The sequence below is a fragment of the Streptomyces sp. NRRL B-1347 genome (assembly GCF_000720325.1).
Taxonomy (GTDB): Bacteria; Actinomycetota; Actinomycetes; order Streptomycetales; family Streptomycetaceae; genus Streptomyces.
This window is the reverse complement of sequence record NZ_JOJM01000036.1, coordinates 1-56269: the sequence shown is the minus strand read 5'-3', so window position 1 is coordinate 56269 and position 56269 is coordinate 1. Positions and strand designations below refer to the sequence as shown.

General features: G+C 71.5%; 51 protein-coding genes, 1 tRNA gene and 4 pseudogenes (1 of these 56 cut by a window edge). 28 read left to right on the top strand and 28 right to left on the bottom strand.

Annotated elements, in window-relative coordinates; translation table 11 throughout:
* Positions 1–1023, bottom strand: the 5' portion of a protein-coding gene (locus IG74_RS0127275; protein WP_030682710.1) for a sensor histidine kinase. The gene continues 342 nt to the left of window position 1, outside the view; 1023 of the gene's 1365 nt are visible here — the first part of the coding sequence; its start codon is at positions 1021–1023; the stop codon falls past the left edge of the window.
* 154 nt (positions 1024–1177) lie between these two features.
* Between IG74_RS0127275 and IG74_RS0127270 the strand changes: the two genes are divergently transcribed.
* The 4 genes from IG74_RS0127270 (at position 1178) to IG74_RS0127255 (ending at position 4927) form a co-directional block, all read left to right on the top strand.
* Positions 1178–1591, top strand: coding sequence for a DUF3151 domain-containing protein (locus tag IG74_RS0127270; protein ID WP_030682706.1), 414 nt, complete (start codon positions 1178–1180; stop codon positions 1589–1591).
* Positions 1592–1786: 195 nt separating this feature from the next.
* On the top strand, positions 1787–2641 hold the full coding sequence (locus tag IG74_RS0127265) for a tryptophan 2,3-dioxygenase family protein (RefSeq protein WP_030682705.1): 855 nt from the start codon (positions 1787–1789) through the stop codon (positions 2639–2641).
* Positions 2634–3881 (top strand): kynureninase, encoded by a 1248-nt coding sequence (gene kynU, locus IG74_RS0127260; protein WP_030682703.1) that lies wholly within the window; start codon positions 2634–2636, stop codon positions 3879–3881. The genes IG74_RS0127265 and kynU overlap by 8 nt, the downstream gene beginning before the upstream one ends.
* A gap of 134 nt (positions 3882–4015) precedes the next feature.
* Positions 4016–4927, top strand: a complete 912-nt coding sequence (locus tag IG74_RS0127255; protein WP_030682700.1) for an alpha/beta hydrolase — start codon at positions 4016–4018, stop codon at positions 4925–4927.
* A gap of 63 nt (positions 4928–4990) precedes the next feature.
* Here IG74_RS0127255 and IG74_RS0127250 read toward each other — a convergent pair whose 3' ends face one another.
* From IG74_RS0127250 to IG74_RS0127220, 7 genes are all read right to left on the bottom strand, one after another.
* On the bottom strand, positions 4991–6166 hold the full coding sequence (locus IG74_RS0127250) for a MalY/PatB family protein (RefSeq protein ID WP_030682698.1): 1176 nt from the start codon (positions 6164–6166) through the stop codon (positions 4991–4993).
* A gap of 73 nt (positions 6167–6239) precedes the next feature.
* The gene (gene fbaA / locus IG74_RS0127245; RefSeq protein ID WP_030682696.1) at positions 6240–7262 is read right to left on the bottom strand and encodes a class II fructose-bisphosphate aldolase; all 1023 of its coding nucleotides are present in this window, start codon (positions 7260–7262) and stop codon (positions 6240–6242) included.
* 161 nt (positions 7263–7423) lie between these two features.
* A complete protein-coding gene (pyrE, locus tag IG74_RS0127240) occupies positions 7424–7975 on the bottom strand; it encodes an orotate phosphoribosyltransferase (RefSeq protein WP_030682693.1) in 552 nt (183 codons plus the stop codon).
* A gap of 30 nt (positions 7976–8005) precedes the next feature.
* The gene (locus IG74_RS0127235) at positions 8006–8800 is read right to left on the bottom strand and encodes an aldose epimerase (RefSeq protein WP_030682691.1); all 795 of its coding nucleotides are present in this window, start codon (positions 8798–8800) and stop codon (positions 8006–8008) included.
* Positions 8801–8982: 182 nt separating this feature from the next.
* Entirely contained in the window at positions 8983–9753 is a 771-nt protein-coding gene (locus IG74_RS0127230) for an SRPBCC domain-containing protein (protein ID WP_030682689.1), read from the bottom strand.
* Between the two features lie 70 nt (positions 9754–9823).
* Positions 9824–11407 carry a polyamine aminopropyltransferase gene (locus tag IG74_RS0127225; protein WP_030682686.1) on the bottom strand — a complete coding sequence of 528 codons (1584 nt, stop codon included), beginning with the start codon at positions 11405–11407 and terminating at the stop codon, positions 9824–9826.
* Positions 11408–11514: 107 nt separating this feature from the next.
* On the bottom strand, positions 11515–12033 hold the full coding sequence (locus IG74_RS0127220; RefSeq protein ID WP_030682684.1) for a DUF2617 family protein: 519 nt from the start codon (positions 12031–12033) through the stop codon (positions 11515–11517).
* A 779-nt stretch (positions 12034–12812) separates the two neighbouring features.
* Between IG74_RS0127220 and IG74_RS0127215 the strand changes: the two genes are divergently transcribed.
* Together IG74_RS0127215 and IG74_RS0127210 are read left to right on the top strand one after the other, a co-directional pair.
* Positions 12813–14015, top strand: coding sequence for a pyridoxal phosphate-dependent aminotransferase (locus IG74_RS0127215; protein ID WP_030682682.1), 1203 nt, complete (start codon positions 12813–12815; stop codon positions 14013–14015).
* Between the two features lie 217 nt (positions 14016–14232).
* Positions 14233–15429, top strand: a complete 1197-nt coding sequence (locus IG74_RS0127210) for a membrane protein (protein ID WP_030682681.1) — start codon at positions 14233–14235, stop codon at positions 15427–15429.
* A 27-nt stretch (positions 15430–15456) separates the two neighbouring features.
* On the opposite strand, the gene IG74_RS0127205 is transcribed toward IG74_RS0127210, so the two are convergent.
* The gene (locus tag IG74_RS0127205; protein WP_030682679.1) at positions 15457–15996 is read right to left on the bottom strand and encodes a YbjN domain-containing protein; all 540 of its coding nucleotides are present in this window, start codon (positions 15994–15996) and stop codon (positions 15457–15459) included.
* A 105-nt stretch (positions 15997–16101) separates the two neighbouring features.
* Positions 16102–18726, bottom strand: coding sequence for an ATP-dependent chaperone ClpB (gene clpB, locus IG74_RS0127200; RefSeq protein ID WP_030682677.1), 2625 nt, complete (start codon positions 18724–18726; stop codon positions 16102–16104).
* 111 nt (positions 18727–18837) lie between these two features.
* Here clpB and IG74_RS0127195 point away from each other — a divergent pair, with 111 nt between their 5' ends.
* Positions 18838–19275, top strand: coding sequence for a pyridoxamine 5'-phosphate oxidase family protein (locus IG74_RS0127195; protein ID WP_030682675.1), 438 nt, complete (start codon positions 18838–18840; stop codon positions 19273–19275).
* A gap of 110 nt (positions 19276–19385) precedes the next feature.
* On the opposite strand, the gene IG74_RS0127190 is transcribed toward IG74_RS0127195, so the two are convergent.
* The gene (locus IG74_RS0127190) at positions 19386–19742 is read right to left on the bottom strand and encodes a hypothetical protein (protein WP_078869065.1); all 357 of its coding nucleotides are present in this window, start codon (positions 19740–19742) and stop codon (positions 19386–19388) included.
* A 289-nt stretch (positions 19743–20031) separates the two neighbouring features.
* Here IG74_RS0127190 and IG74_RS46300 point away from each other — a divergent pair.
* From IG74_RS46300 to IG74_RS0127170, 3 genes and pseudogenes are all read left to right on the top strand, one after another.
* Positions 20032–21022: pseudogene (locus tag IG74_RS46300) on the top strand (helix-turn-helix transcriptional regulator).
* Positions 21019–22005 carry a helix-turn-helix transcriptional regulator gene (locus tag IG74_RS0127175; protein ID WP_030682670.1) on the top strand — a complete coding sequence of 329 codons (987 nt, stop codon included), beginning with the start codon at positions 21019–21021 and terminating at the stop codon, positions 22003–22005. Before IG74_RS46300 ends, IG74_RS0127175 begins: the two are co-directional and overlap by 4 nt.
* 58 nt (positions 22006–22063) lie before the next feature.
* Entirely contained in the window at positions 22064–23038 is a 975-nt protein-coding gene (locus tag IG74_RS0127170; RefSeq protein WP_037826115.1) for a helix-turn-helix transcriptional regulator, read from the top strand.
* Here IG74_RS0127170 and IG74_RS0127165 read toward each other — a convergent pair.
* A complete protein-coding gene (locus IG74_RS0127165; protein WP_030682663.1) occupies positions 23035–23457 on the bottom strand; it encodes a hypothetical protein in 423 nt (140 codons plus the stop codon). The genes IG74_RS0127170 and IG74_RS0127165 overlap by 4 nt on opposite strands.
* 320 nt (positions 23458–23777) lie before the next feature.
* Here IG74_RS0127165 and IG74_RS0127160 point away from each other — a divergent pair, with 320 nt between their 5' ends.
* Entirely contained in the window at positions 23778–24806 is a 1029-nt protein-coding gene (locus IG74_RS0127160) for a helix-turn-helix transcriptional regulator (protein ID WP_158857780.1), read from the top strand.
* A complete protein-coding gene (locus IG74_RS0127155; RefSeq protein WP_030682659.1) occupies positions 24803–25852 on the top strand; it encodes a helix-turn-helix transcriptional regulator in 1050 nt (349 codons plus the stop codon). Before IG74_RS0127160 ends, IG74_RS0127155 begins: the two co-directional genes overlap by 4 nt.
* Before the next feature lie 252 nt (positions 25853–26104).
* Here IG74_RS0127155 and IG74_RS0127150 read toward each other — a convergent pair whose 3' ends face one another.
* Positions 26105–26611, bottom strand: coding sequence for a hypothetical protein (locus tag IG74_RS0127150; RefSeq protein ID WP_030682657.1), 507 nt, complete (start codon positions 26609–26611; stop codon positions 26105–26107).
* A gap of 174 nt (positions 26612–26785) precedes the next feature.
* Between IG74_RS0127150 and IG74_RS0127145 the strand changes: the two genes are divergently transcribed.
* On the top strand, positions 26786–27565 hold the full coding sequence (locus IG74_RS0127145) for a fibronectin type III domain-containing protein (RefSeq protein ID WP_030682654.1): 780 nt from the start codon (positions 26786–26788) through the stop codon (positions 27563–27565).
* 96 nt (positions 27566–27661) lie between these two features.
* On the opposite strand, the gene IG74_RS0127140 is transcribed toward IG74_RS0127145, so the two are convergent.
* The 4 genes from IG74_RS0127140 to dnaK form a co-directional block, all read right to left on the bottom strand.
* The gene (locus IG74_RS0127140) at positions 27662–28117 is read right to left on the bottom strand and encodes a heat shock protein transcriptional repressor HspR (protein WP_030682652.1); all 456 of its coding nucleotides are present in this window, start codon (positions 28115–28117) and stop codon (positions 27662–27664) included.
* Positions 28118–28121: 4 nt separating this feature from the next.
* Positions 28122–29315, bottom strand: coding sequence for a molecular chaperone DnaJ (gene dnaJ, locus IG74_RS0127135; RefSeq protein ID WP_030682649.1), 1194 nt, complete (start codon positions 29313–29315; stop codon positions 28122–28124).
* A gap of 120 nt (positions 29316–29435) precedes the next feature.
* The gene (gene grpE, locus IG74_RS0127125; protein WP_030682647.1) at positions 29436–30197 is read right to left on the bottom strand and encodes a nucleotide exchange factor GrpE; all 762 of its coding nucleotides are present in this window, start codon (positions 30195–30197) and stop codon (positions 29436–29438) included.
* Entirely contained in the window at positions 30197–32068 is a 1872-nt protein-coding gene (gene dnaK / locus IG74_RS0127120; protein ID WP_030682645.1) for a molecular chaperone DnaK, read from the bottom strand. Before dnaK ends, grpE begins: the two co-directional genes overlap by 1 nt.
* 315 nt (positions 32069–32383) lie before the next feature.
* Between dnaK and IG74_RS0127115 the strand changes: the two genes are divergently transcribed.
* The 11 genes and pseudogenes from IG74_RS0127115 to IG74_RS0127065 all read left to right on the top strand — a co-directional run bounded on the left by IG74_RS0127115 (position 32384) and on the right by IG74_RS0127065 (position 47116).
* The gene (locus IG74_RS0127115) at positions 32384–34660 is read left to right on the top strand and encodes a (Fe-S)-binding protein (RefSeq protein WP_030682643.1); all 2277 of its coding nucleotides are present in this window, start codon (positions 32384–32386) and stop codon (positions 34658–34660) included.
* Between the two features lie 120 nt (positions 34661–34780).
* Positions 34781–35938 (top strand): annotated as a pseudogene (locus tag IG74_RS49730) (FG-GAP repeat domain-containing protein); the annotation flags it as partial.
* A gap of 301 nt (positions 35939–36239) precedes the next feature.
* The gene (locus tag IG74_RS0127105) at positions 36240–37670 is read left to right on the top strand and encodes an FG-GAP and VCBS repeat-containing protein (protein ID WP_030682639.1); all 1431 of its coding nucleotides are present in this window, start codon (positions 36240–36242) and stop codon (positions 37668–37670) included.
* Between the two features lie 39 nt (positions 37671–37709).
* Positions 37710–39152 carry an FG-GAP and VCBS repeat-containing protein gene (locus IG74_RS0127100; RefSeq protein WP_030682637.1) on the top strand — a complete coding sequence of 481 codons (1443 nt, stop codon included), beginning with the start codon at positions 37710–37712 and terminating at the stop codon, positions 39150–39152.
* Positions 39153–39527: 375 nt separating this feature from the next.
* The gene (locus IG74_RS0127095; protein WP_037826112.1) at positions 39528–40091 is read left to right on the top strand and encodes a hypothetical protein; all 564 of its coding nucleotides are present in this window, start codon (positions 39528–39530) and stop codon (positions 40089–40091) included.
* A 134-nt stretch (positions 40092–40225) separates the two neighbouring features.
* A complete protein-coding gene (locus tag IG74_RS0127090) occupies positions 40226–41734 on the top strand; it encodes an FG-GAP repeat protein (RefSeq protein WP_078869063.1) in 1509 nt (502 codons plus the stop codon).
* 67 nt (positions 41735–41801) lie between these two features.
* Positions 41802–43163: an FG-GAP-like repeat-containing protein gene (locus tag IG74_RS0127085; protein WP_030682630.1), complete on the top strand. Its 1362-nt coding sequence runs from the start codon at positions 41802–41804 to the stop codon at positions 43161–43163.
* Between the two features lie 166 nt (positions 43164–43329).
* The gene (locus IG74_RS0127080) at positions 43330–44808 is read left to right on the top strand and encodes an FG-GAP-like repeat-containing protein (protein ID WP_030682627.1); all 1479 of its coding nucleotides are present in this window, start codon (positions 43330–43332) and stop codon (positions 44806–44808) included.
* A gap of 169 nt (positions 44809–44977) precedes the next feature.
* Positions 44978–46015 carry a YIP1 family protein gene (locus tag IG74_RS0127075; protein WP_030682624.1) on the top strand — a complete coding sequence of 346 codons (1038 nt, stop codon included), beginning with the start codon at positions 44978–44980 and terminating at the stop codon, positions 46013–46015.
* A gap of 137 nt (positions 46016–46152) precedes the next feature.
* Positions 46153–46533: a PadR family transcriptional regulator gene (locus IG74_RS0127070; protein WP_030682622.1), complete on the top strand. Its 381-nt coding sequence runs from the start codon at positions 46153–46155 to the stop codon at positions 46531–46533.
* Complete coding sequence (locus IG74_RS0127065; RefSeq protein WP_051855480.1) at positions 46520–47116, top strand: HAAS signaling domain-containing protein; 597 nt, start codon at positions 46520–46522, stop codon at positions 47114–47116. Before IG74_RS0127070 ends, IG74_RS0127065 begins: the two co-directional genes overlap by 14 nt.
* A gap of 55 nt (positions 47117–47171) precedes the next feature.
* Here the strand turns inward: IG74_RS0127065 and IG74_RS0127060 are convergent, their stop codons facing one another.
* From IG74_RS0127060 to IG74_RS52825, 3 genes are all read right to left on the bottom strand, one after another.
* On the bottom strand, positions 47172–47669 hold the full coding sequence (locus IG74_RS0127060) for a phosphoribosyltransferase (protein WP_030682617.1): 498 nt from the start codon (positions 47667–47669) through the stop codon (positions 47172–47174).
* Positions 47670–47677: 8 nt separating this feature from the next.
* Positions 47678–48253 carry a dCTP deaminase gene (dcd, locus tag IG74_RS0127055; RefSeq protein ID WP_030682615.1) on the bottom strand — a complete coding sequence of 192 codons (576 nt, stop codon included), beginning with the start codon at positions 48251–48253 and terminating at the stop codon, positions 47678–47680.
* A gap of 136 nt (positions 48254–48389) precedes the next feature.
* Positions 48390–48548: a hypothetical protein gene (locus tag IG74_RS52825; RefSeq protein ID WP_170316473.1), complete on the bottom strand. Its 159-nt coding sequence runs from the start codon at positions 48546–48548 to the stop codon at positions 48390–48392.
* Between the two features lie 329 nt (positions 48549–48877).
* On the opposite strand from IG74_RS52825, the gene IG74_RS0127045 reads away from it, so the two are divergent.
* Positions 48878–48951: transfer RNA gene (locus IG74_RS0127045), tRNA-Gly, on the top strand.
* A gap of 111 nt (positions 48952–49062) precedes the next feature.
* Here IG74_RS0127045 and IG74_RS0127040 read toward each other — a convergent pair.
* The 5 genes and pseudogenes from IG74_RS0127040 to IG74_RS0127020 all read right to left on the bottom strand — a co-directional run bounded on the left by IG74_RS0127040 (position 49063) and on the right by IG74_RS0127020 (position 51694).
* Positions 49063–49854, bottom strand: coding sequence for a DUF5677 domain-containing protein (locus IG74_RS0127040; RefSeq protein WP_158857778.1), 792 nt, complete (start codon positions 49852–49854; stop codon positions 49063–49065).
* Positions 49855–49980: 126 nt separating this feature from the next.
* A pseudogene (locus IG74_RS51195) lies at positions 49981–50088 on the bottom strand (SpdA protein); the annotation flags it as partial.
* Between the two features lie 135 nt (positions 50089–50223).
* Positions 50224–50394: pseudogene (locus tag IG74_RS53555) on the bottom strand (conjugal transfer protein TraS); the annotation flags it as partial.
* A gap of 2 nt (positions 50395–50396) precedes the next feature.
* The gene (locus tag IG74_RS0127025) at positions 50397–50747 is read right to left on the bottom strand and encodes a hypothetical protein (protein WP_030682610.1); all 351 of its coding nucleotides are present in this window, start codon (positions 50745–50747) and stop codon (positions 50397–50399) included.
* A 158-nt stretch (positions 50748–50905) separates the two neighbouring features.
* Complete coding sequence (locus IG74_RS0127020; RefSeq protein ID WP_030682608.1) at positions 50906–51694, bottom strand: GntR family transcriptional regulator; 789 nt, start codon at positions 51692–51694, stop codon at positions 50906–50908.
* Positions 51695–51803: 109 nt separating this feature from the next.
* Here IG74_RS0127020 and IG74_RS0127015 point away from each other — a divergent pair, with 109 nt between their 5' ends.
* Genes IG74_RS0127015 through IG74_RS0127005 form a run of 3 tightly spaced genes read left to right on the top strand, consistent with a single transcriptional unit; the run spans position 51804 to position 53084 of the window.
* A complete protein-coding gene (locus IG74_RS0127015; protein WP_030682607.1) occupies positions 51804–52220 on the top strand; it encodes an NUDIX hydrolase in 417 nt (138 codons plus the stop codon).
* A gap of 46 nt (positions 52221–52266) precedes the next feature.
* Positions 52267–52704, top strand: coding sequence for an ATP-binding protein (locus tag IG74_RS0127010; protein WP_030682604.1), 438 nt, complete (start codon positions 52267–52269; stop codon positions 52702–52704).
* Positions 52698–53084, top strand: coding sequence for a hypothetical protein (locus tag IG74_RS0127005; RefSeq protein WP_030682602.1), 387 nt, complete (start codon positions 52698–52700; stop codon positions 53082–53084). Before IG74_RS0127010 ends, IG74_RS0127005 begins: the two co-directional genes overlap by 7 nt.
* Positions 53085–53420: 336 nt before the next feature.
* On the opposite strand, the gene IG74_RS52225 is transcribed toward IG74_RS0127005, so the two are convergent.
* The 3 genes from IG74_RS52225 to IG74_RS49725 form a co-directional block, all read right to left on the bottom strand.
* Positions 53421–54698, bottom strand: coding sequence for a hypothetical protein (locus IG74_RS52225; protein ID WP_158857776.1), 1278 nt, complete (start codon positions 54696–54698; stop codon positions 53421–53423).
* A gap of 632 nt (positions 54699–55330) precedes the next feature.
* The gene (locus IG74_RS0127000; protein WP_158857775.1) at positions 55331–55591 is read right to left on the bottom strand and encodes a hypothetical protein; all 261 of its coding nucleotides are present in this window, start codon (positions 55589–55591) and stop codon (positions 55331–55333) included.
* A gap of 142 nt (positions 55592–55733) precedes the next feature.
* Complete coding sequence (locus IG74_RS49725; protein WP_078869061.1) at positions 55734–56063, bottom strand: hypothetical protein; 330 nt, start codon at positions 56061–56063, stop codon at positions 55734–55736.
* Positions 56064–56269 lie beyond the last annotated feature (206 nt).

Below are 56269 nucleotides of genomic sequence, written 5' to 3'. Positions count from 1 at the left end.
CACGATCCGGTACGCGGACAGCTCGACGCCCTGCGGCAGTTCCCGCACGCCACCGGTCACGGCCTTCTCCACGGCGAGGCCCGTCTCCCGCACGTTGGCGATCAGCCGGTCCAGATCGGCGAGCGTCGGCTGCGGGGCGTCGGGGGCCTCGTAGTCCTCCGCCCGTACGACGCCGAGGACGCGGCGCAGCTCGGTCAGGGCGATCACCGCGTTCTCACGGATCGTCGCGAAGGCCTGCGCCAGCTCCGGCGGCGGGTTCTCCACCCGGTAGGGGGCCGCCTCCGCCTGGATGGCGACGACCGACATGTGGTGGGCGACGACGTCGTGCAGCTCGCGGGCGATGTTCGTGCGCTCCTCCAGGAGCGTGCGCCGGTCCCGCTCGACGGCGGTCACGGTGCGCTCGGCGACGACCTCGCGGCGGGCGTCCCGGTTCGCCGACACCAGCGCCACGATGGCGACGACGACGCCGCTGAACATCAGCATCTCCACCGTGTTCGACTGCCAGCCCATGGAGGCCTCGGCGAACATCGAGTACAGGGCCGTGAGCACCCACATCCACGCCGCGGTGCGCGGCCGGGTCCGCGCCGCGACCACCGCCATCACCGCCGTGTGCCCGACGATCGAACCGGGCGGCCACGGGGACCAGCCGGCGCCGCTCAGGACCACCATCATCGGAGTCATCCCGAGCGAGCACCACCAGGCGAGCACCGGCCGCACCAGGGTGAGAAGGACCGCGCCCGCCGGCAGGAAGCCGGTGAGCGCCCACGCGAACTCGCCCCGCGCGTCCCAGCCGCCGAAGCCGCCCGCGTACGCGGTGAACAGGGTCAGCGCCGCCAGGGCGAGCACCACCCCGTGCGGCAGCCACACCGAGGCCTGCCCCGCCCGCCCGGGCAGCCGCGCGGCCTCCCGCCGCAGCGGCGGCAGCGGCCGGTAGGCGAACACGTCCTGGAACAGGTCGACGCGCAGGCCCTGCAGGGCGTTCTGCGCGAGGTGGAACTCTGGGCTGCGCGTTTTCTCGGTCACGCCTGAAACGGTACGGCGGCCCCGGTGGCCCGGACGTCCCCTCTGCGACGGGTTCCCTGGGGTCCGTCGCAAGTACTACGCGGGGGCCGCGGGGCGTCCGCGCACCGGGACCGGGGCGCACCCCCGCGGGGCGGCATGGAGCAGACTGGAGCCCATGGCCATTCACGAGAACCTGCTCGGGGGACCGCCCCCGACCCATCTGCCCGACGACCCGGAGCCCCGGGAGCTGCTCGCGGGCGGCACGGCGGCCGCCGACGTCGCCGCCAAGTACCCGAAGTCCTCGCTCGCGTGGGCCCGCCTCGCCGACGAGGCCTTCGAGGCGGGCCGCGTCGTCGAGTCGTACGCGTACGCCCGCACCGGCTACCACCGGGGCCTGGACGCCCTGCGCAGGTCCGGCTGGAAGGGCCACGGCCCGGTGCCGTGGGAGCACGAGCCGAACCGCGGCTTCCTGCGGGCGCTGCACGGCCTGGCCCGCGCGGCCCAGGCGATCGGCGAGCAGGAGGAGTACGAGCGCTGCTCGACGTTCCTGCGCGACTCGTCGGCGACGGCTGCGGACACCCTGGGCTAGCCCCCGCTCCCGCGGACCTGCCTGGGCCACCCGGTGTGACCAGGCAGGTCTTGCCGTTTCCCGGGATGTTGCGGAGGATGCGGGTGGGGACCGGGGCCCCCGTGCCGCTACGGCAGGGGCGGACCGCTACCCGGATCACGCATCTAGGAGACAGCGATGTCCCACGAGGCGAGCACGGCAGGCGAGACTCTCGAGATGAACGAGATACAGCAGACGTCCGGCGAAACGCCCACCGAGAGCCCCGACAGCCCCAACCTCGACTTCGCCGGCAGCACCCCCTACGAGGACTACGTGAAGGCGGACGTCCTCACGCACCTCCAGCACCTGCGCTCCGACGACCCCGGCGAGATGGTCTTCCTGGTCACGACCCAGGTGATGGAGCTGTGGTTCACGGTCATCGTGCACGAGTGGGAGACCGCCGCGCGCGCCCTGCGCGACGACGACGTGCCGACCGCGGTGGCCGCCCTGAAGCGGTCCGTGCGCGAGCTGGAGGCCCTGAACGCCTCCTGGAAGCCGCTCGGCCAGCTCACCCCCGGCCAGTTCAACTCCTACCGGGGCTCGCTCGGCGAGGGCTCGGGCTTCCAGTCGGCGATGTACCGGCGCATGGAGTTCCTGCTCGGCGAGAAGTCCGCGTCCATGCTGGTCCCGCACCGCGGCACGCCGCGCGTGTACGCGGAGCTGGAGAAGGCCCTCCAGGAGCCGAGCCTGTACGACGAGGTCCTTCGGCTGCTCGCGCACCGCGGGTACGACGTCCCCGCCGAGGTCCTCGACCGCGACGTGGCCGCCAAGTACGAGCCGTCGCCCCGCGTCGAGGCCGTGTGGACCGAGCTCTACTCCGGTGACGACAACTCCGACCTGGCGCGCCTCGGCGAGGCCCTGACCGACGTCGCCGAGCTGGTGTGGCGATGGCGCAACGACCACCTGGTGGCCACCCGCAGGTCCATGGGCGCCAAGACCGGCACCGGCGGCTCCGCGGGCGTGGCCTGGCTGGAGAAGCGCGCCACGAAGAACGTGTTCCCCGAGCTGTGGACGGCGCGCAGCCATGTCTGAGCCGAGGGAAGCCGACCTGCGCGTGCGGGCCGCCGCCCTCGACGCCGCGGACCGGCTCGCCGCCAAGCGCAAGGAGTTCGTCCTCGACGACAGCGTGTACCTGGACGGGAACTCCCTGGGCGCCCTGCCCGCGAACGTGGCGGGCCGGGTCGCCGACGTCGTCACCCGCGAGTGGGGGCGGCTGCGCATCCGCTCCTGGGAGGAGAGCGGCTGGTGGACCGCGCCCGAGCGGGTCGGGGAGCGGATCGCCCCGCTCGTCGGCGCCGCCCCGGGCCAGGTGGTCGTCTCCGACTCGACGAGCGTGAACGTCTTCAAGGCGGTCGTCGCGGCCGTGCGCATGGCGCAGTCCGACAGCCCCGCGCGCGACGAGGTCGTCGTCGACGCCACCACCTTCCCGACGGACGGGTACGTCGCCGAGTCCGCCGCCCGCCTCACCGGCTGCCGCCTGGTCCCGGCCGCCCCGGCCGACGTGCCGGGCCTGCTCGGCCCGCGCACGGCGGCGGTCCTGCTCAACCACGCCGACTACCAGTCGGGCCGCCTGCACGACCTGCCGGGGCTCACCGCGGCCGTGCACGCGGCGGGCGCGTACGTGGTGTGGGACCTGTGCCACACGGCGGGCGCCCTGCCCGTCGCCCTGGACGAGCACGGCGTGGACCTCGCGGTCGGCTGCACGTACAAGTACCTGAACGGCGGCCCGGGTTCGCCCGCGTACCTGTACGTACGCCGTGACCTGCAGTCCCGCTTCGACTCGCCGCTGCCCGGCTGGAACTCGCACACCGACCCCTTCGGCATGCGGCCCGACTACGAACCGGCCGCGGACGTGGTGCGCGGCCGCGTCGGCACGCCGGACATCCTGTCCCTGCTCGCCCTGGAGGCGGCCCTCGACGTCTGGGACGGCGTCTCGCTCGACGACGTACGGGCCAAGTCCCTGGCGCTCACGGACTTCTTCCTGGAGTGCGTGGCGGCGTACGTGCCCGAGGGCCGGGTCGAGTCCGTCACCCCGGCCGCGCACGCGGAGCGCGGCAGCCAGATCGCGCTGCGCTGCCCGGACGCCCGCGAGGTGATGCTGCGGCTCGTCGCGGCGGGCGTGGTCGGCGACTTCCGCGCACCGGACGTGCTGCGCTTCGGCTTCACCCCGCTGTACGTGTCGTTCGCGGACGCGGAGCGGGCGGCGCGGGTGCTCGGGGAGATCCTCGGCGGTTCCGGGGAGCTGGCCTCCGAGGGTGCCCGGGACACCTGATAACGTCCGGCGAATCCGGATCATGGCCCGGACGCGCGGCCGTTCCGGATCCGTCCGCGAACGTCCGCCGGGCGCCGGTTGGTTGTCACCGGCGCCCGGCGGTCCCGCACTCCGCCGAGCTGGGAGGTCACCGCATGCCGGACGACGCCGCCGTGGCGCGTGACGCCGCCGAGGAGCAGTCCGCCTTCGCGCACCCCGCGGTGCGCCCGGACGCCACCGCCGCCTACGGGCCGCACCCGGACCAGCTCGTGGACTTCTACGCGCCGCGCGGCGGCGAGGAGTCCGCGCCGCTCGTCGTCGTGCTGCACGGCGGGGCGTGGCGGGCCCCCTACGACCGGCAGCACATCACGCCGTTCGCCGACTTCCTGGCCCGGCGCGGCTTCGCCGTCGCCAACGTCGAGTACCGCAGGGGCCGTTCGCCCGCCGGGCCGATCCCCGCGCAGGGCGCCGCCGCCGGGCCCGTGGCCGGGCGCTGGCCGGAGACCTTCGACGACGTGGCGGCCGCCCTCGACGCGCTGCCCGCGCTCGCCCGCGAGGCGCTGCCCGTCGCCGACCCGCGCCGCACGGTGGTGACGGGGCACTCGGCGGGCGGCCACCTCGCCCTGTGGGCGGCGGCCCGGCACGTCCTGCCGGAGGGCTCGCCGTGGCGCACGGGCCGGCCCACGCCGCTGCGGGGCGTCGTCGCGCTCGCCCCCATCGCGGACTTCCGCGTCGCGGACGAGCTCGGTGTGTGCTCCGGGGCCGTGCGCCAGTTCCTGGACGCCGAGGGCCCGGCGGCGCGGGCGGCGGCCCGCTTCGAGGAGCGCCTGCCCCACGCCGACCCGGCCGCGCTGCTCCCCACCGGCATCGCCACGGCCGTCGTGCAGGGCCGCACCGACATCGTCGTCCCGCAGGCGGTCGCCGAGGCCTACGCCGACGCGGCCGCGAAGGCGGGCGAGGTGGTCGGCCTGACGCTCCTGGAGGACGTCGGCCACTTCCCCCTGATCGACCCGGCGGCGGACGCCTGCGCGGTGGTCGCGGAGGAGATCGCCCAACTGGCGTTCTGAGCCACCGCTCCAGCCGTCCTGGTCGTCTCAGCCGCCCTGGTCGTCCCAGCCGCCCTGGTCGTCTCAGCCGTCCCGGTCGCCCGGAGCCACCGCGCGCACCGCCCGCACCAGGGCCCGCGCGCCCGCTTCCGCCTTCCCCCGGGGGCACCCCACGTTCAGCCGCACGAAGCCCGGGGCCCCATAGGTGGCGCCCGGCATCACCGCGACCCGCTCCCGGTGCACCAGGCGGTGCTTGAGGGCCTCGTCCCGGGTCTCGCCCAGGACGGGGCGCAGGTCGAGCCACGCCAGGTAGCCCGCTTGCGGGGGCTGCCAGTCCAGCGCGGGGAAGGCCGTGTTCAGGGTGGTCGCGACCAGGCGCAGGTTGTCGTGGGCGTAGGCGCGGACGGCGTCCAGCCAGGCGCCGCCCTCGCGGTACGCGGCGATGTGCGCGGTCAGCGAGAGGACCGCGGGGGACGCGAGGCCCTCGCCCGTGTCCATGCGGCGGACGAAGGCCGCGTGGTCCTCCGGGTCGCCGATGATGCCGTAACTCCCGCTCAGGGCCGGGAAGTTGAAGGCCTTCGTCGCCGAGGTGACGAGCGCCCAGCGGCCCCGGCCGTAGCGGGTCCACGGCCGGTGGACGTGCCCCTCGTGGGTGAGGTCGGCGTGGATCTCGTCGCTGATGACGGCCACGTCGTGCCGCTCGCACAGCTCGGACACCGCGCGCAGCTCCGCGTCGGTCCACACCCGGCCGGTGGGGTTGTGCGGGGAGCACAGGATGAGGACGCGGCTGTCGGCGCGCGCCAACGCGGCTTCCAGGGCGGCGAATCCGGGATCAGCCAGCGGTACGCCGCGCAGCTCGCGGCCGAGCCCGGTCACCGCCTTGCGGAAGCCGTCGTACGTCGGCGTGTGCACGACGACGCCCTCGCCCGGCCGGGTCCACATGCGCAGGAGCTGGGATATCTGGTTGAGCACGGACGGGGCGTAGACGAGCGCCGCGGGGTCGACGTCCTCGTCGTAGCGGCCCTTGAACCAGTCCCGCACCGCGCCGCGGAAGTCGTCGTTGCGCCAGTCGGTGTAGCCGAACACGCCGTGCGCGACGCGCCGTTGGAGGGCGTCGAGGACCTCCGGCGCGCACGCGAAGTCCATGTCGGAGATGGTGAACGGCAGCAGGTCGGGCACGGGGAACCGGTCGCGGATGCCGTCCCACTGGACGCACCAGGTGCCGTGCCGGTCCACAGGGGTGTCGAAGTCGTACGCCACGGTCGGTCGTTCCCTCCGGGTACGCCGACGGGCCCGGCACCCACGAGGAGTGCCGGGCCCGTCGAGCGGTGGACTACTTCAGCTTCGTGCCCGTGGAGCGCAGCGCGGCGCACGCCTCGGTCACGCGCTTGGCCATGGAGGCCTCGGCCAGCTTGCCCCAGGTGCGCGGGTCGTAGGTCTTCTTCGAGCCGACCTCGCCGTCGACCTTCAGGACGCCGTCGTAGTTCTTCAGCATGTGGTCCGCGACGGGACGCGTGAAGGCGTACTGAGTGTCGGTGTCGAGGTTCATCTTCACGACGCCGTTCTCCAGGGCGGTGGCGATCTCCTCCGTGGTGGAGCCGGAGCCGCCGTGGAACACGAAGTCGAAGGGGGACGCCTTGCCGTACTTGGAGCCGACGCCCTCCTGGAGGTCCTTGAGGAGCTCGGGGCGCAGCACGACGTTGCCCGGCTTGTAGACGCCGTGCACGTTGCCGAAGGAGGCGGCGAGCAGGTAGCGGCCCTTCTCGCCCAGGCCGAGGGCCTCGGCGGTGCGCAGCGCGTCGTCGACGGTGGTGTACAGCTCGTCGTTGATCTCGTGGCTGACGCCGTCCTCCTCGCCGCCGGTCGGGGTGATCTCGACCTCAAGGATGATCTTCGCGGCGGCGGCCTTGGCGAGCAGCTCCTGGCCGATGGCCAGGTTGTCGGCGAGGGTCTCCGCGGAGCCGTCCCACATGTGGGACTGGAAGAGGGGGTTCTCACCGCGGGCGACGCGCTCGGCGGAGACGTCGATCAGCGGGCGGACGTAGGTGTCCAGCTTGTCCTTGGGGCAGTGGTCGGTGTGCAGCGCGACCGTGACGTCGTACTTCTTGGCGACGATGTGCGCGAACTCGGCGAGGGCCACCGCGCCCGTCACCATGTCCTTGCTGTGCTGCCCGCCCAGGAACTCAGCGCCACCGGTGGAAATCTGGATGATGCCGTCGCTCTCCGCCTCCGCGAAGCCACGCAGGGCGGCGTGCAGGGTCTGCGACGAGGTCACGTTGATGGCCGGGTAGGCGAACTTGCCTGCCTTCGCCCGGTCGAGCATCTCGTTGTAGACCTCGGGGGTTGCGATGGGCATGTGTCCGCTCCTTGTGATGTGCGGGTGAGTGCTGCTGTGCTGCTTGACCCTGACCTGGGGTGTCTAGGGAACCCCTGCATGGCGGGGGAACCCGGGGGCGGCGACGGCGATGTCGTCGCCCCCATCTTTCCAGACTTGCTGGACCTGCTCGGTCCGCGGACTCAGTCGAGCCCGAGCTCGTCCTTCGAGTACGCGAAGAGGTACGGCACCCCGGCGCCCTCGGTGATCTTCACGTCGGCCCCGGTGGCCCGGTCCACGATCGTGGCCACGCCGACGACCTCGGCACCGGCCTCGCGCACGGCCTCCACGGCGGTCAGCGGGGAGCCGCCGGTGGTGGAGGTGTCCTCGACGACGAGGACGCGCCGCCCCTTGATGTCCGGGCCCTCGACCCGGCGCTGCAGGCCGTGCGCCTTGGCGGCCTTGCGCACCACGAAGGCGTCCAGGCGCCGGCCGCGCGCGGCGGCCGCGTGCAGCATCGACGCGGCGACCGGGTCGGCCCCCATCGTCAGACCGCCCACGGCGTCGAACTCCAGCTCGCTCGTGAGGTCGAGCAGCACCTGCCCGACGAGCGGGGCGGCCTCCCCGTCCAGGGTGATGCGGCGCAGGTCGACGTAGTAGTCGGCCTCCAGGCCCGAGGAGAGGGTCACCTTGCCGTGCACGACGGCCTTGTCCTTGATCTGCCGCAGCAGGTCGCCGCGTACGTCGTTCGTCATGGCTACGAGCTTAAGGGCGCGGCCGGTCCTTCAGAGCCGCCGCCAGGTCCAGGTGGTGGACGCCTCCAGCGGCTCCAGCGGCGTGACCAGGCGCGGCAGGGTGTTCAGGCCGTTGGGCGGGCCGGTCTGCGGCTCCACGCACACGGCGGCCTCCTGCTCGTCGTACACGACCACCCACTGCTCGCGGCTGGCCACGTTCACCTCCAGGTGGCCCGGCCAGGTCAGGGTGACGTCGACGCCGTCCGGCATCCCGAAGCAGTCGTCCCAGGGGCCGGGCAGCGGATCGACGCGCTCGCCGGTGGGCAGGTGGTCGTCGTCGCGGCGCTCCTGCCAGGCGGCGTCGAAGGCGATCCGGACGTCCTCGCCGTCGGCGGTGAGCCGCCGGTTGAACCAGGGGTGCCAGCCCGCCTGCGCCGGGAAGGAGTCGTCGTACGTCTCCACGGACATCCGCAGCGTCAGCGCGCTCTCCGTCAGCTCGACGATCTGCGTGACCCGGCCTGCGTACGGCCACGGGTCCGCGAGGTCGTAGGTGAACACGGCCTCGCGGCCGCCGACCCGGGCGGTCTTCCACGCGGTGTCCCGGCCGGTGCCGTGGATGGCGTGCGGCGGGGAGTTGAGCGGCAGCTGGTGGGGGTGGCCGCCGCTCAGGAAGCGGCCGTCCCTGACCCGGCCGCACCACGGCACCATCGGGAAGCAGCCGTACCGCTCCCCCTGCCGCAGCAGCTCGACGCCGTCCACCTTGAGACTGCCGAGCCGGGCCCCGTGCCCCGCCCGCACCGAAACTTCCGCGTCACCCGCGGCCAACGTGATCTCTTCGCTGCTCACGCTTCGACCCTAACCGCCCGAGGACCAGCGTGATCGGCCTTCGGCCTCGTCCTCAAGCGCCGGACGGGCTGGATGGTGCCGCTCACCGCGGTGTCTCAGCCTCTCCGGCGTTTGAGGAGCGGGGGTCTGGGGGCGGAGCCCCCAGGTCGGGAAGGGGCGGGTCAGGGGCGTGCCGCGAGGCGTCAGCGGCGCTTGCGCAGGGCGCGGGTGACCACGATCGCCGAGGCGACGAGCACCGCGGCTGCGGGTGCGGCCCAGCGCAGGGCGGCGCCGCCGCCGAGCGTCTCGGGCGCGGGGACGGGCGCGTACCGGCCCCGGGGCGGCGCGTGGTCGACCTCCTCCGCACTGCGCCCGATCATCGTCCGCCGCGCGTGCGCGGCCTCGGGCCCGGCCCCCACGACCTCGCCCGCGTCGGCGAGCGGATCGAGCGCGGGCGGCGGCACCTCCGCGTCGAAGACGCGGGACACCCCGGCGGGCGCCGACGGCTCGTCGTCCGCGGCGGGGGCCTGGGCGGATGCCGCGAGCCCCTCCGCGAACCGCGCGAGGAGCCTGCGCACCGCGCTCTCCACAGCCTGTGGAGAAGTCTTCACGGCCTCGGCGACCCGCCCGTCCGCGGACGCGGTCCCGCTGAAGGACACCTGCGTGCCCCCCTCCGCCGCGGCGGCCAGGCGCAGCACGAGGGAGAACGTTACGGCGCCGCTGCCGCGGGCCTCGTGGGCCGCACCGGTCACCGCGTACCCGCCGTCGCCGCGCGCGACGACCCGCAGGCCGCCGCGGTAGGTGATCGTGTGACCGCCGGCGCGCACCTTGAGCCGCCCGGTGACGGGTGGCGCGTCGGGCCCTGGGTCGGCGTCGCGCTGCAACCCGGGCACCGCGCGCGCGACCCGCTCGGGGTCGGCCAGTGCCTCGCGGAGCGGCTCTTCCGGAACCGGTACGAACACCTCATGCTCCATGACAGTTGAGCGTACCGAGGCCGCCGCCGTGATGTACGCCACTTCGGCCCGCCCGTACTGCCGCGGGCCGTCAGTCGGCGTAGCGCGGATGCACCAGGGTGGACGGCTCGATGGTGCGCCAGTCGGGCGGCCGCAGCCGCTCGGCGGCGCGGGAGCCCGCGCGAAGCACGGCGGAGGCGCGGGCCGCGCCGAGCACCGGCTCGGCCCGGGAGGCGAGCACGAAGCCCCAGTCGCGGGGCGCGTCGCCGGGGTCGGCGGTGCGGTCGGGCCCGGCGGCGTGCGCCCCGCGGCGGCCGGTGAGGCGGTAGGGCTCGGTCCAGTACCCGGCGGCGCGCAGCGTCGCGTCGACGGTCCAGTAGGTGCGCGGCCGGGTCGCGGCGGGCCCGGCGTGCACGGCGAAGCGCCCGTCGTCGTTGAGGACGCGGGAGACGAGGCCGTAGAACTCCTGCGAGTACAGCTGGGTGCTGGCGGTGATGCCGGGGTCGGGCAGGTCGGCGACGACCACGTCGTACACGCGGCGGTGCGGGCCGCGCAGCCAGCGGAAGGCGTCGGCGTGGGTGACGCGCAGGCGCGGGTCCCGGTAGACGTGGCCGTTGAGTTCGCTCAGGGCCGGGTCGTCGCGGGCCAGGTCGACGACGGCCGGGTCGAGTTCGACGATGTCGACGCGGCGCACCCCGGCGTGCCGGAGCACCTCGCGGGCGGCGAGCCCGTCGCCGCCGCCGAGGATCAGCACCCGCTGGTGGGGCCCGCCGCGCAGGGCGGGCTGGACGAGGGCCTCGTGGTAGCGCCGCTCGTCGCGGCCGCTGACGCGCAGCCTGCCGTCGAGGAAGAGGTGCAGGGACTCGCGGTCGCGGCCGGTGAGGACGACCTCCTGGACGTCGCTCTGGACGGCGACGCGGATCCCGGAGCCGTACACGGCGCGGCGCGCGGCCCGCTCGAAGTCGTCGACGAGGACGGCGGCGGAGGCCAGGACGGCGAGCACGACGGCGTTGACCACGAGCAGTGACCAGCGGCCGCGCGGGCTCAGGTCGCGCCCGAACAGGCCGAGGACGAGGGCGCCGCCCGCGAGCACGTTGACGGCGCCGGTGAGCAGCGCCCCGGTGAGCTGCCCGAACCAGGGAAGGAGCAGGAAGGGGAAGGCGAGGCCGCCGACCAGGGCGCCCACGTAGTCCGCGGCGAAGAGGTCGGCGACGGCACCGCCCGCGTCCTGCCGCCGGACGCGCTGGATGAGCACCATGAGCAGGGGCACTTCGGCGCCGATGAGGACGCCGATGGCCAGGGAGAACACCACGAAGAGGTAGCGGGATCCGCTGGCCCACATCTCGCCCCGGTCGCCCGCCCACGCGAACGCCGCGTACAGGACCATGGCGCTGCACCCGCCGACCAGCGCGAGGGCCGCCTCGACGAGCCCGAACCCGGCGGCGGCCCGGCAGCGCAGGCGCTTGGCGAGCAGCGAGCCGACGCCCATCGCGAAGACCATGACGGATAGGACGACGGAGGCCTGGGTGACGGAGTCCCCGATCAAGTACGAGGCGAGGGCGACGAGTTCCAGTTCGTACACGAGTCCGCAGGCGGCGCAGATGAACACGCCCGCGAGGACGAGGAAGCGGCCTGTCCTGGGCGTGACGGGCAAACGCTGACGCGGCTCGATCACGCTGGGAACGCTACGTCACCGTCCGCTCACACCAAGTCCCCCACAAGGGTGGAGGTGGCGGCGAGAATGTGTGAACGGCCGTTCAGCGAGCCGGCGCAGGGCCTCGCTCAGAGCGCCGCGGGCATCCGCACGCCGACCCGCGTACGGGTCGCCACCAGCTGCCCGTCCTGCGGGTACGCGTGCCAGGTGCGCCACATCACCGAGCCCTCGTGCCGCTGCGCGAGCATCGCCGTGAACGCGTGCGGGATGCCGGGGAAGACCCCGGCGAGCCCGTGCGGGTGTTCGGCGACCAGGGCGAGCAACTCCTGCGCCCGGCCCGCGAACTGACCCCGCGACAGCGTCTCCACGCGGGCCGCGAACTCGTACTCCCACTCGCCGACGCGCTTGGAGACGCCGAGCGGCAGCGGCGTGCTGCTGCCGGGGATGCAGGCGACGGTCTCGGAACAGCTGCCCCCGTCCTCTTCGAGCAGTACTTGGTGGGAGGCCCCGAGGAGTCTCAACTGCACGGTCGCGCCGGTCAGTTCGAGGTCGAGAGTGGCGAGCGCGGGCAGCGGCTCGCGGCCGAGGGCCCAGGCCAGGTCCCCGGCGCGCGTGTCGGTGTAGACAGTCTTCAGGGTCGTGAGCATGGGTCGGCTCCGCTAACACGCAATGGAGGTGGGGGGCCGGCGCGCCCGGTCGGACACCGGACGGAGGGGGTTGCCGGCGCGTGCCCACGGAGACGTCCCGCTGCCTGCTGAGCGGAGGCGTCCGAGGGCGGTGTGACGGTTAAGAGGGAATCATGAACTGCGACACTGCCACAGCGCTTTTACCCAAGTTCGTAGGGTTTCCATCCCCTAGAGGGCCGAACAGTTCATCTGTTCACGTTTCACGGAAAGCAGTCAGTCCGGAAATGGCATCCTATGGTCGCCAATCGGTCCGTCAACGACGAAGCGCCCGGCGGGAGTTGCCTCCCGCCGGGCGCTCGGCCCAGTGGACCAGCTGCCCCGTGTCAGCTGCCTCCGCCGCCGCAACCTCCGCCCCCGCCACCGCAGGACGAACCGCCGCCGCAGGACGAGCTGCCACCACAGGAAGAGCCTCCGCCACAGGACGAACCACCGCCGTCGTAGGTCGCGGTCCCGCTACTGGAGCCGGACCCCGCCCACCAACTGCCCCCCGACGTGGTGCGCCTGCGGCCGTTCCTGCTGACGTGCACGAGCAGCCCGATCACTACGAACCAGCCGATGAAGAACAAGGCCACAACCATCCACCCCATCCCTCACTTCCTTTCCCCCGAAGCGGCCCCGGACCGTTCCCCCGAACCGGCGCCGCTGTGCGGATATGGTCCCGCGTCGTTGCGTGACAAGGGGATGCCCCCGGCCGACCGCGGTCAAAGCAGAGTTGAGGAAGTCCAGAGGTTCGGCGGAGGATGACGGCCATGACGTCATCTCCCGGTGCCTCCAGGAACGACCGCCCGCTGCTCAACCGCCGCCTCGCGGAATTCGGTACGACGATCTTCGCCGAGATGTCCGCCCTCGCGGCACGGACCGGGGCGATCAACCTGGGCCAGGGCTTCCCGGACACGGACGGCCCCGAGCAGGTGCGGGAGGCCGCGGTGCGCGCCCTGCGCGACGGCCGCGGCAACCAGTACCCGCCGGGCCCCGGCGTCCCCGAGCTGCGCACCGCCGTCGCCGCCCACCAGGAGCGCCGCTACGGCCTGGCCTTCGACCCCGACCGCGAGGTCCTCGTCACCGCGGGCGCCACCGAGGCCATCGCCGCCTCGCTGCTCGCCCTGGTCGAGCCGGGCGACGAGGTGATCGCCCTGGAGCCGTACTACGACTCGTACGCCGCCTCGATCGCCCTCGCGGGCGGCACCCGGGTGCCGGTGACGCTGCGGCCCGGCGAAGGGCGCTTCTCGCTCGACCTCGACGAGCTGCGCGACGCCGTCACCCCGCGCACCCGGCTGCTCCTTCTCAACACCCCGCACAACCCGACCGGCACCGTCCTCACCCGCGCGGAGCTCGCCGAGATCGCGAAGCTCGCCGTGGAGCGCGATCTGCTCGTCGTCACCGACGAGGTGTACGAGCACCTGGTCTTCGACGAGGGCGGCCACGTCCCGCTCGCCTCCTTCCCCGGCATGCGCGAGCGCACGGTGACGATCGGCTCCGCGGGCAAGACGTTCTCGTTCACGGGCTGGAAGGTGGGCTGGATCACGGGCACGCCGGAGCTCGTCACGGCGGTGCGGTCGGCGAAGCAGTTCCTCACGTTCGTGTCCTCGGGCCCGTTCCAGTACGCCGTCGCGGAGGCGCTCGCGCTGCCCGACGCGTACTTCACGTCGTTCCTCGACGACATGCGCGCCAAGCGCGACCTGCTGGCCGCCGGCCTCACCGCGGCGGGCTTCGAGGTCTACCGCCCCGCGGGCACCTACTTCATCACCACCGACGTCCGCCCCCTCGGCGAGAGCGACGGCTTCGCCTTCTGCCGCGCCCTGCCCGAGCGCGCGGGCGTCGTCGCCATCCCGAACGCGGTCTTCTACGACCACCGCGACCAGGGCGCCCCCTTCGTCCGCTTCGCCTTCTGCAAGCAAACCCCGGTACTGGAGGAAGCGGTCTCCCGCCTGAAGTCCTTGTAACTCCTTCTGGCGGCCCGGCCCGGTCCGGCCCGGTCCGCGCCCTCTGTGGGCGGCTGGGCCGCCCAGGGGGCGAGTGGGGCATCCCCTGCTCGAGCGAAGCCGAGAGCTTGGGGAGGGGCGGGCACAGCCACGACGGAGCGGCACCCGACGTAAAACGCCCACCCACACGGCCCCGCCTAACTCGCGCCCGCCCCAGAGGGCCCGCAAGGTTCCGGGTGTGACCCACCCGAGCCCCACTGTCCCCGCCCCCGTCACACGCACCTCCCGCACCAGGCCCACACTCCCCGGCCCGAGCCGCCGCACGGCCACCGCGGCGCACGCCCTGGCCGCCTTCGCCGCCGCCCGCCTCACCGGCCTCCTCGCCCTCGCGGTCGCCGCCCACGCCAGCCACCAGGACGTCTTCCGGCTCCTGGGCCGCTCCTGGGACTCCCGCTGGTACACCGGCATCGCCGCCCACGGCTACGGCCGCACCCTGTACTTCGAACCCGGCGTCGTCCAGAGCGACCTGGCCTTCTTCCCGCTCTACCCGGCCCTGATCCGCGCGGTGGAGACGGTCACGCCGATCGGCTACGGCGCGGCGGGCCTGCTGGTCTCCTGGCTCGGCGCGGGCGCCGCCGCGATCGGCATCTACAAGATCGCCGAGCGCCTGCACGGCCACCGCACGGCCACGGTCCTCGTACTGCTGTGGGGCCTGCTCCCGCACTCCGTGATCCTGACGATGGCGTACACCGAGCCGGTCCTGACGGCGCTCGCCGCGGGTTCCCTGTACGCGCTGCTCACCGACCGCTGGATCTGGGCGGGCGCCCTCGCCGCGCTGGCGGGCCTGGCCCGGCCGAACGGCTTCGCGGTGGCCGCGGCCGTCGCGGTGACGGCGGTGTACGAGCTCGTCCGGCGCCGGGGCCGCGTGCCCCACAGGCTGTGGACGGGCGCGGCGCTCGCCCCCGTCGGCTGGGGCGCGTACGTGCTGTGGGTGGGCGCCCGCAGGGGCGATCCGCTCGGCGGGTACTTCGCGGTGCAGCGCGGCTGGGGCTCCCGCTTCGACTTCGGCCGGGGCTCGCTGGCCTTCGTCCGGCACCTGCTCCTGGACGGCGACAAGCTCGTCTTCGCCATGACCCTGGTGATCGTCGCGGCGGCGCTGCTCCTGTACGGGCTGCTGCTGTGCGACCGCGCCCCGCTGCCGCTGCTCGTCTACACCGGGGTGCTGCTGCTGATCACGGTCGGCGGCTCCGGCTTCTTCGAGTCGAAGCCGCGCTTCCTGCTGCCCGCGTTCCCGCTGCTGCTGCCGCTCGCCTGCGCCCTGGTGCGCACGGCGAGAGCCCGGCCGCCGCACGCCGTCCTGGTGGTCGGCGCCCTGGCCGGGCTCTCCCTGGCGTACGGGACGTATCTGGTGACGACGGCCCGCATGCCGTTGTGATGCTCTGTGCGCTGTGCCGAACCGGCGTCAGGCCTGCTCGTCGCCCTGCTCGTCGTCGGCCGCCGCGTCGGCGTCCTTCTCCAGGCCCAGCTGCTCCACGAGCCAGCGGTCGAACTCGATCGCGGCCCGCACCCAGCTGACCGTCGACGACACGAAGTGCTCCAGGGAGACACCCGTGCCGATCAGCATCTGGGCCTCGCCGATCAGGCGGACCGTGCCGTCGTCGTGCGTGTGCGTGTAGACCTTGGGCCAGAGGGTGCGGCGGTTCCAGTCGTCGATGGACTCCAGGAGCTGCGGCTTCTCCTCGATGCCGTGCGGCCTGTCGTAGAAGGTCCTGACCGAGAAGACCTGCTGGTCGTCCTCGCCGCGGAACATGAAGTACGTGCGGAACTCCTCCCACGGCGCCGCGAGGTCACCCTCGTCGTCGACGACGTACTTGAGTTCCATCTGCTCCAGGAGCTGCTTGACGAGGTCCTGGTCAGGGATGACGGGGCCCGCCGGTCCTTCATTGGGCTCGGGCTCAGGCTGGCCCCCGAAATTCGGAATCGAGGACGGGTCGATGCTCACCGTGTATTTCCCTTCGTACGGATTGAGCCATCCTCCCCCATCCGGGGCGGGGGCCCGCAACCCCCGCCCCGGATGTGACCGGTTACGGCGCCCCGGCCGCGCTCCCTACAGGGACTTTCCGGACGGTTCGGCGGTCGCGGGGCCCACGATGAGGTCGTCCCCGAAGACGTCCACGCGCACGGTGTCGCCGTCCTTGACCTCGCCCGAGAGGATCTCCTTGGCGAGCCGGTCGCCGATGGCCGTCTGGATCAGGCGGCGCAGCGGCCGGGCGCCGTACGCCGGGTCGTTGCCCTTGTCCGCGAGCCAGGCCAGGGCCTGCTCGGTGACGTCGAGCGTGAGCCGCCGCTCAGCGAGCCGCTTGGCGAGCCGGGAGATCTGGAGTTCGGCGATCCGGGCCAGCTCCGCCCGGTCGAGCGCGGAGAACACGACGAGGTCGTCGAGCCGGTTCAGGAACTCCGGCTTGAACGAGGCCCGCACGACCTCCAGGACCTGCTCCCGCTTCTCGTGCTCGCTGGTCAGGGGCTCGACCAGGAACTGGCTCCCCAGGTTCGAGGTGAGGATCAGGATGGTGTTGCGGAAGTCCACCGTCCGCCCCTGGCCGTCCGTGAGCCGCCCGTCGTCGAGCACCTGGAGCAGGACGTCGAAGACCTCCGGGTGCGCCTTCTCGACCTCGTCGAGCAGCACGACGGAGTACGGGCGCCTGCGCACGGCCTCGGTGAGCTGGCCGCCCTCCTCGTACCCGACGTAGCCGGGGGGAGCGCCGACGAGCCGGGCCACGCTGTGCTTCTCGCCGTACTCGCTCATGTCGATGCGGACCATGGCCCGCTCGTCGTCGAAGAGGAAGTCGGCGAGGGCCTTGGCCAGCTCGGTCTTGCCGACGCCGGTGGGGCCGAGGAACAGGAAGGAGCCGGTGGGCCGGTCCGGGTCGGCGATCCCGGCCCGGGTGCGCCGGACCGCGTCCGACACGGCCCGCACGGCCTCGCCCTGGCCGATGAGCCGCCTGCCCAGCTCGTCCTCCATGCGCAGGAGCTTCTGCGTCTCGCCTTCGAGGAGGCGCCCGGCGGGGATGCCGGTCCAGGCCGCCACGACGTCGGCGATGTCGTCGGGCCCGACCTCCTCCTTGACCATGGTGTCGGCCTTCGTGCCCGCCTTGGCGGCCTCCTCCTCGGCCTCGGACGCGGCCTCCAGGTCCCGCTCCAGGGCGGGGATCTCGCCGTACAGCAGCTTGCTCGCGGTGTCGAAGTCGCCGTCGCGCTGGGCCCGCTCGGCCTGGCCGCGCAGCTCGTCGAGCTTCTCCTTCAGCTCGCCGACGCGGTTGAGGGACTGCTTCTCCTTCTCCCAGCGGGCGGTGAGCCCGCGCAGCTCCTCCTCCTTGTCGGCGAGGTCGCGGCGCAGCTTCTCCAGGCGCTGCCGGGATGCCGGGTCGGTCTCCTTGCTGAGGGCCAGCTCCTCCATGCGGAGCCGGTCGACGGCGCGCTGCAGCTCGTCGATCTCGACGGGCGAGGAGTCGATCTCCATGCGCAGCCGCGAGGCCGACTCGTCGACGAGGTCGATGGCCTTGTCGGGCAGGAACCGCGAGGTGATGTACCGGTCGGAGAGCGTGGCGGCCGCGACCAGGGCGCTGTCCGCGATCTGCACCTTGTGGTGGGCCTCGTACCGCCCCTTGAGCCCGCGCAGGATCGCGATCGAGTCCTCGACGGACGGCTCGGCGACGAGCACCTGCTGGAACCGCCGCTCCAGGGCCGGGTCCTTCTCGATCCGCTCGCGGTACTCGTCCAGGGTGGTGGCGCCCACCATGCGCAGCTCGCCGCGGGCGAGCATCGGCTTGAGCATGTTGCCCGCGTCCATGGCGGAGTCGCCGCCCGCGCCCGCGCCGACGACGGTGTGCAGCTCGTCGATGAACGTGATGATCTGCCCGTCGCTCTCCTTGATCTCGGAGAGCACGGTCTTCAGGCGCTCCTCGAACTCGCCGCGGTACTTGGCGCCCGCGACCATCGCGCCGAGGTCGAGCGAGACGAGCCGCTTGTCCTTGAGCGACTCGGGCACGTCGCCCTTGACGATGCGCTGGGCGAGCCCCTCGACGACGGCGGTCTTGCCGACGCCGGGTTCGCCGATGAGGACGGGGTTGTTCTTCGTCCGGCGGCTGAGCACCTGCACGACCCGCCGGATCTCCTGGTCACGGCCGATCACGGGGTCGAGGCGGCCTTCACGGGCGGCGGCGGTGAAGTCCGTGCCGAACTTCTCCAGGGCCTTGTACTGGCCCTCGGGGTCGGGGGTGGTCACGCGTCGCCCTCCACGGCTCTGCTTGAAGGCGGCGAGCAGCTTCTTGTCGGTCGCGCCGTTCTCGGTCAGTACGTCGCCCGCGGTGCCGCCCTTGGCGGCGAGGGCGATGAGCAGGTGCTCGGTGGACAGATAGTCGTCGCCGAGGTCCTTCGCCCGCCGGGCCGCGTCGGCGATCACGGCGAGCAGCTCGCGGTTCGGCTGCGGCGGGGCCACCGTCGAGCCCGTGACGCTCGGCAGCGCGGCGAGCGCGCGCTCGGTGGCGGCGCGCACGGCGGCCTGGTCGGCCTCGACGGCGGCGAGCAGGTCGGTGATGTTCTCGTTGTCCTGGCCCTCCAGCAGCGCGAGCAGCAGATGCGCGGGGGTCAGGTCCGGATGGCCTGCGGACACGGCCCGGCTCGTCGCCGCGTTGATCGCGTCCCGGCTCCTGTTCGTCAGCTCGGCGTCCACGGGGGGCTGCTCCTCCTTCTCGGTCCAACTACTGACTCACCTAACGTACACAAAGTTGAGTCTATTCCACTCAAGGCAGCTGCCGGAAGTCCGACCGGCTACCTTCCGCCCATGGCCATCGACCTCGGCGCCCTGCCCGCGCCCTACCTCAGCTTCTGGCGGGAACGCCACGTCTGCACCCTGACGACGCTCCGCCGCGACGGCACCCCGCACGTGGTGCCCGTCGGCGTGACGTACGACCCCGAGGAGCGCGTCGCCCGGGTGATCGCGAGCGGCACGAGCCGCAAGGTGGCGCACGTCCTCGCCGCGACGGGCGCGGCGGGCGCGGAAGGGCCGGGCGCGCGGGTCGCGGTCTGCCAGGTGGCGGGCCGCCACTGGGCCACGCTCGAAGGCCGGGCCACGGTGTCGGAGGAGCCCGAGCGGGTGGCGGACGCGGAGCGCAGGTACGCCGAGCGGTACGGCAGGAACCCGCGGGAGAACCCGGCCCGGGTGGTGATCGAGATCGCGGTGGACCGCGCGCTCGGCAACGTGAAGGAGCCCGCCGCCTGACCGGGCGGGACACCCCGCACACACCACAGCGGCGCCACCGTGTTCAGGTCCACGGTGGCGCCGCTGCTGGGGGAAGCACCTGCGCGATTTACAACGACGGGGGAATCGCGTCAGGCGCTGCGGGGGGTGGCTGTGAGGGGATCGGAAGCCGCGGAGTGCCGCTCGGCATCGCGCTTCCGCTTCCCGATCAGCTGGTGGTCACGCTGATCGAGGTTGACGAAGACCATGCCGTAGCGCACGGCGCAGCGCACCGGCTGGGGCGCGCCACGGGGGCGGCGCAGGCAGCGGTAGGCGCGGATGTCCTCGTCGTCGTCCCGTACGATGATCACCGGCTCGCCGACCAAGGTGACCATCAACGAGTCACCGGGGTGGGGGATCGCGGTGGCGAGGTCGATGAAGTGCCAGCCCGACCGATAGGCGGTGGCCATTTCCCGGCGGAAGGTGCGGTCATCGGGAGGCGTGCTCATGCCTTGTCACCCGCCGGCGTGATCCAGGCAAGGTCGTCCGGCGCGGCTGTGCTCTTCGCTGGGTGGCTCCAGGCGAGATCCATGGCACTAACCGCACCCAGGCCAATCCCTGCGGAGAGAGCGGTCACCAGGACCGCGCGAAGCATGCGCTTGAACATGGTCGGCTTCGTCCTCACTTGGTAGGTTCCTCTCCCCCGGCACAACAAGACGATGTCTCAATCGAGCACGTCAAAGCCACAGGGTGGATGCATCATGTTCCTGCACGTTCAGGACCCTGGGGGGTGGAGAATTGCTCACAACTGACGCCAAACCGACACATCCTCACCCCGAGAGCCCACTATGTGGCGAAGGAGCGAGGCTGTACGCCACCGCACTGAGCAACGGGCGGCTCGCGCGGACCGAGGCTGAGAACGCACCGTGCCTTCTGGAGTCCGCACTCGTACATCCCGACCCGGATGACGCTGACTGGCTGCGACCCGTTCCACCGGTCACGGCACTCGCTCAGCGACTTCACCCCATCGAGCGGGAGATCCAGGACAGACGGCGGCTCGCCGTCGAGCTCACCGACACCTTCGAGCCATTTATGGCCATCCCCACCCGGGTTGAACCCACGGGCCACGCGATCACGGTATTGGAGGGCGAGGCCCGCATCAACGAAGCGATCGAGCAGGCCACGGCCGAGTGCCGGCACGAGGTCCTGACGGTCCAGCCCGGCGGCGGCCGAAGCGAAGAGAGGTTGAATATCGCGCTCCGCCGCGGGCAGACGATCCTCGACCGCGGCATCTCGATGCGTACCCTCTACCAGCACACCGTCCGGCACAGCCGGGGCACCCTCGCCTACGCGGCCTACATGTCGCACGGCAACGTGCAGATACGCACGCTGGAGGAGGTGATCGACCGACTGATGATCTTCGACCGCAGCGTCGCCATCCTCCCCCGCGCGCGCCGACCGCCAGGACGCCCTGGAGATCCGGCACCCCGCCCTGGTCGAGTACCTCTCCAAGGTCTTCGAGCAGCAGTGGCAGCTCGCGACGCCCCTGCTCGACGAGGACCCGTACCCGCCCTCGACCGACGGCATCACCGGCGTGCAGCGCTCCATCGCCCGGCTGCTCATCGAGGGCCACGTGGACGAGGCCATCGCCCGCCGCCTCGGCATGAACGTGCGCACCTGCCGCGCCCACATAGCGAAGATCGCCGCCGCCCTCGGCAGCGGCAGCCGCGCCCAACTCGGCTTCCTGATCGCCCAGTCCGGCATCCTCGGGCAGGACAAGCCGAAATGACCACCGACCCCCGCCGGCACCCCCACCCGCACGGACCCGACGAGCTGTGCGCGGAGGGTTCCGCCCTCTACACCCGCGCGCTGCGCGAGGGCCGCGTCACCCAGCGGGACGCGGACTCCACGCCCTGCCTCATCGACTTCGGCCTGCTGCACCCCGACGTCGAGGACATGCGCTGGCTGCGCCCCACCGCGCCCGCCATCGCCCTGCCCCAGCTCCTGCGCGGCATCGAGGACCGCATCGCCCAGCAGCGCCGCCGCGAGGAGCGCCTGACGGCGATGTTCGAGCCCCTGATGGCGCTCGACGCCCGCCAGACCGTGGGCGCCGAGCACCAGGACATCACCGTCCTCGACGGCTTCGACCGGATCAACGACGCGATCACCCGGGCCACCGCCGACGCCGCCCACGAGCTGCGCACCGTCCAGCCCGGCGGCGCCCGCTCCCCCGAGATCCTGGCCGACGCGCTCCCGCGCGAGCAGGAGTTCCTGTCCCGCGGCTGCCGCATGCGCACGCTCTACCAGCACACCACCCGCCACTCCCTGCCCGCCCTCGCACACTACGAACAGCTAGACGGCGACGTAGAGGTGCGCACGCTCAACGAAGTAACCGAGCGCATGGTCGTCCTGGACCACGCGGTGGCATTCATACCGGCGAGCAAGGACCGCACGGCGGCCCTGGAGATACGCCAGCCGGCGATCGTCGACTACCTCATCACCACCTTCGAACGACTGTGGCGCCTCGCGACCCCCATGTACCCGCACGCGGCCCAGCTGCCCGCGGAGAACGGGGTCACGACCCGCCAGCGGGCCATCGCCGAGCTCCTCATCGAGGGCCTCACGGACACCGAGATAGCCGAACGGCTCGGCATGAACGTGCGTACCGCCCGCGAACACATCGCGAAGCTCGCCGCCATCCTCGGCAGCAACAGCCGGGCGCAACTCGGATATCTCATTGGCCAGTCAGGAATCCTGAACCAGAATCACTAGCTGCTGAGCGTGGGAGCCGGCGGACCGACGCCGGCGAGCCGTGAGGAGGGGCAGCGACGTGGCGAGGGATCACAGTCCGCACGGCGCCGGGGAGCTGTGCGGAGTGGGCAGGAGCACCTACGTCCGCGCCCTGCAGGACGGCGGCGTACCGGCCGCGGCGGCGGACCGCGCCCCCTGTCTTCTCGACCTCGGCCTGCTCCGCCCCGACCCCCGCGACGCCGCCCGGCTGCTGCCCGTCGCCCCGTCCGTCGCGCTCCCCCGGCTCCTGCACGACCTCGACTCCGACGTCACCGACGAGCGCGCGCGGCAGCGGCGGCTCGCCGAGGCCTTCGCCCCGCTGATGACGCTCGGGGAGGGGCAGTTCACCGGGGCCCGCGCGCCGGGCGCCACGGTCCTCAAGGGCGTGCCGCGCATCAACGAGGCCATCGACCACGCCGCGGCCCGGGCGAGCAAGGAGGCCCTGGCCATCCAGCCCGGCGGCAGGAGGACCCAGGAGATCCTGGACCACGCCCTGCCGCGCGCGGACGGCCTCCTGTCCCGCGGCGGCCGCATGCGCTCGCTCTACCCGCACACCGGCCCGCACGCCTGCGCCGTCTTCGCCCACTTCCAGCGGCTCGACGGCGACGTGGAGGCCAGGACCCTGACCGAACTGCCCAACCGGCTGCTCGTGTTCGACCGCTCCGTCGCCTTCATCCCGGCGGGCGAGAGCCGTGACGTGGCCCTGGAGATACACCAGCCCGCCGTCATCTCCTACCTGGTGACCACCTTCAAGCTGCTGTGGCAGCTGGCCACGCCGATGTGGCCGGACGCGGCCCCGCCGCCGCCCCGGCAGGGCATCACCCCCCGCCAGCTGGCCATCGCCGAGCTCCTCACCGAGGGCCTCACCGACACCGAGATCGCCACCCGGCTCGGGATGAACGTACGGACGGCCCGCGTGCACATCGCCAAGCTGTCGGCCGTCCTGAACAGCCAGAGCCGGGCCCAGCTCGGCTATCTCATAGGGCAGTCCGGCATCCTCGGCGACGGGCTCTAGATGGCCCGCTGGAGCGGCAGGCCGACCGACCGCAGCGCCTCGCGCACCACGCGCTCCCCGTCCAGGCTGCCGGTGCCCAGGTCGAGCACCGCCGACTGCTCCCACCGCACCGACGAGGGGCGCCCCATGCTCACCCGCCACAGCACGGCGGGCGCGGCGCCGTCGCCCCGGGTGTCGAGGGCGATGTTCAACACCCGCACCACGGACACCTTCGCCACCACCTGGAGCGGGAAGTCACCGGCGAGGAGCTGTCTGTCGACGACCCAGGTCACCGGGTAGCCGCGGCCGTTGAGGTCGTCGGCGATCGCGTGCACGGCGGCCGCGTGGCAGTCGGGCGTGCGGGACGCGGCGGTGCGTCCCGGCGCCGCGGCGTCCCGGCCGGAGGGCTCGGCGGGCGTCCGTACCCCGGCTGCCTCCATGTCGCCATCACCTCATCTCCGCGCGCGCGGGCACGCGGGTCCGCGCGCGCGTTCCCTGCACCATAAGCCCAAGGGCGGTATCGACCAATGGAGCCGCCCGCGCGGGGCGGGGACCGCCGGGGCCGCGCCGCGGACGTTCTGCCCGCGGCATACGTCGATGTCTGAATAGTTGCGTGCGGATTGCTAGGAATGGCCCCACCATGGAAGGCAGTTGCCGCGTGGGCAACAAGGGTCACTCACGTGCCGCACCGTCATGCGCACGCGCTGGCCGATCCGCGCACCCGATGCGCGAACCGGGCGGGAGGAGCAAGGGGAGCGCCGTGCCGGACGGAGCGATGCGCGAGACGGACGCGAGCCTTTCGGCCCACCCGCCGCACGCCCACGACGTCCTCTGCGAGCAGGCGCGGGCCCTGTACGCGCGGGCCCTGCGCGACGGCCGCGTCGCCGCCGACGCGCCGCACGCCGACTGCCTGCGCCCCTTCGGACTGCTGCACGCGGACCCGGGCGTTCCGGGCCGGCTGCTGCCCGCGGCGCCCGCCGTGGCCCTGCCCCGGCTCCTGGCGGACATCGAGCGGCGCGTGGCGGGGCACCGCGCCCTGGCCGCCCGGCTCGCCGCCGCGTTCGAGCCGTTCATCCGGGCGGAGCCGGTGGCGGACCCGGACTCGGCGGCGGCACACCTCACCGTCCTCAAGGGCGTGCCGCGGATCAGGACGGCCGTGCGGCAGGCGCTCGCCGACGCCCGCGAGGAGCTCCTCGCGATCCAGCCGAGCCGCCCGCGGCCCCGGCTGCTGCCCCACGACGAGCCCTGGCGCATGGCGGAGTTCGTCGCGCGCGGCGGGCAGCCGCGCACCCTCGCACGGGCGCCCGTCGCCTGCGCGCCGCCGCCCCGGTCGCATCCGCTGGGGCCCGCCGTCGACGGCGAGGCCCGCACGCTCGACGAACTCCCGCCCTGCCTCATCGTCTTCGACCGGCGCGTCGCGTTCCTTCCGGCGGACGCGCACGGCGAGATCGCCTTCGAGGTGCGCTCGCCCGCACTCATCTCGTACGTCGCGACGGCCTTCGACGTTCTCTGGCGGCTCGCCCGCCCCCTGTACCGGGAAGACGCCCCGCCGCTGCCCGACCAGGCGATCTCGCCGGTGCAGCTGGAGATCGCGCGGCTTCTCACCGAAGGCCTCACCGACACGGAGATCGCGAGCCGCACCGGTATGAACGTCCGTACCGTACGCGTCCACATCGCCAAGGTGGCGCAGCTGCTCGGCAGCACGAGCCGGACCCAACTCGGCTACCTCATCAGCCGGTCCGGCCTGCTCGAACGCCGTTCCCCCCGGCTCCTCCCGCCCGACCGGTGAGCGCCGCGGACGCCGGGGGGCCGCACCGCCCGCACGGGGCCGACGCGCCGTGCGCCGCGGGCGTCGCGCTCTACGGCCGGGCCCTGCGCGAGGGCCGCGTCCGCACGCGGGAGGCCGAAGCCGCGCCCTGCCTCGTCGACTTCGGCCTGCTGCACCCCGACCTCGACGACATGGCGTGGCTGCTGCCCGGCGCGCCCTCGCACGCCCTGCTGCGGCTGCTGCGCGGCGTCGAGGAGGACGTGGCGCACGAGCGGCGCCGCGAGGCCGAGCTGACCGCCGCCTTCGAACCGCTGCTCGCCCTGGCCCGGCGGGCCGCCGAGCAGCCCGCCGGGGCCGCGCCGCCGGAGGGCGACACGCCGTCCAGGCCGCCCGCGATCACCGTGCTCAGGGGCCTGCCCCGCATCAGCCACGCCATCTGCGAGGCCGTGGCCGACTGCGCAGAGGAGGTCCTGACCGTCCAGCCCGGCGGGTTCCACCGCATCTGGGACCTGGGCGCCGCGCCGCCGCGCGAACAGCCCCTGCTGTCCCGCGGCTGCCGCATGCGCACCCTGTACCAGCACACGACCCGGCACGCCTTCCCGCTGATCGCCCACTTCGAGCAGCTGGAGGGGGACGTGGAGGTCCGCACGCTGAGCGAGGTCACCGCGCAGCTCGTCGTCTTCGACCGCGCGGTCGCCTTCCTGCCCGCCGACCGGGACTGCGCCCTGGCCCTGCGGATCCGCGTGCCCGCCCTGGCCGGCTATCTGGCCGCGCTCTTCGACCGGCTCTGGCACCTGGCGACGCCCCTGTTCCCGCACCCGGCGCCGCAGCCCGCGCGGGGCGGCGTCACCGCCCGCCAGCGCGCCATCGCCGAACTGCTCACCGAGGGCCTCACCGACGCGGGCATCGCCGAACGCCTCGGCATGAACGTACGGACCGTACGCGTCCACATCGCCAAGCTGTCCCAGGTCCTCGGCAGCACGAGCCGGACCCAACTCGGCTATCTGATCGGGCAGTCGGGACTGCTCAGCCCCGGCGGCCCGCACGGTCCCGACCGCACCCGCTGAATCACGAACGTCCGCAATTGCGGGTGCTTGCCCCCGCCCCCGCCCCTTGCACCGCAACAAGTTGACGGTAGCGGGGAGCGGGCACGGCACTGCATCGTGAGGACCGCAGCGGCTCTGTTGTGGTCTCCCCCCGCGGAGTCGCGCTTCCCTAAGGTGCTCCGGCCCGCCTCGTTCCGCGGCGGGCCGGGGCAGTCGCGCCGCGTGCGGACGAACGGGCCGCGGGCGCGGGGGCCGTGCGCGCGGGCGAGGGGCCTACGCCTGTCCCGCCCACTCCCGCAGCAGCCGCTCGCGCAGCTCCTTGCGGGGCGTGCCGCCCTCGTACGAGCGCCCCCACTCGGCCATCGCCGACAGCGTGGTCAGCAGCGTGGCGGCGCCCTCCGTGAGGCGGGCGAGCAGCGCGCGGGACAGGTCGTACTCCTTCTGGGAGTAGCCGTACGCCGCCGCCACATAGGCGGTCAGCTCGACCTCCGCCTCGGCCGTCTCCACGCACACGGTCATCGACGGCGCGTCCTCACCGCCGCCGAGGCCGACCGTGAGCGCCATGTCGACCACCATTCCGACCTGCCGCTTCAGGGACTTCACGGGGACGTCCTCGACGGTCAGCGCCCGTACGTCGTCCCACAGCCACAGGCCGGACTGCCGGTGCCCGAGCCCGGCCACCCCCTCGGGTGTGAGCCGGACCCCGGGAGCGAGCCCGGACGGCTTCGAGCCCACGTACACATCGCCCTCGGCGATCCAGAACAGCCCCACCATGGCCATGGAGAATCCAGCTTTCCCGCGGAAGAAACACGACAGCCTGCCAACTATAGGAGCGCGACGCGCCGTCTACCGTTCCCGTACGAGTGATCGCTAGAGTGCTCAGTCCCCCACGGACCAGCACCTTCTCCCCCCACGCCTGCGCCTCCCGTCACTTTCGGAAAGGGACTGCCAGCCGTGCCTCACTCCTCGCGGAGATCCCGTCTCCGCACGTTCGCCATCCCGTCGGCGGCGGCCGCCGCCGTGCTCGCCGCGGGCCTCGGCCTCGGTGCCGCGCTCGGCACCGGGCCCGCCGGTGCCACCGCCGCCCCCGCGTCGGGCACCGCGCCCAAGGCCCCCGAGCGGCTGCGGGCCGTGTCCGGCGCGAACGCCAACACCCTGACCTGGAAGGCCTCTTCGGGCGCCCGGAAGTACGAGGTGTACCGGGCCGAGGCCGACGGCGCCTTCACGCGCGTCGGCACGGCGACGGCACCGAAGTACACCGACGGGCGGATCGTGCCGGACGTGCCGTACACGTACAAGGTCAAGGCCGTCGGCTCCGCGGGCAAGGCATCGCCGTACTCCGCGGCCGCGCGGGTGGCCCGGGACACCATCGCGCCGCTGCCGCCCGCGAACGTCACCGTCGTCATCTCCGACGACGGGCCCGGCACCGCCCTCGCCTGGCGCGACGGCACCGACGCCGTCTCGTACGTGGTCTACCGCTCGGCGTCCCCGCAGGGGCCCCTCAAGAAGCTCGGCACGACCTCGACGACCTCGTTCCGCGACACCGCGGCACCGGACGGGGACCGGCCGTCCTTCTACTGGGTGAAGGCGGTCGACGCCGCGGGCAACACCTCCGACGCGGCCACCACGAGCCGCCCCCCGGAGCCGACCCGGCCGCCCGAGCCGACGCGGGAGCCCACGGTCTCGCCCTCGTCCGCGCCCCCGGAGCCCTCGCCGACCTTCGGCGACGGCTGAGCCGCACGCCCGCCCCGGCACGACGAAGGCCGGGCGGTCGCGCACGAGTCGTTCGTACGCGACCGCCCGGCCTCGGCCGAGCCGCAGTCCCGCGGGCTACTGCTCCGGCGACCTCTTGGGCCGCCACACCACGAGCGCGCTCGCCTGCTGCACGTCCTGGTACGGCACCAGGTCACGCCGGTAGGAGGCGTGGACCTGGGCCTCGCGCTGCTGCATCGCGGCCGCCGCGCCCTCGACCGCGGCCGACAGCTCGGCGACCCGGGACTGCAGCGCGGCGACCTGGTTCTCCAGCTCGATGATGCGCTTGATGCCCGCGAGGTTGATGCCCTCCTCCTGGGAGAGCTGCTGCACGGTGCGCAGCAGCTCGATGTCCCGGGCGGAGTACCGCCGGCCCCGGCCGGCGGTGCGATCGGGCGAGACCAGGCCCAGGCGGTCGTACTGCCGCAGGGTCTGGGGGTGGAGACCGGAGAGCTGGGCCGCCACCGAGATGACGTACACCGGGGTCTCGTCCGTCAGTTGATACGGGTTGCGTCGGCGGCCGTCCCGCTCCATGAGGTCACGCTCCCTTCGCGGCCTTGAACAGTTCTGCCCGCGGATCGAGATCCGCAGTCGCCTCGCGGTACTCCTCCAGGGCCTCCTTCGCCGCGGGGGACAGTGTCGTCGGTACCGACACCTCCACCGTGACGAGCAGGTCGCCGGGCGTGCCGTCCTTGCGGGCCGGGCCCTTGCCGCGCACCCGCATGGTGCGGCCGTTCGGCGTGCCGGGCGGCAGCTTCAGGGTGACGGGTACGCCGCCGAGCGTGGGCACCCGCACCTCGCCGCCGAGCGCGGCCTCGGAGAGGGTCACCGGGACCGTCACCGTGAGGTTCTCGCCCCTGCGGCCGAAGACCGGGTGGGGGTCCACGTGCACGACCACGTACAGGTCGCCCGCGGGGCCGCCGCGCTCACCGGGCGCGCCCTTGCCGCGAAGCCGGATCCGCTGGCCGTCGCTGACCCCGGCCGGGATGCGCACCTGCATCGTCCGCGACGACTTCGCGCGGCCGCTGCCGTGGCACACCTCGCAGGGCGTCTCGGCGATCAGGCCGCGGCCCTTGCAGTCCACGCAGGGGTCGGTGAGGGAGAACCCGCCACCGCCGCCCCGGGAGACCTGGCCCGTGCCCACGCAGGTGGGGCACACGCGCGGCGTGCCGTTCTTGTCGCCGGTGCCCGAGCACGCCTTGCAGGCGGCCTGGGAGGACATGCGCAGCGGAACCGTCGCGCCCTCCACCGCCTCCGTGAAGCTCAGCGTGACCTCGGACTCGACGTCCTGGCCGCGGCGCGGCTGCGTGCGCGTACCCGTGCCCGTGCCCGCGCCGCCGCGGTTGAACAAGCCCCCGAAGACGTCACCTAGGCCGCCGCCGAAGCCGCCGGCGCTCGCTCCACCGCCGCCCGGGGCGCCGCCTCCGAAGAGGTCGCCCAGGTCGAAGTTGAACGTGCCGCCGCCCGCTCCGGGGCCTGGCCTGAATCCGCCGTTGCCGAAGAGCGCGCGGGCCTCGTCGTACTCCTTGCGCTTCTTCGGGTCGCCGAGGACGTCGTTCGCCTCGGAGATCTCCTTGAAGCGCTCCTCGGCCTTCGCGTTGCCCTTGTTGGCGTCCGGGTGGTTCTCGCGGGCGAGCTTCCGGTACGCCTTCTTGATCTCGGCTTCGGTGGCGTCCTTGGGGACGCCGAGGACCTTGTAGTAGTCCTTCTCGATGAAGTCCTTGGTGCTCATCCCCGACGTCCCTCCTTCCTCGTCGTCAGGTCGACGCCGACGCCGACCGCGACGCCGGCTCCGCGACCATGATGGTCGCTGAAGGCCCGGTCGCGGTCGACGTCGCCGTCCGTGTCAACGTCAGCCCTTGTCCGGGCCACCGTTCTCCTTGCTCTCGGCCTGGTCGGCCTTGTCCGCCTGGTCCGCGGGCGCGCCCGCGTCCTTGGCGTCGGCCTTGTCAGCCGCCTCCGGCGCGGGCTTGTCGCCCTCGCCCGCGGCGCCGTCGGCCGCGTCCGACTTCACCGTCTGCGCGCCGGGCTGGGGCTCCGCCACCGCCACGCGGGCGGGACGGATGACGCGCTCGCCGATGCGATACCCCGGCTGGAGGATCGCGACGCACGTCGTCTCCGTGACGTCCGGTGCGTAGCTGTGCATCAGGGCTTCGTGGATCGTCGGGTCGAAGGGCTCGCCCTCCTTGCCGAACTGCTGGAGGCCCATCTTGGCGACGACGGTCTCCAGCGATTCGGCCACCGACTTGAAGCCGCCGACCAGCTCGCCGTGGTCCCGCGCGCGGCCGACGTCGTCGAGGGTCGGGAGCAGCTCGGAGAGGAGGTTCGCCGAGGCGATCTCCTTCACCGTCACCTTGTCCCGCTCCACGCGGCGGCGGTAGTTCTGGTACTCGGCCTGGAGGCGCTGGAGGTCCGCGGTGCGCTCGCCGAGCGCCGAGCGGGCCTGGTCCAGCTGGGCCGTCAGTCCTGCTTCTCGCATTGCGTCCCCGGCCGGGGCCGCCGGACCCTCCTCGGAGGAGGGCTCGGCGGCCTGCGGCGCCGCTTCGTCAGGGGTGGCGCCGGAGGGGACGTCGGGCCGCTCGGCGTCACCGAAGCCCGGGGTCTCCTCCGTCATCAGACAGCGCCGCCCTTCGCGTCACCGGGCTTCTCGTCGTCGACGATCTCGGCGTCCACGACGTCGTCTTCCTTGGACATGTTCGGCGCGTCGGCGCCCGGAGCGGCACCCTCGGCACCGGCCGCGCCCTGCGCCGCCTGGGCGTCGGCGTACATGGCCTGGCCCAGCTTCTGGGAGACGGCGGCGACCTTCTCCGTGGCGGTGCGGATCTCGGCGGTGTCCTCGCCCTTGAGCTTCTCCTTCAGCTCAGTGACGGCCGTCTCGACCTCGGTCTTGACGTCACCGGGGACCTTGTCCTCGTTGTCCTTGAGGAACTTCTCCGTCTGGTAGACGAGCTGCTCGCCCTGGTTGCGGGACTCGGCGGCCTCACGCCGTGCGTGGTCCTCGTCCGCGTACTTCTCGGCCTCTTCGCGCATGCGGTTGACCTCGTCCTTCGGCAGCGAGGAGCCACCGGTGACGGTCATCTTCTGCTCCTTGCCCGTGCCGAGGTCCTTCGCGGTCACGTGCATGATGCCGTTGGCGTCGATGTCGAAGGAGACCTCGATCTGCGGGACGCCGCGCGGCGCCGGGGGCAGACCGGTCAGCTCGAACATGCCGAGCTTCTTGTTGTACGCCGCGATCTCGCGCTCGCCCTGGTAGACCTGGATCTGCACGGACGGCTGGTTGTCCTCGGCCGTCGTGAAGATCTCGGAGCGCTTCGTCGGGATCGTGGTGTTGCGCTCGATCAGCTTGGTCATGATGCCGCCCTTGGTCTCGATGCCAAGCGACAGCGGGGTCACGTCGAGGAGCAGGACGTCCTTGACCTCACCCTTGAGGACACCGGCCTGGAGGGCGGCGCCGATGGCGACGACCTCGTCCGGGTTCACGCCCTTGTTGGCCTCGTTGCCGCCGGTCAGCTCCTTGACGAGCTCGGCGACGGCGGGCATGCGGGTGGAGCCGCCGACCAGGACCACGTGGTCGATCTCGGAGAGGGCGATGCCCGCGTCCTTGATGACGTTGTGGAACGGCGTCTTGCAGCGCTCCAGAAGGTCGGACGTGAGCTGCTGGAACTGGGCGCGGGTGAGCTTCTCGTCCAGGTGCAGCGGGCCCTCGGCGGAGGCCGTGATGTACGGCAGGTTGATCGTGGTCTCGGTCGAGGACGAGAGCTCGATCTTCGCCTTCTCGGCGGCCTCGCGCAGGCGCTGGAGCGCCATCTTGTCCTTGGACAGGTCGACGCCGTGGCCGTTGGCGAACTGCTTCACCAGGTAGTCGACGACGCGCTGGTCCCAGTCGTCACCACCGAGGTGGTTGTCGCCGTTGGTCGCCTTCACCTCGACGACGCCGTCGCCGATCTCGAGCAGCGAGACGTCGAAGGTGCCGCCACCGAGGTCGAAGACGAGAATGGTCTGGTCGTCCTTGTCGAGGCCGTAGGCCAGGGCGGCGGCAGTCGGCTCGTTGACAATGCGCAGGACGTTCAGACCCGCGATCTCGCCGGCCTCCTTGGTGGCCTGGCGCTCGGAGTCGTTGAAGTACGCGGGCACGGTGATGACCGCGTCCGTGACCTTCTCGCCCAGGTACGCCTCGGCGTCGCGCTTCAGCTTCTGCAGGATGAAGGCGCTGATCTGCTGCGGGTTGAAGTTCTTGTCGTCGATGTCGACCTTCCAGTCCGTGCCCATGTGGCGCTTCACGGAGCGGATGGTCCTGTCGACGTTGGTGACTGCCTGGCGCTTGGCGACCTCGCCGACCAGCACCTCGCCGTTCTTGGCGAAGGCGACGACGGACGGCGTGGTCCTGGCGCCTTCGGCGTTGGTGATGACGGTGGGCTCGCCGCCTTCGAGAACGCTGACGACGGAGTTAGTCGTGCCCAGGTCGATGCCGACCGCACGTGCCATTTCAATGCCTCCAGAGGAACTACTTGAGTGGATCTGACTCAAGGATGCCCCACGGGTTGCCCCGAGTCAACAGAGCTGAGTCTTGGGGACTCAACTCTTATCCTCCCCTTACGCGCAACCCGGGGTTCACGGAGGGAGACGGCTCCCGGCCCCGAACGGTTGAGCCGGGAACGGCCGGGCGCGGGAAGGGCAGCCTGAGCGACACAGATCACCGCCTGCCTGGCTGCGCGGCCGCACAGTATGTGGGTAGTCTCAGACGGACTGCATAAGTTACTGCTTAGTAATAGACGCCTCGCAGGCCTGAGGAGCCCCGAAATGCAACTCGCCGCGATCATCGTGTCGCTGGTCCTAATCGCGGTCGGCGTCGCGCTGTTCGGCCGTGCCATCCTGCAGATCTACCAGTTCGTGCGGCTCGGCCAGGCCGTGCCCGCCGGCACCCGGACCGACGAGCCCGCCGCGCGCACCCTGACCGTGGCCAAGGAGTTCCTCGGCCACACCCGGATGAACCGGTGGGGCATCGTCGGCGTCGCGCACTGGTTCGTGGCGGTGGGCTTCTTCTCCCTGCTGCTCACGATCGTGAACGCCATCGGCCAGCTCTTCAAGGCCGACTGGATGTTGCCGATCATCGGCGACTGGGCGCCGTACAACGTCTTCGTCGAGTTCCTCGGCACGATGACCGTGCTCGGCATCGTGACGCTGATCGTCATCCGGCAGCTGAACCGGCCCGGGGCCCCCGGCCGCAAGTCCCGCTTCGCGGGCTCCAACACCGGCCAGGCGTACTTCGTCGAGACCGTCATCCTCGTCGTCGGCGTCTGCATCTTCATGCTGCACGCCCTGGAGGGCGCCCAGCACCACGTGGACGGCTACGAGGCCTCGTTCTTCATCTCATACCCGTTCGTCTCGTGGTTCGGGGGCATGGACGTCTCGACGCTCCAGAACCTCACGTACTTCTTCGCGGGCCTGAAGATCGCGACCTCCTTCATCTGGATGATCACGGTCGCCCTGAAGACCGACATGGGCGTCGCCTGGCACCGCTTCCTGGCCTTCCCCAACATCTGGTTCAAGCGGAAGGCCGACGGCGGCACCGCGCTCGGCCCGCTGCTCCCGATGACGAGCGGCGGCAAGGAGATCGACTGGGAGGACCCGGACGAGGACACCGTCTTCGGCGTCAGCCAGGTCGAGCAGTTCTCCTGGAAGGGCATCCTCGACTTCTCCACCTGCACCGAGTGCGGCCGCTGCCAGTCGCAGTGCCCCGCGTGGAACACCGGCAAGCCGCTCTCGCCGAAGCTCCTGATCATGTCGCTGCGCGACCACGCGCACGCCAAGGCCCCGTACCTGCTCGCCGGTGGCGGCAAGTCCATGGAGGGCGAGGAGAAGGCCTCGGCCGAGCAGCTCGCCGACGTGCCCGCGGCCGCCCTCGCCGAGGCCGAGCGCCCGCTGATCGGGACCCTGGAGGAGAACGGCGTCATCGACCCGGACGTCCTGTGGTCCTGCACCACCTGCGGCGCCTGCGTCGAGCAGTGCCCGGTCGACATCGAGCACATCGACCACATCGTCGACATGCGCCGCTACCAGGTGATGATCGAGTCCGCGTTCCCGTCCGAGGCGGGCACGATGCTCAAGAACCTGGAGAAGAAGGGCAACCCCTGGGGCCTCGCCAAGAAGCAGCGTCTGGAGTGGACCAAGGAGGTCGACTTCGAGGTCCCGGTCGTCGGCAAGGACATCGACGACCTCACCGAGGTCGACTACCTGTACTGGGTCGGCTGCGCGGGCGCCCTGGAGGACCGGGCCAAGAAGACCACGAAGGCCTTCGCGGAGCTCCTGCACATCGCGGGCGTCAAGTTCGCGATCATGGGCGGCGACGAGAAGTGCACCGGCGACTCGGCCCGCCGCCTCGGCAACGAGCCGCTGTTCCAGCAGCTGGGCGCCGAGAACGTGGCCTCGCTGAACATGGCGTTCGGTGAGGACGACGAGGACGAGTCGACGAAGAAGCCCAAGTCGGCGAAGAAGATCGTCTCCACCTGCCCGCACTGCTTCAACACCATCGCGAACGAGTACCCGCAGCTCGGCGGCGACTACGAGGTCATCCACCACACCCAGCTGCTCCAGCACCTCATCGACGAGGGCAAGCTGATCCCGGTGACCCCGGTCGAGGGCCTGATCACCTACCACGACCCGTGCTACCTGGGCCGTCACAACAAGGTCTACACACCGCCGCGCGAGATCATGTCGGCCGTGCCCGGCCTGCGCCAGCAGGAGATGCACCGCCACAAGGAGCGCGGCTTCTGCTGCGGCGCCGGCGGCGCGCGGATGTGGATGGAGGAGCGGATCGGCAAGCGCATCAACACGGAGCGCGTGGACGAGGCCCTCAGCCTCAACCCGGACATCGTGTCGACCGCCTGCCCGTTCTGCCTCGTCATGCTCACGGACTCCGTGAACGGCAAGAAGAACGATGGCGCGGCCAAGGAGTCGCTCCAGGTCGTCGACGTCGCCCAGCTGCTCCTTGACTCGGTGAAGACCCCGGCCGACAACCCGCCCCCGGCGGGCGAGGCCGAGGCGGAGAGCGAGCCGGAGCCCGAGCCGGTGAAGTGATCCGGCGCCGGTGCCCCGGTCCGCCGACCCGGTGAAGTGAGCCGCACAAGACGGTCGTAACGGGCCGGTTCCGCCCTGGCGGGACCGGCCCTTCGTCGTTCGTGTAAACCTGTGGTGCTCATGACGACTGCACGGTCCTGTGGGGTGGGTGGCTTGAGGAGATCCGGTATACGGCTGCTGGCCGCCGCCGTCGGCGGCGCCCTGGTCCTGGCGGGCTGCGGCGGCGACGGCGAGTCCCACGCCCGCCCCACCTCCGAAGGACTCGCCGCCAGGGGCGCGCCCGCGAAGGCCGTCCCGCACGGCAAGGGCAGCGACGTGCCGGACGACTTCAACGGCGACAGCGCCCGTGACCTCGTCCTCGACGACCTGGCCCACCGGGGCCACGGCGACGACCCCGGCATCGGCGTCGTGTACGGCGGCCGCGCCGGGCTCGTCCCCGGCGCCCGGCAGCTGCTGACCGCGCGCGCCAACGGCGCCCGTACCAAGGGCCGGCTGCCCGCAGCGTTCGAGTCCGAGGCGGCGTGCGACCTGGACGGCGACGGGTTCACCGACCTGGTGGTCTCCACGGATCCGCCGTACGACGGCCAGGGGCAGCCCCCGGTGCCGCTCCAGCTCCTCTTCGGCTCCCCGAAGGGCCTGACCGGCACGGCGGTGAAGCTCCGGGTGCCCGCGCGGGCGCGGCTCGGCAACGGCTGGCCCGACCAGCCGGTGTGCGGCGACTTCGACGGGGACGGCGCCCAGGACCTCGTCCTGCACGCGAGCGGCGCCCATCTGAGCTTCCTGCGCGGCCCCTTCACCCGGAAGGGCGCGCCGCGCGCGGCCGCAGCGCCGCTCACCGCGCCCGGCAACGAGCTGGTGACGGGCGGCCCCGCCGTGGACGTGAACCGCGACGGCTACGACGACCTGGTGGTCCGCGAGGCGGCGGGCCCCTCCCCGGGCAGTCTGGTCCTGGGCGGGCCCAAGGGGCCGAACCGCACGGGGGCGCTGCTCCCCGCGGGCACCGACACGGCCTTCGGCACCTTCCGCGGCGGCCGCGCGGTGGACGCGGCGCTGCCGGGGCCGCGCGGCATCGCCCTGCGCTACGCCGTGCCGGGCACCGCGCGGGCCGCCCTCGCGGTGCGCGACGCGTCCGTGCGGACGGGCGACCTCGACGGCGACGGCCGCAGCGAACTCGTCGTGACCGGCGGCGGCCGCGGCGAGGTGTGGATCCACCGGGGCCGCGCCGCGGGCCTCGCGGCGAACGCCACGGCGACGCTCGTGCCCACGGGCAAGGGCGGCACGGTCCAGGTCCTGAAGGTGGCCGACTTCGACGGCGACCGGCGCGCGGACGTGGTCGTACGGACGTCCAGCGGGCGGGGCACGGTGCCGTCATTCTGCTGCGGCGCCGTCGTGGCTGGTCGCGCAGTTCCCCGCGCCCCTTCGGGGGCGCTCCCGTACCGCAGCGGACTTCGCCGCACCCGCTCAGGCCAAACCCCGGCCCGCAAGCTCCGGTTCACCTCACAGCCGACGTCGCACAACCATTCGTACGGCCCGCCGGTCACAACCCCCGGAAGTACCACTTCACCCACGGGGAGCGTACGTGCGCGCAAGGAACCTGGCCGTCACCGCGATCGCGGTCGCCCTCGCCGCGGGCGGCGTGACGCTGCCGCTGGCCGGGACGGCCGCGGCCGCCGGGACCACCGTCCGCAAGGACGACTTCAACGGCGACGGCTACCGCGACCTGGCGATCGGCACCCCGGGAGCCAACTCCGTGACGGTGACGTACGGTTCGGCGGCCGGTGTCGGCACCTCCCGGGCCACGACCGTCTCGCAGAGCACGGCCGGGGTGCCCGGGGTCACCGAGCAGGGCGACGAGTTCGGCGAGAGCGTCACCAGCGGCGACGTGAACAGCGACGGCTACGCCGACCTGGTCGTCGGCGCCCCGGGCGAGAAGACCCCGGGCACGTCCGGCGGCACGGTCACGATCGTCTGGGGCGGCAGGAACGGCTTCAAGAAGGGCGGCACCACGCTCACCGCCCCGGCCGACAGCGAGCGCCGCTTCGGCGAGGCCGCCGTCTTCGTCGACATCGACGGCGACGAGACGGCCAACCTCGCCGTGATCAGCGGCGACTCCTGGTGGTTCTACGCCGACGGCGTCCCGCAGGACGGCCGCGCGATCGGCCTCGAGACCGACTTCCTGCCCGAGGGCGTCCGTCTGGACTCCATGACCGCGGGCCACCTCACGTCCAAGGACGGCTACACGTTCGTCCTCACCGGCGAGCGCGCGGACGGCGGCGCCTACACGGCCTACATAAAGGGCGGCGCGGGTGACCTCGGCTACTGGTCCGGTGTCCTCGCCGAGGGCGGCGACCCGAGTGCCTCGCGCGACCCGCTCGCCGTGGGCGACGTCAACGGCGACGGCTACGACGACCTGGTCACCGGCAACCCGAACGCGGCGAAGGGCGGCGCGATCAGCGTCCGCTACGGCGCCGACGCGAAGCTCGGCGCGCCCGTGACGTACACGCAGGACAGCGCGGGCGTGCCCGGGAACGGCGAGGACGGCGACAGGTTCGGCTGGTCGGTGGCCACGGGTGACGTGACCGGCGACGGCCTCGCGGACGTCGCCGTCGGCGCGCCCGGCGAGACGTCCGGCGCCGCGGGCGCCCGCGGCGCGGGCAGCGTCGTCGTGCTCAAGGGCGGCCCGCGCGGCCTGCGGGACGGCAGCGCCTCGCACCAGGACACGCCTCGGGTGCCGGGCGTCGGCGAGGACGGCGACGCGTTCGGCTCGAACGTCCGCCTGAAGGACGTCGACAAGGACGGCAAGGCGGACCTCGCGACCGGCGCGGGCGGCGAGGACATCGGCTCGGGCGCGGACGCGCGCCGGGACGCGGGCGCCGTGTGGGTGCTTCGCGGCTCGTCGGCGGGCGTCACGACCCCGCGCGCGACGTCGTTCAACGGCTCCGACTTCGGCGTACGGCTGCCCGCGGGCGCGGGCGGCCTCGGCAAGGCCTTCGGCGAATCACTTCGCTGACCCTCATCTCCCATCTCTCTCAGCTCAGTTGGAGACATCTTGCGCAAGAAGACCCTGTCGGCCGCGGTGCTGTGCGCCGCGACCGTGATCGGCGTCTCGGGCCTGTCCGTCACGTCCGCCGCGGCGGCGGAGCCCACGCCCCGGCCGAAGGCCGACTTCAACGGCGACGGCTACGCGGACCTCGCGGTCGGCGTCCCCGGCGCGACCGTCGGCGGCAAGGCCAAGGCGGGCTATGTGAACGTGGTCTGGGGCGGCAAGAACGGCCTCGGCAAGCATGGTTCGGCGACCGTCAGCCAGGACTCGGCCGGGGTCCCCGGCCACGCCGAGAAGGACGACGGCTTCGGCTACGCGGTGCGGCCCGCCGACATGAACGGCGACGGCATCACGGACATCGTCGTCGGCACCCCCGACGAGGACAACGGCACGCAGCTCAGCGCGGGCACCGTCACCGTCCTGTGGGGCTCGAAGTCCGGCATCAAGGGCGGCTTCACGGCCGCCACCGGCGAGTACTCCAGCGAACGCCTCGGCGCCCTGCTCACCACCGGCGACTTCGACGGTGACAAGGACCAGGACATCGTGCTCAACCGGGCGGGCGAGGAGAGCAGCGGGGTCGCCCTGCGGCCCGGTCCCGTCAAGGAGGGCTCCCCCTCGGGCCTGAAGCCGATCACGAGCTGGCACTTCAACGGTCCCGTCGCGGTGACGTCCGCCGATTTCGACGCGGACGGCCGCGACGACCTGGCGGTGTCCTACGGCGACGGCGAGATCACGGGCACCGATGTGCTCTCCCACCCGGACGCGGGCACGCGCCCGTGGAAGGAGCGGTGGTCGATCGCCGACTACAGCCACTCCCTCGCCGCGGGCGACTTCGACGGCGACGGCACGGTGGACCTCGCCCTGGGCAACATCGCGGCGAGCTCCGAGAGCGACGGCGACAACTTCTGCCCGGACACGCTCGGCGGCTCGATCGCCACGGCGTACGGCAAGCGCGGCACGACGCTCGGCGGCCCGACGTCCTGCACGAACCAGGGCTCCCCCGGCGTCGGCGGTGAGGACGAGAACGGCGACGCCTTCGGCTCGCGCCTCGCCGTCGCCAACCTCGACCGGGACGGCATCGACGAGCTGATCGCCGGTTCGGAGTCCGAGGCGGTCGGTTCCGCGAAGAAGGCGGGCAGCTACTGGGTCCTCGCCTCCACCGGTCCGGGCAAGCCCTTCGCGGGCCCCTCCATCAGCCAGAACTCGGCGGGCGTGCCCGGCACGGCCGAGGCGGGTGACCGCTTCGGCGCGGCCGTCGCCACCGGTGACTTCAACGGCGACGGCTACCCCGACACGGCGGTCGGCGCGCCCGGCGAGGACGCCTCGAAGGGCGGCGTCTGGTACGCCCGCACCCCCAAGGACGGCCCCAACCCGGCCCAGGTCTCCCTGACTCCGGGCAAGCTGGGCCTCTCGGGAGCCCACAAGTACGGTTCGGTGCTCGGCCGCTAGTCCGCCGCCTTCGCCCGCCGGCCGGGGTCGCGCGCTCACCGCGCGGCCCCGGCCGCGGCCGGAGTGGCGACAGCGCACGAAAAGGCCGATGGCCCCTCACTGACTCAGTGAGGGGCCATCGACTTCGTGGAGCGCCCGGCAGGCCTTGCACCTACATTTCCCATCGGATGATGGGCGTCTTTCCTTGGACCACAGACGCGCGACTTCGGTGTTGTGCGCCGAAGTTGTGCCTTGATCTTACACAGCTCCGGCGGCCCGGGTCCAACTCTGCGCCTCCTGGCGGACACCCGTGTCGGCACCTCCGCCGCGCGGGGGAGGCGAACATCGCGCGCCGGCCCGATCCGGGCGCGCCGGTGGTCAACAACAGTGGTGTCCATGGCGATCAGCGAGATGAATCCGGTACGCGCGGCCCACGGCGCCGCGGCGACCGAGCGGCCCGTTCCCCTGTGGGCGGAGCGGGTCGCCCGGCTGCTCCCCCTCGTGGCCCTGCCCGTGTGCCTGTGGCGGCTGCCCATCGGCTTCGGCCACCAGATGGGCATGGACATGGCCGCCGAAACGTGGCCCCGCTGGGCGGGCGTGGCCTACGTCCTGTCGCTCAGCCTGCTGTCCGAGGCGTTCGCCCTGCTGTGCCGGGGTCTGGTGCGGCCGTGGGGCGAGACCTTCCCCCGCTGGGTGCCGAAGGTCGGCGGGCAGCGGATTCCGCCCTTCCTGGTGATCGTGCCCGCGGCGCTGAGCGGCCTGTTCTTCACGGCGCTGCTGGTCGACTGGGTGCTCTGCGCGTTCCACATCGGGGGCTTCTCGAACGCCCCCTACACGAACGCGGGGTGGCAACTGCTCGCCTCGGTCGTCAGCGGCCTGTTCGTGCTGTGGGGCCCGATGGTGCTCGCGCTGACGTACGCGTACTGGCGGAGGCGCCAACTCCCCATAACAGCAAGGTAACTTCACCCCAGGCGCACACAACCCTCACAGCCTGTCAGCGGTCTCTCCTAGGTCAAGGTCCAGGCCAACGCATACGCAAACGCGTGGCCCGGCACCGGCAAACACACCACCAGACCCGCAGGAGAGAACACCGCATGGCTCAGCACAAGCGCACCGCCTCCCGCGACACCCGCTCCCACAGACCCGGCCGCCGCCTCCGCCTGGCCGCCGCCACGACGACCGTGGCGCTCACCGGCGGGCTCCTCGTGAGCGCCGTACCGACGGCGACGGCGGCCCCCCGCGCCGCACTCCCGGCCACCGACGCCGACTTCGACGGCGACGGCTACGCGGACGTGGCCGCCTCCGCCCCCTTCACCTACGTGAACGGCAAGAAGGCGGCGGGCGCCGTCGTCGTCACGTACGGGAAGGCGAGCGGCGTCGACCGTTCCGTGAAGTACACGCAGAACAGCCAGGACGTCCCCGGGGACGCCGAGGCGCAGGACTGGTTCGGCAACGACCTGGCGTACGGGGACTTCGACGACGACGGCTACGACGACCTGCTCGTCAGCGTCTCCGGCGAGGACATCGGCCGCGACAAGAACGGCGGCAGCGTCCAGATCCTGTGGGGCTCGGCGATCGGCCTGCGGGGAGGCACGACCCTGAAGGACCCGCGCCCCAGCAAGCACGACCACTTCGGCGGGGTCCTCCAGGCCGGGGACTTCAACGGCGACGGCAAGGACGACATCGCCCTGGGCACCGTGACGACGGCCGTCGTCGACGTCTACCGCGGCGGCTTCACCCGCGGCGGCAGGACCGGCGGGCACTACACCGTCACCCCGCGCATCCACGGCAACGGCGAAGTCGGCGTGAAGAACCTGCACTCCGGGGACGCCAACGGCGACGGCAAGGACGACCTGATCGTCAACGGCTACGAGAACGACACCCAGCGCGGCTACAACGCCAACTGGTGGGTGCCCGGCTCCCGTTCCGGCCTGAAGGTCGCCGCCGCGCAGAAGCTGCTGCCCGGCGTCATCACGGACCTCGGCGACACCGACAAGGACGGCTACGACGACGTCGTCGTCGGCAACTACTGGGACAGCGGCATCCCGGGCGCGGCCAAGGGCGGCGCGGTGCACGTCGTGCACGGCGGGAAGCGCGGCCCGGCGAACGGCGACCGCGACAAGTTCACCCAGAACACCTCCGGCGTCCCCGGCAGCGGCGAGAAGGGCGACTCCTTCGGCAACGAGCTGGACCTCGGCGACATCAACGGCGACGGCAACCTGGACCTGGTCGTCGGCGCCCCCGGCGAGACCGTCGACGGCATCGAGGACGCGGGCGCGGTGACCGTCCTGTACGGCCGCGCGAACGGCTCCGGCATCAGCGGGCGCGGCGCGAAGCTCCTCACCCAGAACACGCCGGGCGTGCCGAACACCGACGAGAAGCACGACTTCCTCGGCACGGACGTGCACGCCGACGACCTGAACGGCGACGGCCGCGCGGACGTCGTCCTGGGCGCCCACGGCGAGAACGACGGCAACGGCGCGGTCTACCCCCTGCTCTCCGCCCCCGACGGCTCCCTCCGCGGCACCACCGGCATCTACCCCGGCACAGCGGGCCTCCCGACCACGGGCTACCCCCGCCTGGGCGCGAACTTCGCCGACTGACGCCGTATGACGCCGTATGACGCCGATGCCAGCGTCCCGGTCCACCTTCACCTCTCCAGGAGTCCTCTTGCGTCCGCGCACCACCACACTGCTCACCGCCACCACCCTCACGGCCGCCGTGCTCACCCCCCTCACGCTCCCCGCGACGGCGACCGCCGCACCGTCGGCTCCCGCGAAGTACGGGGACGACTTCAACGGTGACGGCTACCGGGACTTCGCCACGCAGGAGTCCGACGGCGGCAACAAGGGCGGAGCCGTCCGCGTCACCTTCGGCACGGCTGAAGGACCCGGCACCCGGTCGCAGGTCATCGACCAGGACAGCCCCGGCGTCCCCGGCACCGACGAACGCGGCGACTCCTGGGCCGAAGGCCCGCGTGTCGCCGCGGACTTCAACCGGGACGGATACGGAGACCTCGCCGTCGGCGCCGACGGCGAGAAGGTCGGCCGCCATCGCGGCCAGGGCGCGGTGACCGTGCTGTGGGGCGCCCCGGAGGGCCTGAAGGGCGGCACGGCCGTCCCCAACAAGAAGCCCGCGGCCCACAACGCCTTCGGTCAGGGCCTCGCCGCCGGCGACTTCAACGGCGACGGCAGGCCGGACCTCGCCGCGGTCAACGGCGGCGCGGTGTACGTGTACAAGGGCGGCATCTCCCGTGCCGGAGTAGGCAGTTCCGTGCAGCGCCTCGCCAAGCGCGGCCTGTCCCCCAACGACCTCATCGCGGGCAAGGTCACCAAGGACGCCACGACGGACCTGGTCGTGGTCGGCCAGGTGGTCAGGGACTGGCAGGAGACGGGCGACGCCTGGTTCGTCAAGGGCGGCCGTACCCTCAAGCCGGGCGCCACGCTGCGCCTCGGCCGGTACGCCGACAGCACGGACGGCGTGATCGCGGACTTCGACAAGAACGGGTACGGCGACATCGCGATCGGCAACTACGCCGCCTCCGGACACAAGGGCGCGGTGTCCGTCTGGCGCGGCGGCAGGAACGGTCCGGGTACGGCGACCCGCCTCACACAGGGCACTCCCGGCGTGGCGGGCGCCCCGGAGAAGGGAGACCGCTTCGGCAGTTCCGTCTCGGCGGGCGACACCAACGGTGACGGATATCCGGACCTGGCGGTCGGCTCACGCATGGAGGACGTCAACGGCACGCGGGACGCGGGCGGCGTCCATGTCCTGCGCGGCGGCGGGGGCGGCCTGAAGGGCACCGGTTCCAAGTGGTTCGCCCGCGACAGCGCGGGGATCCCGGGCACCCCCACTGAGGGGGACCAATTCGGCAGCACGGTACGCCTGCGGGACACCGACCGTGACGGCTGCGCGGACCTGTACGTGCACGGCGAGTCCGACCCGCTCCGCCTGCCCGGCTCCGCGTCCGGGATCAAGAACACCGGGGTGACCCGCGTGGCGTACGGAATCGTCCAGGGCTTCCTTCAGTAGAGGAGAGCCGCAGTCGGCCCTGGCGGAGCGTGCTCGTGGCGCGTGCTCGGGGCGGGGCGGGGCAGGGCGGGGCGGGAAGCCCCCGGCGGGTGTCACCACAACCCTTGCCCAACCTCGTGTGTCACACAGGTGAAGACCAAGCGTCACCCACAGAGTTGGAGCACCCGTGCGCACACGCACCCTCGCCCTGGCCGCCGCCACGGCGCTCGCGGCGACCGGCCTCACCCTGCCGCTCGCCGCGGGCGCGAGCGCCGCGCCCGCCGGGGCCACCCCGCCCGCCAAGGCCGACTTCAACGGCGACGGCTACGCGGACCTCGCCGTCGGCGTCCCGGCCGCGAGCGTCGGCGGGAAGGCCAGGGCCGGGTACGTGAGCGTGGTCTGGGGCGGCCCCGACGGCCTGCGCGCCAAGGGCAACGTACGGATCAGCCAGGCCACGGCGAACGTGCCGGGCGCCCCGGAGACGGGCGACCGCTTCGGCGCGTCCGTGGCCGTCGCGGACTTCGACGGCGACGGGCTCACCGACCTCGCGGTCGGCGCCCCGGGCGAGGACGTCGACGGCAAGGCGGACGCGGGCAACGCGACCGTCGTGTACGGCACGAAGACCGGCTTCGGCAAGGCCAACAGCGCGGGCCGCGGCGCCAAGGCCAAGGACTCCTACGGCAACGCCCTGGCCGCCGCCGACTTCAACGGCGACAAGCGGGCCGACCTGGCCATCGGCGGCACCGACAAGGTCGTCGTCAACTACGACCCGCGCGCCGCGAAGACCGAGCCGGGCATGGGCGACCGGATGGGCGGCCGCGCCCCCGTCCTGTCCACCGGTGACTTCGACAACGACGGCCTCGCCGACCTCGCCGTCGCGTACTACACCAAGCAGCAGCCGTACACGCAGTCCCACGTCCACCTCTACCGCTACCACAAACCGGAGAAGCGCCTCCTCCTGTCCTGGGCCAACAGCAACGGCGCCACCTCCGCCTTCGCCACCGGCGACTTCAACGGCGACGGCCTCGACGACCTCGCGCTCGGCAACTGCCGCGAGATCGCCGACGAGAACATCGACGACCCGTGCGGCCCCGAGGAGCTCACCAAGGGCGGCGGCGTCCACATCCGCTACGGCGACCGCAACGGCTCCTTCGGCGCCCGCGCCCAGACCCTCAACCAGGACACCCCGGGCGTCCCCGGCGTCGCCGAGAAGGGCGACGGCTTCGGCGAGGCCGTCACCGCCCGCGACATCGACAACGACGGCTACACCGACCTGATCATCGGCGCCCCCGGCGAGGCCATCGGCAGCAAGAAGAACGCGGGCAGCGTCACCGTCCTGTACGGCGCCAAGAAGGGCATCCTCGACGCCGACGACGAGCTGGGCGACGGCAAGGCCAACGGCTACGCCTTCCAGCAGGACACGAACCAGATCCCCGGCACCGCCGAGACCGGCGACCGCTTCGGCGCCGCCCTCGCCACCGGCGACTTCGACAACGACGGCAAGCCCGAGCTCGCCACCGCCGCCCCCGGCGAGGACGGCTCGTCCGGCGGCGTCTGGGCCTCGCCCGACGTCCTGCCGCCCGGCACCACCACCGTCACCCCCAAGTCCCTCCAGCTGCCCGCGTCTTCGTCCGCGCTGACGTACGGCGCCGTGCTCGGCCGCTAGGCCGCCGCACCACCCCGGCCACTCACGCCCCACCTGGTCACGGGCGCCACGGGGGCCCTGAGGACAACCCCTCAGGGTCCCCCTAGGGGTTGTTACAGGTCAGCCGCAAACGGGCTCTCCTCCACAACAGGGGCGCGACCGCCCCGCCGGACCAGGTACGTTCGATTCCGTGGCTGGATTCAGGATCGGACGCGGCGGCCGGGACAACCGCGCACAGCAATCGGGACGTCCCCAAGGACACCAAGGGCCGGGGCAGAGCCCTCGGCAGGCCCCCGGGCAGGCCCCGTACGGACAGCAGCGGCCCCCGCAGCAAGGCGGCGGCCAGGCGCCGTACGGCTACCCGCCCGCGCCCTCGCACGGACACCCGGCCCCGCCCCAGTACGGCGGCCAGGGCCCCGGCCCCGGCCAGTACGGCGGCCAGTACGGCGGCGGCCACCCCGGCGGCGGCCAGCACCACGGCGGCGCCCAGCAGTGGCCCCAGCCCCCCGGCGGCCGGGACGAACCCGAGTACTACGGCGGCCAGGGCGGACACGGCGGCCACGGCGGCGCCCCCGACCCGTACGCCGCCAACAACCCCGGCAGCACCCAGGCCTTCTCCCTCGGCGAGGACCCCTACAACGACGGGGACACCTACCGCGCGGGCCAGGCCCCCGCCGGGCCCATCGGCCCCAAGCTGCCCTGGAAGGACCTGCTGCGCGGCATCGTGCTGCGCCCGGGCCCGACCTTCCTCCAGATGCGCGACTACGCGATGTGGGCCCCGGCCGTCATCGTCACGTTCCTCTACGGCCTGCTCGCCGTCTTCGGCTTCGACGAGGCCCGCGAGGACGTCCTCAACGCCACGCTGTCCACGGCGATCCCGTACGTCCTCACCACCGGCGTCGCGATCTCCATCAGCGCGCTCATCCTCGGCGTCGTCACCCACAGCCTCGCCCGCCAGTTCGGCGGCGACGGCGCCTGGCAGCCGACCGTCGGCCTGTCCATGCTGGTCATGGCGATCACGGACGGGCCGCGCGTCATCGTCGCCCTGTTCCTCGGCGGCGGCAACGGCTTCGTCCAGCTGCTCGGCTGGGCCACCTGGCTCGCGGCGGGCGCGCTGCTCACCCTGATGGTCAGCAAGTCGCACGACCTGCACTGGACCCGCGCCCTCGGCGCCAGCGCCATCCAGCTGCTCGCGATCCTGTCGATCATCAAGCTCGGCACCTTCTGACGCTGCCGCGCACGGCACGCACCACCCAGGGCCCCGGCGGGCACGACCGCCGGGGCCCTTGCTCATGCCCACTCCTGTCACGTACCTTGCAATGCAATGTTCCAGGCAAAGCAAGGAACTGGAGGGGGGCGAGGGGGATGGCGGATCCACTGACGAAGGCCGCGAGCCAGCTGCGCAAGGGCGTACTGGAGTACTGCGTCCTGGCCCTGATGCGCGACGGCCCGCGCTACGGGGTGGAGCTGGTCGAGGAGCTGTCCGCCGTCGCCGCGATGACGACGAGCCAGGGCACCATCTACCCGCTCCTGTCCCGGCTGCGCCGCGACCGCCTGGTGGACACGGAACTGCGCGAGTCCCCCAGCGGCCCGCCCCGCCGCTACTACACGCTCACGCCCGAGGGCCGCACGGCCCTCGCGGACTTCACCGCGAGCTGGCCCCTCTTCCGGGACGCCGTCGACCACTTCCTGGCCCCGGCGCCCCGCATTTCGCACGACACGGAGAACCCCCATGACGGCACCTGACCACGCCCTCGTCCGCACCTACCTGACCGACGTGGAGCGGGCCACCACGACCCTCGACCCGACCCGCCGGGCGGAGCTCCTTGCGGATCTGCGCGAGCACATAGAGGTCAGCCTCGCCGAGGCCGGCACACGGGACGACGCGACCGTGCGCGGGGTCCTGGCCCAGCTGGGCGACCCCGCCGCGATCGCGGCGTCGGCGCTCGCGGAGGCCCCGCCGGCGCCCGGCGCCCCCGAGCCGGAGCGGCTCCGCACCCGCCTCACGATCCTCGTACTGGCGGCATCGGGACCGCTGACGCTGTTCGGCGGCCCGCTCGCGATGGTGGCCGCCGCCGCGGCGGGGCTCTATCTGCTGTCCACCTCCACCCGGTGGACCGCGCGCCAGAAGCTCAAGGGCGGCGCGCTGACCCTGGCGCTCCCGCTCCTGCTGCTCATCGGCTTCGTCGCGGGCGCGGGCCGCATCGGCATCATGGAACTGCTGCTGCTCCTGCTCCTGAACGTGCTGCTGCCCGTGCTCGGCGCACGGCTCCTGTGGAAGGCGGCGCGGACCGGTCCGGCCACCGCGGGGGTCGCGGCACAGGCGTGAACGACAACGGCGCCCCCACCTCCGGGTGGGGGCGCCGCGGCACGTGAACGGACGGTCAGGCGTCGAGAACCTGCCCGTGCCGCTTCACGACCGGCGGCTCGACGCTCCACGGGAAGTTGATCCACTCATCCGTACGCTTCCACACGTACTCGCACTTCACGAGCGAGTGGGACTTCTCATAGATGACGGCGGAGCGCACCTCGGCGACGTGGTCGAGGCAGAAGTCGTGCACGAGCTTCAGCGTCTTGCCGGTGTCGGCGACGTCGTCGGCGATCAGGACCTTCTTGTTCGAGAAGTCGATCGCATTCGGGACGGGCGCCAGCATGACGGGCATTTCGAGGGTCTCGCCCACGCCGGTGTAGAACTCCACGTTCACCAGGTGGATGTTCTTGCAGTCCAGCGCGTACGCCAGACCACCGGCGACGAACACCCCGCCGCGGGCGATGCTGAGGATGACGTCAGGCTCGTACCCGTCGTCAGCGATGGTCTGCGCCAGCTCGCGCACAGCGGCGCCGAACTTCTCGTAGGTCAGGTTCTCGCGCACGTCGCTCATGGGGGATGTCACACCTGGGTCCGATGGAAGTTGAGGAAGGAACGGGAAGCGGTGGGCCCGCGCTGACCCTGGTAGCGCGACCCGTACCGCTCGGACCCGTACGGGGCCTCGGCGGGCGAGGTCAGCCGGAACATGCACAGCTGCCCGATCTTCATCCCCGGCCAGAGCTTGATCGGCAGCGTGGCGAGGTTCGACAGTTCGAGGGTCACGTGCCCCGAGAAGCCGGGGTCGATGAACCCGGCGGTGGAGTGCGTGACGAGCCCGAGCCGGCCGAGGCTGGACTTGCCCTCCAGGCGGGACGCCAGGTCGTCGGGCAGCGAGATGACCTCGTACGTCGACGCGAGCACGAACTCCCCCGGGTGGAGGATGAACGGCTCGTCCCCCTCGGGCTCGACGAGCCGGGTCAGATCCGCCTGCTCGACGGACGGGTCGATGTGCGGGTACCGGTGGTTCTCGAACACCCGGAAGTACCGGTCGAGGCGCACGTCGATGCTCGACGGCTGCACCATGGATTCGTCGTAGGGATCGATCCGTACCCGCCCGGCGTCGATCTCGGCCCGGATGTCCTTGTCTGAGAGAAGCACGCACCGAGGATACGCAGAGCGCGCGGGAAGGCCGCAATTTGCGCAATGCGCCACCCGCGCGCTCTGTCGCCGTACTGGCGGTAGCGGTGGTACGGCGGGTACCGGCCACAGGACCGTGGCACCCGCCCTCCTCGCTCTACCGCTTCTCGAACTCCACCGGCACCGCGTGGCGGAGCCGCGCACACCGCGGACAGCGGATGAGGCGGCCCGGCCCGAGCCGGTCGGCCTGCTGCATCGGGAACGAAGCGGTGCTGAACACGTGCCCCTCGGCACAGCGGACGACGGTGCGCTCCATCAAGTCGACGAGTCCCTTCCCCAAAAGCCGTAACTGGCGGACGACGAAAGCCACATTACGGGATGAAAGGGACGCCACTCCAGGCGGCACTCCGACCCCTCGGGGACCCCTCACGACCCCCACACACCTCCCCCGGGATCCACCGCGGATCCACCCCGGATCCGCCTCGACCCCATCCCGGGAAGGCCCCCCACCGTACGCCCCAACTCCCTTCGCCCGCAGTCACGCAGAGCCCACACAGCGCAGCCGGGCCCCGGGGGCACGGCGCCCGGGGCCTGGGATGAGGTAGAGTGTGCGACAGTACGAAACCGGTTCAACCGGTGTACCGCGCGGGTGTAGTTTAATGGTAGAACATCAGCTTCCCAAGCTGAGAGCGCGAGTTCGATTCTCGTCACCCGCTCCATGTGAAACCCCCAGGTCGTGGACCCGGGGGTTCTTTGTTGTCCGAGTGCTCCGGGCCAGTGGGCGGGGCGCGCACCACAAACGCACCACAACGCCTGCCCGCACCACTCGGCTAATTGATCAAAGGTAGAGCCGCCCGGAGGCCAAGCTCCTTCGCCACCGAGCGCAGGAGCTGCTTACGCGGCTTTCCGTTGATCATCTCGTCGTACGCCCGCCCCGCCCAGACCAGACACATGGCCACAGTCGCCTCCACTACCGCGGCTCCCCCCTCTTTGGGTTCACTGCGGAGGCTGGGAGGCTCAGTCGTCCACTCGATGAAGGCGGAGGCGCCAGTCCAACTCGGGTGAGCGTAACCACAGAGGTATCGGTACACGGAGTACAGCTCCCTTTTCGGGTCTACCTCATCACACTGCGCCTGGAACTTACGGAAGATCTCACTTTCGTCGGTTTTCTCGACCGACTCACCCTTGATCGCGTCAAGGAGCTCCTGCGGCACGCTGAATGCCTTCTTCATGTCCTCAGCAGCCGCCCGGTTCAGACGCCCTCCTTCAGCAAGAACACCGAGTGCGCCTGCGTCTCCCTTCTGGGAGAGCCAGTGCAGGCTGAGAGTGGTCTCGACCATGGTGCGAAGCAGAATCAGCGTCTCGTGACGGTTCCCGCGATCAATGAGGTGCAGAACCACCTCTGCAAGGCGATGCACCTCAGCACACCAACCGTGTCCGATGAGCACAGACCGGTACTTGCGCTGCTTCGTCTCGATAGGCCCGGCCGCCCGGTAGTCGGCGAGCATCTTCTCAACAGCGTCACGGTACTGCTGCCTAGAAACGTTACTCATGTGCCTTCCCATCGTGCTTGGGAGAGGTAAGGCTACTTGAGCAAGAAGAAGAAGGTTCACGAATTTCATCCATCCAACTCCGCCGCTACCTTTCGCCAACCAGCCTCATTGCAGGAAGGGTTGGGGGTCTCATAGATCGAGTGAGACCCGTTCTCACGAGTCACCACTCTGGCCCTGGGCGCCCTTCCGCTTCGCACGCCCCGCACGGACCATCGTGTCCTTGTGCAGGTGGGCGAAGGACAGCGCGGCGGCGATGACCGCTTGTACGCGCACCGTGTCCACACGGGCCAGTTGGGCGCGCATGCGGTGACTCCTTCCGGGATCCAGAGGCATGAGGGGGTACAGGCATGGCGACGAATAGAACGTTCGTCCCAGCCGAGAAAGGAACAGGCGGGATCAGTCGGCCACGGGGCGCGGTCGGACCGCTGCTGACGCCGGTCACTCGACGGGCCGCACAGCGGCCACGGGCCGAAACGGCTTGAGCGCGGGCAGATCAGGCGCCAGGTGAGCCGAATCCCGGCACGTCTCGGCAGCCTCGCCGAGCGAAAGGTAGGGCCTACGAATCCGGGACCAGCCGCTGGACGCGTCCCCGGCGACGGCCAGGTCGGGCATCAGGCTCCGGCAGCGACCGGGAAGGCGGCGGGCGTCACGGCGGCACAGCGGTAGGCGATGCCGTGCCGCTGCTGGCCGTTGAAGACGCTCTCCCAGGGCCGGGCGATGAGCCCCGGCAGCAAGACGGGCGAGCCGAGGACCAGCCCCTCCGCCACCCCGCTCTCCGGGACCGTGACCTTGATCAGGGACGACTCCCCCTCCTCGATGTAGACGACGCCGATGGTCATCAGCGGCTCACCGCTGACCGCGTCCTTGGCCCGCTCGCCGGTCTGACGGTCGCGGACCTTGGGCTCCGGGGCCTCGGTAAGCAGGATCGTGGCGCCCGAGGTCTGAACACGGATGGTGCGCAAGACAGTTCCCCTATCTACTCGTCTATACAAGATGCGATCGGTGAACCCGAACTCCCGGGAACGCGGATCACTCTGACACACAACTTGCCCACTCGTCTATACGAGTATGCCTGTTGGGATGTACGAGTCCGGGGAACGGCCTCGCGCCCCATCACCCGTCAGTTCGCGGGGAGTTGGTAGGACAGGACGTACGCGTCCGCAGCCATCACGGTGTCGCAGACCTCAACTGCCCGCCCCTCCGTGTCGTACGCGGTGCGGATCAGATGGATCACCGGCACGCCGGACGCGAGCCGCAGCGTCTTGACCTCGGCGGGCGAGGGCATGCGGGCGCGGATGTCCTCCTCGAAGTGGTCGAGGCGGTGGCCGAGCTCTTCGAGGCGGGCGTAGATGCCGCCGGGGCCGGGGTTGGGCTCGGCGATCTGCGTACCGCGGGCGATGTCGAGCGGGAGGTACGAGGTCGCGAACTCGACGGGACGGCCGTCGAGGAGGTAGCGGCGCCGACGCGCGAGCACCTTGCGCGCCGAACCGAGCCGGGTGGAGATGTCCTGCATGGCCTTCTCCTCCTTCACCTCCAGGCTGTCCACCTGGGGGTGGCTACCGGCCGCGTCGGCTTCGACGATGAACGCCGACTTCCCCTGATCGCGGTGGCGCCGGGCGAACCGGTCCGAAGCGAGGCGCCGCACCGGAGGCCGCGGGCGGACGAAGACGCCCCTGCCGTGCTCGGCGTGGACGAGTCCTTCGCCCTGGAGGATGGAGAAGGAGTTGCGGACCGTCATCCGGGATACCCCGTAGTGGTCCACAAGGTCAGCTTCGGAGGGCAGCTTCTCGCCCTCCCTGAACCGCCCACGATCGATGGCCTCGCGCAGCTGATCGGCGATCTGCCGGAAGACCGCACGATCACTCGTGGGGTCGACCTCGCCGAGCAAGCCGGTAGGGAGTGAGGTCACGTGTGTACTCCTTTAGGTATCTAGACGAGTGGGCGAGTGCTGTTGCTACGGTGGAGAGCCTAGCCAGCCGAGAGGGCCGAGGAACGTGAGCACTGACCGCCCCCATTCCGTGAGCGTCGCCGGAGTCATAGTCGACGACCAGGGGCGGGCCCTGCTGATACAGCGCCGCGACAACGGCCAGTGGGAGCCTCCGGGCGGGGTCCTCGAACGCGAGGAAACCATCCCCGAAGCCCTCCAGCGCGAGGTCCTCGAAGAAACCGGCGTCAAGATCGCACTTCCCGCGACCCTGACCGGCGTCTACAAGAACATGACGGGCTTGATCGTCTCCCTGGTCTTCCGTTGCGAGGCCGCCGACGGTACGCCCACCACCGGCGAGGAGACCCGCGCCCTGCGCTGGGCCACCCGCGAAGAGGTCACCCAACTCGCCGACGAGGCGTACGCGATCCGCGTCCTGGACGCGCTCGACTCCCTGGGCGGGGCGGCTCCGCCGGCCATCCGCGCCCACGACGGCGTGAAACTCGTATAGCCCGAACCCGCTGCACATGGCGGCCTAGCAGCACAAAGGAACTTGTATGCACGAGTATACGAGCACCGCCCGGGTCTGGGGACTCACTTGCCCAGGTCTCCCCGAAGAGGTCAGCCGAGCCCGCCGCTGGACCCGCGACATCCTGGGTTCCTCGCCCCTCGCGGAGGACGCCGAACTGATCGCGAGCGAGCTGAGCGCCAACGCGATCCTGCACACGGCCAGCGGCCGGCCCACGGGCAGCTTCCACCTGGCTCTGGCGGTGTCGTCCCAGGTCATCGCCCTGTCGGTCACGGACGCTGGGGGCGCGGGCGGTTCCGCTCCGAAGGTCGAGCACCCCGACGAGGAGGCGGTCCACGGCAGAGGCCTGGGGATGGTCAGCGCACTGGCCCACCGGGTGGTGGTGCGGAACAGCGACGGGGCGCACACGGTGACGGCGGAGCTGTTCACTTCGCCACGGCCGGGGCCAGGGGGCCACCCATGCTGAGCGACGGCCTGGCTCGCGGGTTCTGGTGCGAGTGCTGGGCGGAGGACCTGAGGGAACCGGGCGAGCCGACGGTGACGACATCCTTCGGCGTGTACTCCGCGGCCCAAGCGGACGGCTGGCTCCCCACGGCCCTACGAGCCATCACGGCGGAGCTGAACCCAGTTGCACCGAAAGAGACTTGGGACTGGCTCTACGAGAGCCGCATCGACACGCGGCGGGCCCTTCTCCGCTCGGAGCCCTGCACGGTGTCGGTGACCTACGCCAGCACGCGCATCACGTGGACGGTGCACCCGGCGCTCTTCCTGCCCCTCGCGGACCACCAGGAGCACATGGAACCCCAGCCGTGCACACACGACTTGAAGCCCGACGCGACCGACTGAGTTACAACTTTCTCTACTGATTCAAGGCCCGCGCACGGCGCGGGCGCGCGCCGCCTCTGCGGCGCGGCCTGCCTCCTGTCTCCGCCCCGGCTGGCCGCGCCCGGCGGCGCGCTGGCGAGCTGCGGGCATGAAGTGGGAGACACCCTCTGTGGCTGGGGCGGTCGGCTCCACGACTTTAGGCAGCCACTTTGGGGCGAGCCTCTAAGATCTTGGCCCCAACGTCGTGCTTTAACGGGCAGGTCCACAGACTGCCCGACTCGCCGGAAGCTTACGGGGCCAAGATCACTCGCCCCAAAGCAGCTCCAGCCCAAAGCCGCTCCGCCGACCTGCGAGATTTCATGCGGGAAGATCGACAGCACCGGCAATGAGCACCTTCTGTGCCAGAAACCGCATGAGTACATTCTCGGCACGGAGAGACTCGGCTTCGGGTGAGAAGGGCATCAGCAGTGAGTCAACCTGGCCTCCACCATCTTCCTTCGTGTGAACCACTCGACACCTGATCTCATAGATTCTCTCGCAAAGCAAGTCGGCCAGGTCCCCCTTTTTCCGCTTCGGGTCTACTGGCTCTAGGCCTGCGATTGCTTGCTTTTTAGCGCTGAAGTGTCCAAGGACTTCTGGATTCGCCGAGAAGAAATCCGAAATTGCATCTTCGGAAACGGAGTACCTGACCGTTGCCTTCAGCTGGCTACGCTCGTCCCCGTATCCTCTTCCAGGTTGACGTGTGATTCGCAGGATGCGCGACAACTGACGTTCATCATCCGCTCTAAAGTTCGGATCACGCAACTCGTTGCGCAGCTTATCGAGAAGATCTCGCTGGCTGTAGCGAGAGAAGTAGTATTCGAGTACCTGATAGTAGGCAAGGAACTCAAGCAGAGGCATTCCCACGGCTGACCGAGCGTACCGGTAGAGACTCAGCGGCTCAGCGGCGTACTGAAGCTTAGGTAGCGTAGGAGCGCTTGCGTTTTGGTGCGTCCGCCGACCGAATCTCATTGGGCCCACCGGTCGCATGCGCCGGAAGGTGAATGAAAGGCCATATTTCAGATCGAGCTCGAAGAGGATGGCATTGCCCGCGCCTTCAAGAAATGCCAAAGCCTCTGAGTAAGTTCTGAGCTGTCGCCCCTTAAGCTTGAGAGTGACGGGCACAAAGCTGCAGAAAACAGAGAATCTCTTAGACGGTGAACTGATCTCTGCAGACCAGTCCTCACTCCTAGTGCCGGTTATCGTAACGGATCCTTGTGCTTTGGTACGTAGATTCTCTTCCGGATCTGCAGTTACCCATCCAGGGATACGCTCCATTAGGCGGTGAGTTGGCCCACTGGTGGCTGTCAGGGCAACTTCGATACTGGGATTTTCCTCCAATGCATAAAAGGCTTCATACTCGCCGAGAGCGCGAATTTTCGCGAAATCCATTTCCAGGCATGTGGGTGCATCTTCATCGGAAATCAGTACAGCGCGAGAGCTCCTGCCAGACGCAATGTCGATCTGCAGTAGTGCCGATTCGTCCCACGATGTCGTCCATTCGCAGGAGATGCCTGCGGCCTGGATTTTTTTCTCCAGGGCAAGCAATGGGGAATTCGGCTTCAGGGAACCCGCAGGGCTGCTATCGACAGTCATCGTTCTTCCGGTGATTGCGTGGATTCTGGGGAAGTGATGATCCCACAGTGCGTGGTGTCGTGTCCTGCATTATGTTCCACCGTCGTGACGTATCACGATTCGGTGTAGTCGACGCCTCGGAAGATTCTGGCGGACGGCTGCGGTCGACCACTTGGTGAGCTGTACAGCGATGCTGGCTGCGGGAGGTCGCCATCAGTTCACGTCCTTGGGCCGTCCCTGGGCCGTCCGAAGCCGACCAACGCCGACAGTCGGCACCCACGGGTGACCGCCCCCACCCCGCTCTGGCCTGGGCCCCCGGTGTTGATCTGCCACACTGGAAGGGTTATGCCAAAGCCCGGAGCACTGAGGTGTTGCGCTGCGAGAGCCAGATAGTGGCTCGTCTGCCCTTCTGCTGCAACCGTGCCAGACCCGTGCCAGGTTGGGCGGGGGACCACGGGGAACGGCGGACAACAAACCATCAGCATCACGAGGCCATCAGCCAGCTCCCTAGCAGCTCAGGCACCCAACTCACCCTAGATCACCCGAGCTTCCCAAGCTGAGAGCGCGAGTTCGATTCTCGTCACCCGCTCTTCTTAACCCCAGGTCAGAGACCTGGGGTTTGTTGTTTTCCGGGTGCTGATGCGCCGGACCGGTCAGCGGTGGGGCGGGTACGCGGACCCGTCGTGCAGGTACTCGGGACAGCCCGTGGCGAGGGTCCGCAGCGCGGCCCTGAGGCGGTTGCCGAGGCGGGGGCGCAGCAGCTCCTGAGCGTCGCTGGCCGCGACGAAGGCCGTGTCGGACAGTTCCTCGTCGTGGGGGCGGAGGGCGGCCACCCGGTCGTGAGGCAGGACGCCGCCGTCGTAGACGAAGCACAGCTGGTCGTCCCACGGGCCGTGGGGCGGGGCCCAGTCCACCACCAGGAGCCGGAGCGGGCCGACGTCCAGGTCCAGCTCCTCTCGGCGAGATACGCGTTCCAGGCCACCGGGTCAGCGGGAGAGGGCGGCTTCATCGTGGGTCCTTCGGGGCGTGAAGCGGTAGCCGTCGCGTCCGTTCCGCTCAGGGCGAGGGTGTGAAGCCGGTGGACAGGTCGAGGCGGAAGGGAGGCCCTGAAGCCGTTGGTGTCCAGCCCTCGTGCAAGGCGCGTTCGATGGCTTGGGCGACGTCGGAGGGGAGTACCGGCTTGGCCTCGTGTCCGATCCAGTTGCTCGGGTGCGGTTGATGGGTGGCGACCAAGAGCGTTGTCCCCGGGGTGTCCGCGTGCTCGACCGCGAACGTGCACGGTGACCAGGCCACGCCCTGGGAGTAGGTCGGCCTGTGTCGCAGCCGCCAGCGATAGGCCGTGCCGTCGACCATGATGCGCCGTGCGCCCTTACGTCCCAGTGTCATGGCAGCCCCCTCGGTGTTAAGGATGCCAGCAGCTCTTGTTCGCCGTCCGTGGAGAGTGGACGTGCCAGCCCCGTGTGGTGGGGCTTGGGGGATGTGTTCGGGCGATAGAGCGGTCGTTTTAGTGCGTGGGTTGTAGTGGTCGGGAGCGGCTGGTGAGGTGGGCTCTTCTGGGGGCCGGCGGCCTCGGGTTCGGGGGTGGGGGTCGG

Excerpts from the sequence above, each read along its gene's own strand:
- IG74_RS0127270 (WP_030682706.1), top strand. The coding sequence starts at position 1,178 with ATGGCCATTCACGAGAACCTGCTCGGGGGACCGCCCCCGACCCATCTG.
- IG74_RS0127265 (WP_030682705.1), top strand. The coding sequence starts at position 1,787 with ATGAACGAGATACAGCAGACGTCCGGCGAAACGCCCACCGAGAGCCCC.
- kynU (WP_030682703.1), top strand. The coding sequence starts at position 2,634 with ATGTCTGAGCCGAGGGAAGCCGACCTGCGCGTGCGGGCCGCCGCCCTC.
- IG74_RS0127255 (WP_030682700.1), top strand. The coding sequence starts at position 4,016 with ATGCCGGACGACGCCGCCGTGGCGCGTGACGCCGCCGAGGAGCAGTCC.
- fbaA (WP_030682696.1), bottom strand. The coding sequence starts at position 7,262 with ATGCCCATCGCAACCCCCGAGGTCTACAACGAGATGCTCGACCGGGCG.
- pyrE (WP_030682693.1), bottom strand. The coding sequence starts at position 7,975 with ATGACGAACGACGTACGCGGCGACCTGCTGCGGCAGATCAAGGACAAG.
- IG74_RS0127230 (WP_030682689.1), bottom strand. The coding sequence starts at position 9,753 with ATGGAGCATGAGGTGTTCGTACCGGTTCCGGAAGAGCCGCTCCGCGAG.
- IG74_RS0127220 (WP_030682684.1), bottom strand. The coding sequence starts at position 12,033 with ATGCTCACGACCCTGAAGACTGTCTACACCGACACGCGCGCCGGGGAC.
- IG74_RS0127215 (WP_030682682.1), top strand. The coding sequence starts at position 12,813 with ATGACGGCCATGACGTCATCTCCCGGTGCCTCCAGGAACGACCGCCCG.
- IG74_RS0127195 (WP_030682675.1), top strand. The coding sequence starts at position 18,838 with ATGGCCATCGACCTCGGCGCCCTGCCCGCGCCCTACCTCAGCTTCTGG.
- IG74_RS0127190 (WP_078869065.1), bottom strand. The coding sequence starts at position 19,742 with ATGAGCACGCCTCCCGATGACCGCACCTTCCGCCGGGAAATGGCCACC.
- IG74_RS0127175 (WP_030682670.1), top strand. The coding sequence starts at position 21,019 with ATGACCACCGACCCCCGCCGGCACCCCCACCCGCACGGACCCGACGAG.
- IG74_RS0127165 (WP_030682663.1), bottom strand. The coding sequence starts at position 23,457 with ATGGAGGCAGCCGGGGTACGGACGCCCGCCGAGCCCTCCGGCCGGGAC.
- IG74_RS0127150 (WP_030682657.1), bottom strand. The coding sequence starts at position 26,611 with ATGGCCATGGTGGGGCTGTTCTGGATCGCCGAGGGCGATGTGTACGTG.
- IG74_RS0127140 (WP_030682652.1), bottom strand. The coding sequence starts at position 28,117 with ATGGAGCGGGACGGCCGCCGACGCAACCCGTATCAACTGACGGACGAG.
- dnaJ (WP_030682649.1), bottom strand. The coding sequence starts at position 29,315 with ATGAGCACCAAGGACTTCATCGAGAAGGACTACTACAAGGTCCTCGGC.
- grpE (WP_030682647.1), bottom strand. The coding sequence starts at position 30,197 with ATGACGGAGGAGACCCCGGGCTTCGGTGACGCCGAGCGGCCCGACGTC.
- dnaK (WP_030682645.1), bottom strand. The coding sequence starts at position 32,068 with ATGGCACGTGCGGTCGGCATCGACCTGGGCACGACTAACTCCGTCGTC.
- IG74_RS0127115 (WP_030682643.1), top strand. The coding sequence starts at position 32,384 with ATGCAACTCGCCGCGATCATCGTGTCGCTGGTCCTAATCGCGGTCGGC.
- IG74_RS0127095 (WP_037826112.1), top strand. The coding sequence starts at position 39,528 with ATGGCGATCAGCGAGATGAATCCGGTACGCGCGGCCCACGGCGCCGCG.
- IG74_RS0127090 (WP_078869063.1), top strand. The coding sequence starts at position 40,226 with ATGGCTCAGCACAAGCGCACCGCCTCCCGCGACACCCGCTCCCACAGA.
- IG74_RS0127070 (WP_030682622.1), top strand. The coding sequence starts at position 46,153 with ATGGCGGATCCACTGACGAAGGCCGCGAGCCAGCTGCGCAAGGGCGTA.
- IG74_RS0127065 (WP_051855480.1), top strand. The coding sequence starts at position 46,520 with ATGACGGCACCTGACCACGCCCTCGTCCGCACCTACCTGACCGACGTG.
- IG74_RS0127060 (WP_030682617.1), bottom strand. The coding sequence starts at position 47,669 with ATGAGCGACGTGCGCGAGAACCTGACCTACGAGAAGTTCGGCGCCGCT.
- IG74_RS52825 (WP_170316473.1), bottom strand. The coding sequence starts at position 48,548 with ATGGAGCGCACCGTCGTCCGCTGTGCCGAGGGGCACGTGTTCAGCACC.
- IG74_RS0127040 (WP_158857778.1), bottom strand. The coding sequence starts at position 49,854 with ATGAAATTCGTGAACCTTCTTCTTCTTGCTCAAGTAGCCTTACCTCTC.
- IG74_RS0127010 (WP_030682604.1), top strand. The coding sequence starts at position 52,267 with ATGCACGAGTATACGAGCACCGCCCGGGTCTGGGGACTCACTTGCCCA.
- IG74_RS0127005 (WP_030682602.1), top strand. The coding sequence starts at position 52,698 with ATGCTGAGCGACGGCCTGGCTCGCGGGTTCTGGTGCGAGTGCTGGGCG.
- IG74_RS52225 (WP_158857776.1), bottom strand. The coding sequence starts at position 54,698 with ATGACTGTCGATAGCAGCCCTGCGGGTTCCCTGAAGCCGAATTCCCCA.
- IG74_RS49725 (WP_078869061.1), bottom strand. The coding sequence starts at position 56,063 with ATGACACTGGGACGTAAGGGCGCACGGCGCATCATGGTCGACGGCACG.